The sequence below is a fragment of the Aureibaculum flavum genome (assembly GCF_016406085.1).
GTDB classification, from domain to species: domain Bacteria; phylum Bacteroidota; class Bacteroidia; order Flavobacteriales; family Flavobacteriaceae; genus Aureibaculum; species Aureibaculum flavum.
Genome location: NZ_JAEHFJ010000017.1, coordinates 1 through 44,686, shown reverse-complemented (window position 1 = coordinate 44,686; position 44,686 = coordinate 1). Strand labels below are relative to the sequence as shown.

41 protein-coding genes, 2 tRNA genes and 1 pseudogene are annotated in these 44,686 nt (G+C 31.7%); 14 read left to right on the top strand and 30 right to left on the bottom strand.

The window, feature by feature from the left end:
• Positions 1-618 (top strand): annotated as a pseudogene (locus JBL43_RS19920) (hypothetical protein); the annotation flags it as partial.
• Between the two features lie 543 nt (positions 619-1,161).
• Here the strand turns inward: JBL43_RS19920 and JBL43_RS19915 are convergent.
• The 16 genes from JBL43_RS19915 to JBL43_RS19840 all read right to left on the bottom strand — a co-directional run bounded on the left by JBL43_RS19915 (position 1,162) and on the right by JBL43_RS19840 (position 15,599).
• Positions 1,162-1,755 carry a hypothetical protein gene (locus JBL43_RS19915; RefSeq protein ID WP_198843114.1) on the bottom strand — a complete coding sequence of 198 codons (594 nt, stop codon included), beginning with the start codon at positions 1,753-1,755 and terminating at the stop codon, positions 1,162-1,164.
• A gap of 272 nt (positions 1,756-2,027) precedes the next feature.
• Positions 2,028-3,020: a leucine-rich repeat domain-containing protein gene (locus JBL43_RS19910; protein WP_198843113.1), complete on the bottom strand. Its 993-nt coding sequence runs from the start codon at positions 3,018-3,020 to the stop codon at positions 2,028-2,030.
• A gap of 254 nt (positions 3,021-3,274) precedes the next feature.
• Positions 3,275-3,670, bottom strand: coding sequence for a hypothetical protein (locus tag JBL43_RS19905; RefSeq protein WP_198843112.1), 396 nt, complete (start codon positions 3,668-3,670; stop codon positions 3,275-3,277).
• A 243-nt stretch (positions 3,671-3,913) separates the two neighbouring features.
• Positions 3,914-4,336: a hypothetical protein gene (locus JBL43_RS19900; RefSeq protein WP_198843111.1), complete on the bottom strand. Its 423-nt coding sequence runs from the start codon at positions 4,334-4,336 to the stop codon at positions 3,914-3,916.
• 244 nt (positions 4,337-4,580) lie between these two features.
• A complete protein-coding gene (locus JBL43_RS19895) occupies positions 4,581-5,072 on the bottom strand; it encodes a hypothetical protein (protein WP_198843110.1) in 492 nt (163 codons plus the stop codon).
• 244 nt (positions 5,073-5,316) lie between these two features.
• Entirely contained in the window at positions 5,317-6,060 is a 744-nt protein-coding gene (locus JBL43_RS19890) for a hypothetical protein (protein ID WP_198843109.1), read from the bottom strand.
• 210 nt (positions 6,061-6,270) lie between these two features.
• Complete coding sequence (locus JBL43_RS19885; protein WP_198843108.1) at positions 6,271-6,669, bottom strand: hypothetical protein; 399 nt, start codon at positions 6,667-6,669, stop codon at positions 6,271-6,273.
• A 243-nt stretch (positions 6,670-6,912) separates the two neighbouring features.
• On the bottom strand, positions 6,913-7,560 hold the full coding sequence (locus tag JBL43_RS19880; protein ID WP_198843107.1) for a hypothetical protein: 648 nt from the start codon (positions 7,558-7,560) through the stop codon (positions 6,913-6,915).
• A 627-nt stretch (positions 7,561-8,187) separates the two neighbouring features.
• Positions 8,188-8,415: a hypothetical protein gene (locus JBL43_RS19875; RefSeq protein WP_198843106.1), complete on the bottom strand. Its 228-nt coding sequence runs from the start codon at positions 8,413-8,415 to the stop codon at positions 8,188-8,190.
• Positions 8,416-9,330: 915 nt separating this feature from the next.
• Complete coding sequence (locus JBL43_RS19870) at positions 9,331-9,864, bottom strand: hypothetical protein (RefSeq protein WP_198843105.1); 534 nt, start codon at positions 9,862-9,864, stop codon at positions 9,331-9,333.
• 249 nt (positions 9,865-10,113) lie between these two features.
• Complete coding sequence (locus JBL43_RS19865) at positions 10,114-10,740, bottom strand: hypothetical protein (RefSeq protein WP_198843104.1); 627 nt, start codon at positions 10,738-10,740, stop codon at positions 10,114-10,116.
• A 228-nt stretch (positions 10,741-10,968) separates the two neighbouring features.
• Positions 10,969-11,916, bottom strand: a complete 948-nt coding sequence (locus tag JBL43_RS19860) for a hypothetical protein (protein WP_198843103.1) — start codon at positions 11,914-11,916, stop codon at positions 10,969-10,971.
• A 446-nt stretch (positions 11,917-12,362) separates the two neighbouring features.
• The gene (locus JBL43_RS19855) at positions 12,363-12,809 is read right to left on the bottom strand and encodes a hypothetical protein (protein ID WP_198843102.1); all 447 of its coding nucleotides are present in this window, start codon (positions 12,807-12,809) and stop codon (positions 12,363-12,365) included.
• A 215-nt stretch (positions 12,810-13,024) separates the two neighbouring features.
• Entirely contained in the window at positions 13,025-13,516 is a 492-nt protein-coding gene (locus JBL43_RS19850) for a hypothetical protein (protein ID WP_198843101.1), read from the bottom strand.
• A 761-nt stretch (positions 13,517-14,277) separates the two neighbouring features.
• Positions 14,278-14,362, bottom strand: a tRNA-Ser gene (locus JBL43_RS19845).
• Between the two features lie 205 nt (positions 14,363-14,567).
• Positions 14,568-15,599: a LacI family DNA-binding transcriptional regulator gene (locus JBL43_RS19840; RefSeq protein ID WP_198843100.1), complete on the bottom strand. Its 1,032-nt coding sequence runs from the start codon at positions 15,597-15,599 to the stop codon at positions 14,568-14,570.
• A gap of 176 nt (positions 15,600-15,775) precedes the next feature.
• Between JBL43_RS19840 and JBL43_RS19835 the strand changes: the two genes are divergently transcribed.
• The 7 genes from JBL43_RS19835 (at position 15,776) to JBL43_RS19805 (ending at position 25,249) form a co-directional block, all read left to right on the top strand.
• Positions 15,776-18,454 carry a TonB-dependent receptor gene (locus JBL43_RS19835; protein WP_198843099.1) on the top strand — a complete coding sequence of 893 codons (2,679 nt, stop codon included), beginning with the start codon at positions 15,776-15,778 and terminating at the stop codon, positions 18,452-18,454.
• A gap of 116 nt (positions 18,455-18,570) precedes the next feature.
• On the top strand, positions 18,571-19,881 hold the full coding sequence (locus JBL43_RS19830; RefSeq protein WP_198843098.1) for an amylo-alpha-1,6-glucosidase: 1,311 nt from the start codon (positions 18,571-18,573) through the stop codon (positions 19,879-19,881).
• 121 nt (positions 19,882-20,002) lie between these two features.
• Positions 20,003-21,649 (top strand): sodium:solute symporter family transporter, encoded by a 1,647-nt coding sequence (locus JBL43_RS19825; protein WP_198843097.1) that lies wholly within the window; start codon positions 20,003-20,005, stop codon positions 21,647-21,649.
• Between the two features lie 17 nt (positions 21,650-21,666).
• The gene (locus JBL43_RS19820) at positions 21,667-22,794 is read left to right on the top strand and encodes a glycerate kinase (RefSeq protein WP_198843096.1); all 1,128 of its coding nucleotides are present in this window, start codon (positions 21,667-21,669) and stop codon (positions 22,792-22,794) included.
• A gap of 238 nt (positions 22,795-23,032) precedes the next feature.
• A complete protein-coding gene (gene msrA / locus JBL43_RS19815; RefSeq protein ID WP_198843095.1) occupies positions 23,033-23,539 on the top strand; it encodes a peptide-methionine (S)-S-oxide reductase MsrA in 507 nt (168 codons plus the stop codon).
• A gap of 130 nt (positions 23,540-23,669) precedes the next feature.
• The gene (locus JBL43_RS19810; protein WP_233098839.1) at positions 23,670-24,629 is read left to right on the top strand and encodes an aldo/keto reductase; all 960 of its coding nucleotides are present in this window, start codon (positions 23,670-23,672) and stop codon (positions 24,627-24,629) included.
• A gap of 41 nt (positions 24,630-24,670) precedes the next feature.
• A complete protein-coding gene (locus tag JBL43_RS19805; protein ID WP_198843094.1) occupies positions 24,671-25,249 on the top strand; it encodes a hypothetical protein in 579 nt (192 codons plus the stop codon).
• Between the two features lie 129 nt (positions 25,250-25,378).
• Here the strand turns inward: JBL43_RS19805 and JBL43_RS19800 are convergent, their stop codons facing one another.
• A complete protein-coding gene (locus tag JBL43_RS19800; protein ID WP_198843093.1) occupies positions 25,379-27,001 on the bottom strand; it encodes a beta-N-acetylhexosaminidase in 1,623 nt (540 codons plus the stop codon).
• Positions 27,002-27,487: 486 nt separating this feature from the next.
• Between JBL43_RS19800 and JBL43_RS19795 the strand changes: the two genes are divergently transcribed.
• The 5 genes from JBL43_RS19795 to JBL43_RS19775 all read left to right on the top strand — a co-directional run bounded on the left by JBL43_RS19795 (position 27,488) and on the right by JBL43_RS19775 (position 34,660).
• Complete coding sequence (locus JBL43_RS19795) at positions 27,488-29,254, top strand: OmpA family protein (protein ID WP_198843092.1); 1,767 nt, start codon at positions 27,488-27,490, stop codon at positions 29,252-29,254.
• A 348-nt stretch (positions 29,255-29,602) separates the two neighbouring features.
• Positions 29,603-31,312: a hypothetical protein gene (locus JBL43_RS19790; RefSeq protein ID WP_198843091.1), complete on the top strand. Its 1,710-nt coding sequence runs from the start codon at positions 29,603-29,605 to the stop codon at positions 31,310-31,312.
• A 373-nt stretch (positions 31,313-31,685) separates the two neighbouring features.
• Positions 31,686-33,287 (top strand): glycoside hydrolase family 43 protein, encoded by a 1,602-nt coding sequence (locus tag JBL43_RS19785; RefSeq protein WP_198843090.1) that lies wholly within the window; start codon positions 31,686-31,688, stop codon positions 33,285-33,287.
• A gap of 137 nt (positions 33,288-33,424) precedes the next feature.
• Positions 33,425-34,357, top strand: coding sequence for a magnesium/cobalt transporter CorA (gene corA / locus JBL43_RS19780; RefSeq protein WP_117880474.1), 933 nt, complete (start codon positions 33,425-33,427; stop codon positions 34,355-34,357).
• Positions 34,358-34,375: 18 nt separating this feature from the next.
• Complete coding sequence (locus JBL43_RS19775; RefSeq protein ID WP_198843089.1) at positions 34,376-34,660, top strand: DUF2188 domain-containing protein; 285 nt, start codon at positions 34,376-34,378, stop codon at positions 34,658-34,660.
• Positions 34,661-34,818: 158 nt separating this feature from the next.
• Here JBL43_RS19775 and JBL43_RS19770 read toward each other — a convergent pair whose 3' ends face one another.
• From JBL43_RS19770 to JBL43_RS19710, 13 genes are all read right to left on the bottom strand, one after another.
• Positions 34,819-35,412 carry an ASCH domain-containing protein gene (locus tag JBL43_RS19770; RefSeq protein ID WP_198843088.1) on the bottom strand — a complete coding sequence of 198 codons (594 nt, stop codon included), beginning with the start codon at positions 35,410-35,412 and terminating at the stop codon, positions 34,819-34,821.
• 51 nt (positions 35,413-35,463) lie between these two features.
• Positions 35,464-35,940 (bottom strand): hypothetical protein, encoded by a 477-nt coding sequence (locus JBL43_RS19765; RefSeq protein ID WP_198843087.1) that lies wholly within the window; start codon positions 35,938-35,940, stop codon positions 35,464-35,466.
• Positions 35,941-36,015: 75 nt separating this feature from the next.
• Positions 36,016-36,666 carry a peroxiredoxin-like family protein gene (locus JBL43_RS19760; RefSeq protein WP_198843086.1) on the bottom strand — a complete coding sequence of 217 codons (651 nt, stop codon included), beginning with the start codon at positions 36,664-36,666 and terminating at the stop codon, positions 36,016-36,018.
• Between the two features lie 233 nt (positions 36,667-36,899).
• Positions 36,900-37,556, bottom strand: coding sequence for a hypothetical protein (locus JBL43_RS19755; protein ID WP_198843085.1), 657 nt, complete (start codon positions 37,554-37,556; stop codon positions 36,900-36,902).
• 1 nt (position 37,557) lies between these two features.
• Positions 37,558-38,067, bottom strand: a complete 510-nt coding sequence (locus JBL43_RS19750; RefSeq protein ID WP_198843084.1) for an RNA polymerase sigma factor — start codon at positions 38,065-38,067, stop codon at positions 37,558-37,560.
• Entirely contained in the window at positions 38,054-38,245 is a 192-nt protein-coding gene (locus JBL43_RS19745; RefSeq protein WP_198843083.1) for a hypothetical protein, read from the bottom strand. Before JBL43_RS19745 ends, JBL43_RS19750 begins: the two co-directional genes overlap by 14 nt.
• Before the next feature lie 250 nt (positions 38,246-38,495).
• Positions 38,496-38,855 carry a hypothetical protein gene (locus JBL43_RS19740; protein WP_198843082.1) on the bottom strand — a complete coding sequence of 120 codons (360 nt, stop codon included), beginning with the start codon at positions 38,853-38,855 and terminating at the stop codon, positions 38,496-38,498.
• Positions 38,856-38,930: 75 nt separating this feature from the next.
• Positions 38,931-39,449: a peroxiredoxin-like family protein gene (locus JBL43_RS19735; protein WP_317193475.1), complete on the bottom strand. Its 519-nt coding sequence runs from the start codon at positions 39,447-39,449 to the stop codon at positions 38,931-38,933.
• Between the two features lie 283 nt (positions 39,450-39,732).
• Entirely contained in the window at positions 39,733-40,200 is a 468-nt protein-coding gene (locus JBL43_RS19730) for a hypothetical protein (RefSeq protein WP_198843081.1), read from the bottom strand.
• A gap of 463 nt (positions 40,201-40,663) precedes the next feature.
• Positions 40,664-41,419: a DUF4405 domain-containing protein gene (locus JBL43_RS19725; RefSeq protein ID WP_198843080.1), complete on the bottom strand. Its 756-nt coding sequence runs from the start codon at positions 41,417-41,419 to the stop codon at positions 40,664-40,666.
• Between the two features lie 46 nt (positions 41,420-41,465).
• A complete protein-coding gene (locus JBL43_RS19720) occupies positions 41,466-42,758 on the bottom strand; it encodes an OsmC family protein (RefSeq protein WP_198843079.1) in 1,293 nt (430 codons plus the stop codon).
• 78 nt (positions 42,759-42,836) lie between these two features.
• Positions 42,837-43,406 carry a Crp/Fnr family transcriptional regulator gene (locus tag JBL43_RS19715; protein ID WP_198843078.1) on the bottom strand — a complete coding sequence of 190 codons (570 nt, stop codon included), beginning with the start codon at positions 43,404-43,406 and terminating at the stop codon, positions 42,837-42,839.
• 164 nt (positions 43,407-43,570) lie between these two features.
• Complete coding sequence (locus JBL43_RS19710; RefSeq protein WP_198843077.1) at positions 43,571-43,747, bottom strand: hypothetical protein; 177 nt, start codon at positions 43,745-43,747, stop codon at positions 43,571-43,573.
• 108 nt (positions 43,748-43,855) lie between these two features.
• On the opposite strand from JBL43_RS19710, the gene JBL43_RS19705 reads away from it, so the two are divergent.
• A tRNA-Lys gene (locus JBL43_RS19705) sits at positions 43,856-43,942 on the top strand.
• Positions 43,943-44,686: the final 744 nt, after the last annotated feature.

Here is a 44,686-nt window from a genome sequence, read left to right as displayed (position 1 = left end):
ATTTGGCTTAAAGATTATCTTCAATTAGATGGATTGGCCTATAAATTCGTTCCTATTCTTACACCAAGTAAAAGTTCGAACGGACGCCCAAAAAGTGTGTTAGACCTTGGTAGAATAGACACTGAAACCATGTATAACAATGTGAAAAAATGGGATTGGAAAAACAGCAATTCCAATATTTATGTAGATGTAGAAACTCGTAAAAATGGCATCGTTATTAGAAATAATTTAATTCGTTTGGCTGAAGAATTAATTATAGCCAAAAAATACGTAAAAGCGGAAGAAATATTAGATCTATCTATTGAAAAAATGCCAATAAAAAAATATGGTCACGTTAATTTTGTATTGGGTTATCCAGATGCTTATTACCAAATAGGAAATAAAGAAAAAGCAAAATATGTAGCCAATACTTTAGTTGATATTTTTAGAGATAGAATAGAATTTTATAGCGGTTTAGATAATAATGGTGTTTCTCAACATTATGATGACATTGAAGGTACATTGATGATGTACAATAATATTGTTGTTACCGTTGATGAAAATGATAAGGAATTAGCTGAGGAGCTTAAAATAGGTTACGTTGCCTCCATACGTTCCTTACAAGGGGTTATAGAATGATAAATTATATTTATTTTAGACTTATCATCTCAAGTTTTAAAAAAATGGAGGTGGAAAAAGCATTCGTTTTACAAGACTTTTGACTTAAGGGCATATCGAGTCTAAAATAAAGGTTTTAGCTCAGTTTATTATTTTGCCATCGTTATTTATTCTTTTTGAGTAATATTCCATTCAATATTTCTTTCTTTCGCAAAACTTTGAATTTCTTCCAGACCAATTTCTTTTCTTCTTTGGTTTATATATTCAGGTTTTTCAATTGGGTAGAAAGTAGGAGCTTTGTCAGAATTTGAAGCATTTTTGTTCGTATAGGTGCTAACGTTTGGCTATGTGCGGTTTATTTTTTTTGTTAAAGTACTAAAGTTAATAGATAAAACACAGACCTTTTCGCTCTTCAACTATTTTTTTACGTTGCCCTTGTGTTTCCCTAAACAATACCTACTAACAGCATGACCTGTTTGAAGTACAACTATTTTAAAAGCATTTACCCGAAACCGAATGAATAAAACAAAATTGAGGGTATGTAGGTGTGTTGTGGGTTGCGATTTATTTTTTTCCTTCCATCATTCGACTAAAATAAAATAGAATTATTGCCTTATATAAACCTTTTCTTTTCAAATCCTTCTCAGGATATTCCATTTGTTCCAAAACGGCAATATCTAAAGAAACATGAATTGAATCAGGTTCGTAAATTCCCGTAGCAGTTAAAAGATCCTTTTGATATTTGTTTAGATTCTCTTTATTTTGACAACTTTCTAAAATAGGTTGAGTTATTTGATGCAGAAATTCATGTATTGAAGTATTACTTTTATTTATTCCAATTTCATTTAATTCTTTCACTAGGGTAATTATTTTCGTGTCGTTTAAATTGAGATAATATTCAGAAGGAAATCCAGCTGATTTTACAAAATTATATAATTTGTTAATTGATTTTAAAGTATCTGAATTAGTTTCAAATAATTCTAAAGATTTTAGTCTTTTAAAAAATTCATTCTCAACATTATTCCAAAGTTCCGTATTCTGATTGTCAAAAACACTAGTTATTTTCTGGTTCACTTTAATGTCAATTTCATCCAATTCACAACTCTGTTTACAAGATAATATTGATATAAACAATATGATTAATAAGAAGTGTTTCATTTATTATTTTTAATTACCCACAACAAGTAGATATGTGTCATATGACACATATATTTATTTATTTTTAAAAGAATAAAAATTTAGAATCTAGTTATAAAACTTCATTATTTAGCAGCACCTCAAATTTAGGGAATTGGGAGTTATGGTGCAAGAGGGGTTTGAAGTACAACTATTTTAAAAGCATTTACCCGTAAGCTAATAAATGATCTAAAATTGAGGGAATGTGCACTCCGTCAATTATTGGCGGAGCCATCCACTCGATTAGCTGTAGTCTATTCTTCAGTTTCAAGGATACTTTTGGCTTTCTCTTGCCATTTTTTATAAATGATTAAAAATTCTTCGCATTTCTTTTTTGCATTTTTGCTCGTACATTTTATTCTTCCAGCCCTTTTTCCTAAAAATTCATACCACTCTTCATTAACATCACTTATCTCTCTCTTTTCATCAAATCTGATAAGAACTTCGGGATGTTTTTCTTTTAACTCTTTATCTGTTAGGTTAAATCTAACATCATCTGAAGGTAAAGGAATATATCTTGATTTATAGATATTTATAGGTTTCCAGTTTGTGCCATTTACATTGGGTAAAGCTGTTTGAATGAGAACATATTCTTCAGTAGGAAAATAACTGTAGTGAAAGCTTATTTTTTTCAACTTTTTTAATTTAGTTAAAGGCAGGAATGCTGGATATTCTTTTTTTGTAATTACTTGCCAAAGAGAGAATACTTCTAAATTGGAAAGTCCTTTGAAAAAGTTGAAATTTTCTATTGGTTGCTTCCAATCAAGTGTGCCACTTATGTAAAGATATTTTAAACTTTGAATACCAGATAATCCTTCAAAGTTTGAAACTTTCCGTAAATTTTCACAATGCAATGATTTTATTTTTTTCAAATTTCGCAAAGGCGATAAATCTGAGAATCCAGAAACATATTCTAAAACCAATTCTTCAATATTGTATAGTTTTTCAATGAATTCAAGATTTTTAGCACGATAAAAAGAAACTCGTAATCTTTTTAGGTTTGTAAGCTTTACAATTTCTTGTATTTGCTCGTGACTTGGTTCATTAAGTGTTAATTCTTCAAGGTTTGGACAGTCAAAAATTTGTTTCCAATGCTTTTCTTCTTGTGTTTTACTTATGGTTAAAACCTTAACTTCGTTTTTATTTTCAATTTCAAAATCAGCTATGTAAGCATATCGTTCTCTATTCGGAATTGTAGTCCAATAATTTCCTTCTCTATCTAAAAAGTCTGCAAAATGATGTTTCATTGGTTTTTTTTTGGATTACAGTTAACGTTTGGCTATGTGCCGTTAATTTTCTTTGTTAAAGCAATAAAGTTAATAGATAAATCACAGACCTTTTCGCTCTTTAACTATTTTTTTACGTTGCCCTTGCGTTTCCCTAAACAATACCTACTAACAGCATGACCTGTTTGAAGTACAACTATTTTAAAAGCATTTACCCGTAAGCTAATAAATGAGCTGAAATTGAGGGTATTTAGGTGGTGTTAGCCACTTTTTTTTTATTTTCCATGAATCAATTCCAAATGAGTTTTTGCATTTGTAATTTCCTTATTCCATTTCACTCGGAATTCAGTTGGTCTCAATTCGGAAATTCGGTTGAGTAAGTAATTCCGTAACTCATCAACAGTCAGATTTTCGTTGGTTGGTTCAAATATTACTTCTCTTTTCCAAATATTAGGGATAAATCTCAACCAATTTCGCCACTTTTCGGTCATTTCCGCTTTTTTAATTGCTTTGAATATTTTTCCATTACAATCACAAAATAATTTGTCCTTATACAATTCTTCAAAAATCGAATCTTTGTCGGTGTAAATGAATTTATCAAATGCAATGTAGTCCGTCAAATTTTCTTCGTCCCATTTTTCAGTCGATATGTTTAAAATTGGAAATTCCATTTTCGAATTGTGGTAACGTTTGGCTATGTGCCGTTAATTTCCTTTGATAAAGCCATAAAGTTAATAGATAAACACAGACCTTTTTCGCTTTTTAACTATTTTTTACGGAGCTTTTGCGTTTCCCTAAACAATACCTACTAAGAGCATGGGTTGTTTGAAATACAACTATTTTAAAAGCATTTGCCCGTAAACTAATAAATAAGCTAAAATTGAGGGTATGTAGGTGATGTTGTATGTAGTTTTTTATTCAACTCTTTTTAATCTTATTGTTTCTTTCTGATTAAAATTTGTAGGTCTTTCTTTATTTCCACCACCTCTTACATAAAGTATTTCATTCCTGTTAATAAGTTTAATCATTCCCAACATTTTCATTCCTGTTTTTGTTTCTGTATTTTGAAGAAGTAGATCTAAATTGATTGGATTCATATTGTAATCGATATTATAGGTAAAATTATAATTTTTATTATTTCGAGTAAATACACTATCCATTTTTTTGTTACCAAAGTTATAGCTTGCAAACCCACTTTTAGTGAAAATGAAATAGCCTGAACCTGAATTGTCTTCAGCCTTCCATTTCCCAACAATATTAAAATCAGATATTTTCTCTTTAGTGTTGCAGGAAGTAATAATTCCTGAAATAAATAAAATTATAGCTATTTTTTTCATTGCATACAACATAGGAGTATGTGTCATATGACACATATATTTATTTTTAAATTTATTATTAAAAGAATAAAGATTTAGAATCTGGTTATATAACTTCATTATTTAGCAGCACCTCAAATTTAGGGAATTGAGAGGAATGGTGCAAGAGGGGATAGTGATAGATTTTTAGCTCAGTTCTTTGTTGGCAATATTTTTTTATTTCAGACACATTTTTAATATGTCAATTTAATTCCAGTTTCTGTTTCTAAAGACTATTCAATTCTACTAATTTATCGAGTAATAGACTTCTATAATTTTCTATATAATCTGGATATATAGCATTTCTAAAACGCCAAGATTTATGAAAACCATCATCATCTTGATATTCTAAATAAAACCCTCCATTTTCATTTGTACAGTCAGTACAATCTAAAAATCCATTCGGTTCATCAAATATTTCATTAGGTAATTCAGTTATCAATGATTCAAAATCCTGATAGTTTGCATTATTCATAAGTTGGAAATTACCCTCAAAAAATGTGTTTTCAGGATAATTATAATCGATATCTCTATAAATATTTTCAGTATCTATTTTGTAAATTGTAGAACAATCTCCTGAACAACTTGAATCGGCAAACCAACCAAAAATAAGTGTTCCGTTCCTTTGCGTATTTTCATTTCCATTGTCATCATCAGAATTACATCCAGATAGAATTAAAACTAATAATAGACTTAAAATAAAATTCATTTTTTTCATTGCGTAATATTTGGTTTAAATTATTGCCAACATAGGAATATGTGTCATATTACACATATATTTATTTTATATTAAAAAATTTAATTGTTAAAAGAATAAAGATTTAGAATCTCGTTATAAAACTTCATTATTTAGCAGCACCTCAAATTTAGGGAATTGAGAGGAATGGTGCAAGAGGGGTTTGAAGAACAACTGTTTTAAAAGCATTTGCCCGTAAGCTAATAAATGATCTAAAATTAATGGCTTATAGACTCTGTTGTAAAACGTTTCTACTATTCAGTTGTAATATTTCAATAAACTGTTCGCTTGAAACATTCAATTTTGAAATATCAATTTTCTGAATTCCAGATGAAATAGTTCCGATTATAATATCTTTTTGCAAATAATTATCTCCAGTTCCACTTAGAACTCCATAAGCTATAATATTATTCCAAAATAATATTTTACCTTTTTGATGAATTCCATTGTCATCTATGGTCAATATTGTTTTATAGTTATGATAAAAAGCTTTGTAATAAAAATATGTAAATAAAACTAACACGCCAATTACTCCAATTATATTATTTGATTTTAAGTCCCAACTGAAATTATTTATATAATTTCCATAAAGCATTAATAGAAACACGGATCCAAGAATCCAAAGAATTCCTTTATTATTTGCTTTATCTTTTTTAAACTTTAGTTTGTGTGTCTCTTCAACAGAAGAATAATTCCCTGTTCTTATTTTTTCAGCTTTTTCAAATTTACTAATACTTAAAGTTTCAATAAAGAAACTGTCAATTTTAGTGATGGCATATTTTTTATTGATTTCTGTTTCAAATTCCTTTTTTCGCCTAATTAATTCCTTTTCGTCGATAATAAAATTCAAGCAGTTTTTATCGAATTCTGCAATTTTTGTTGTCAACTTACAAATCAAACCTTCTTCTGGTGAAAACTTTCTATTCTTACATATTTTACAAAAAGATAAATGGTATTCTCTTTTTTCCATTTAATTTTTTTAATGTTTTACAACATAGGGATATGTGTCATATGACACATATATTTATTTATTGTTAAAAGAATAAAGATTTAGAATCTAGTTATAAAACTTCATTATTTAGCAGCACCTCAAATTTAGGGAATTGGTAGTTATGGTGCAAGAGGGGTTTGGTGGATAGTGATAGATTTTTAGCTCAGTTCTTTATTGGCGGTAGTTTTTTTATCTATGTTCTCCAGTTTCGAGAAAGTAAACACAATATTGAATATAATCCTTAGTTAATTCGCCATTGATTTCAGGACACTCCCAATTGGTTATCAAATCATTTATGATTGAACCGTCATTCTGTGAATTGTCCCAAATAAAGAAATCAGATGACCTTAAAATGAATGCAAATTTTGTCAAGTCGGACAACTGAATTTGGTCATTTAAGCATTCATGACACAACTTTATTAGGTGTTCCTTCTTAACTCGAAATTCCGACTTTGATTTGTCGTTTTCGATGTTAATGGTCATTTCATTTCCACTCATTTGGATTGACTCATTCAGTTCTCCCATTAATGAAGCAATTGAACTTGTGCCTTCGAAATATTTCTTTATAGTTTCTTTTTTTATGCTCATTGCATTGTTAATGTCCTACAACGTTGTGGCTATATGCCGTTAATTTTCTTTGATAAAGCTATAAAGTTAATAGATAAAACACAGACCTTTTCGCTTTTAAAATATTTTTTTTACGTAGCCCTTGCGTTTCCCTAAACAATACCTACTAAGAGCATGAGTTGTTTGAAGAAAAATTATTTTAAAAGCACTTGCCCAAACGCCAATAAATATGCCAAAATTAATGGCATATAGGTGGTGTTGTACCTAGTTACTTTTATCCCATTTGTTTAAAATACTATCAGCTTGTTTTTTTGTTATATTCCCAAAATATGGTTTGCCGGAAATCCGTTGTTCTTCTCTTTCCATAATTGCTGGTGTTCCGCAAAAGTAAAATTCATTTACGTTAGTTTGATAATAGTCAACTTCAAAATAGTCTTTATTTCCATTGTCATCTTTGAAATAATATCTGATTAATAAATTTTCTATTGTAAGTGAATCCAAATCTCTTTCATAAACATCCATTTCCGATTCGATTCCGTTTTTCCAGAACAAAATATTTGAATTCAGCCAAATTAATTTACTTCTCAAATTTGTTTTTTTATCAGTTGAGCCAGTTTCAAAAATCATTCCTGTTGTTATGTTTTTTAGACTAAATATTTTTTTAAATTTTGAGATTTTTCCATCATTATAGTTTTCGTCATTTAATTCTTTCCAATTTTCCCAAGTTCGTTTTTTTGATTTCCAGTTTTTAGAGATTTCCTGTAATCCGATTTCATTTCTTTTTGGATTAAAGTCATAAGCAAATTTCTCAAAGTTTCTTTCCTGATTCCAAAACGAAATATTATACATCAAAATTCCAAGTATTGAAATTCCAATAAATGTAAATAATAATCTTTTTAGAAGGTTTTTCATTAATTAGGTACAACATAGGGATATGTGTCATATGACACATATATTTATATATTTATTTATTTTTAAAAGAATAAAGATTTAGAATCTCGTTATAAACCTTCATTATTTAGCAACAGTTCAAATTTAGGGAATTGGGAGTTATGGTGCAAGAGGGGTTTGGTGGGGGGACGGAACGTTAAGTGTATGAAACGTAGCGTGTAAATATACACAGACTTTCGAGTTCAACACTTAGCCAAATCTTAGATTTGGTGTTTATCTTTCTTTTTTTTCAAATGCCAAATCAAAGATTTGGCGACATTCAAAATACATACAGACCTTCGCCAAAGCCCATAAATAGCTATGTTTTATACACACTGTTGCCAATAGTGCTTTTTTTTGCGTTCCAATTGCGTTTTCCTCCACTCAGTTTTTCAATCCCTTTTGCGTAATATTAACAGCTGGATTTTTTTAAGAATGGGCAATGCCACAAGTGTCTAAAGTAACGGTTTCCCTTACTTTTTTTACGGGTTTCCCGTAATTTCTTGCCCTTTCTTCTTAGCTAGAAAATATTCGAAGTCAGGACGTTCGCACAGCTTTAACGAGTTGTATTTGTTTTACACTTCGCCGAGTGGGTGTTATGACCATTGGCTATTTAATTATGTAATTGTCAAATTCCCCTAATAAATATAGTGTTAATATAATAATTGGAAGTATAATCATCGCTATAATACCAAAAAAAATATCTACTTCAGTATCATCATAAGGTGCTTTTATAAAATCTCTTAAACTTTTTTTAAAAGAAAAAATACTATAAAAGAACATTATTATTAAAACAACAACAAATATTATTAAATGACTTTTTTTTATTTCTATCATTTTATCGAGTTTAGTAAGTTTATCAAGTAAATAAACGAGGCTACTGAAAGCAAAGAAGTAAAATATACCAACGCAATAACCCAATTAGGTACTCTAGTTGTGTTTTTCTTTCTTAATGCCTTTATATCTGTTAAAATCGCATCCTGTAAGATTCTTTCTTCACTTAAAAATTTTTCAATCTTTGTCAATTCTTTCAGCGTTCTGCTTTTAAATTCCCTTTTACATACAGTTTTTCAAACCCATATTTTGGGATTTCCGGCGTTATTAATTAATTCACTCGTTTGAAAATTTTCGCATCAACTTGATAAATTTCCCCGTTATTTTGTCATTCGTCCATTCCAGTTGTAAATTCCCGTACACTTTGTAAAATTCCCGCGTTCAGTTTATAAAATTCCTGTATGCGTTTCAATTTTCGGCGTTCAGTTTTCAATTCTTTTTGAAATTTCTGTACAGCACTAGACTTTTCTTTTTAAAATTCGTCCGTTTCCACTCTAAATTTCCGCACAACAATTTTAGTATTTACTTACCAAAATTTTTCGATTTATGATTATTTTTTTTGCATTGTTGGCAACTATTGTATAAACGTATTACGTTTATACCTGTAATAAGTTTACAATAATTAATTGCTAAAAGTCTAATGGATAATTTAGCAGCACCTCAAATTTAGGGAATTGGGAGTTATGGTGCAAGAGGGGTTTGGTGGGGGAACGGTTGGGCTCGTATAAGAAACGTAAGTGATTTCGAAGCTCTTACCTGTCAATTTACACTGAGCCAAATTTGCGATTAGACACAAATTTAATGCTTTAAAACCAAACGTCAAATCGCAGATTTGGCGGAGCTGATTAAATGTGCAAATGTTCCGTAAACCACTGAACCACTTATGTTTTTTATACATTGTTATGGGCTTTTTTTATTTCAAAATCCTTGTGGGTCACCTCTTGTAATATCCCACCACTTTAAATAAATCAGTTTCTCTTTTATATAATTTAATCCATTTTCAATTTTAAGCAATTCAGATATTGATAAATCTTTATCATGGAGCTCTCTTTTCGGATTGTCAAAATTCCTCATTTTTATCCAATCATCTATCTCAATCTCGTATTTTTTATAAAATCCATCATTAATTAAAAAAGCGATTACTTTTTTCAAATCATCAGGTAAATCTTTATCGATACTAAGTTGGTCTAAGGTCTCTTTATATTTTCTATAATCATAATCAACTCTATAATATCCAGTCTTGCTTTTGTACTTTGTATGGTTTTCTTTATCAAATGCATAATCAATAAATTGAAACCACGTTTCCCATCTACTCCAACTATTGTAATTAGAATCAGAATAATACTTCGATAAAAATGAATCAAAATCCATTAGATATTCGTCTGCAATTCTCTTATACATAGAACCTTCAGGAGAATCCTTCCAATATTTTATTCTATCCTCTATCGACATATCTTAAATCCAATTATTTAACATTTCATTTTATCTGTGAATTTCTCCAAAATTGCGTATAACATAGGGATATGTGTCATATGACACATATATTTATTTATTGTTAAAAGAATAAAGATTTAGAATCTAGTTATAAAACTTCATTATTTAGCAGCTCCTCAAATTTAGGGAATTGGAAGTTATGGTGCAAGAGGGGGTAGCGATAGGTTTTTGGCTCAGTTCTTTGTTAGCGGTAGTTTTTTATTCAGTTTATGATTTAAAATTTCTCCAAATTTCGTGTAATTCATCAACGTCTTTTTCAGTCATATATTTACTAAAAAGTTCGCAGTTTGTAATATAAGCCATACATTCTCCAAACTTTAAATATTGACTTTTCGGAATTACTTTTTTCGTTAAACACTTTTCTAATATCCCTATTCTTTTATTTTCGTCTTCTGTAATTATTTGGTCGATTTTCACAATTTCAGTTTTCGAAAAATTGTCTTTAACAGAATTAATTGTTTTCAATTCGCTCCAATATTTTCGTGCTCCAATTCCTTGTTCTACGTTACGAAACCTTTTTTTATCTAAAGCGAATTTTAATGGTTCTTTCCGCTGAATATTTATTTTTTTCGAAAGAATTTCAGTCCAAAATTTTTCAGTTTCTACACTTATAGTTTCATTCCAATAAATTAAAAGTTCATTTTCCAATGATTTAATTTGATAGGAATTCAATTTACTAACTTTAGATTCGTTAGTTAAACAATCTTTAGTAAATTTCGAAAGTTCAAGAAAATATGGTTTTGTTTCGTTATCAATTTCAGTCGATTTCCTAACGATTTTTTCGTGGATTTCAACTGTTTTTAAAATCTGTTCAATTTTTTCGATTTTTGTCAATTCGTTACGATTTTTCTTAAATGACGTACAACATAAATTTATTTTTAAAGAATAAAGATTTAGAATCTAGTTATAAACCTTCATTATTTAGCTGCACCTCAAATTTAGGGAATTGGGAGTTATGGTGCAAGAGGGGTTTGAAGTACAACTATTTTAAAAGCATTTGCCCGTAAGCTAATAAATGATCTAAAATTGAGGGTATGTAGGTGGTGTTACCTGTAGTTATATTTATAAATCCCATTCATATTCCAGATTGTTTAGTTCATATTCACTGTAGTTCATCTTTTCTATAATTCCATCGTAGATTTTGTCAGGATATTTTTTCAAAGCAACCCAAATATATTCTTTGTGATATTTCATGGCTGATTTCGTTGCTTGATTTAGAGTTAAGTCTAACAATTCTCTTGATTCTGGATTTTTGTATTGAACTAGAGCTTGATACAATTCCTTAATTAGGCGATAATTAAAACTTCCTGATTTTTTTATTTGTTTTAGGTGAATATTTTTTATAGAATTCCAAAATACCTTATCTGGATAATTTTTCACTGCTCTTAATCCAAATTCTTGAATAGAATAGTATTCATGGTGTAATAAAGTGTCAATAAGTTTAAAGTCATCTATCTTTTGATATTTAGCAAGTCCAATAACCGCAAATTTATTACCGTTCAAGGCTATGTTTCTTATCCTGTTATAATTTTCTTTTTTAGGCTCGATAGTCTCCAAGAGACTATTTTTATATTCGCTTATTATATTTGGTTGAAATAATATTAGACTATCAAGGATTTTATTCTGTTTATCAGTTATGTATTCATTCTTTGGTCCAAAACCTAAAACTGATCTTATGAAATAATCATTGACCTGAGTCTTATCCCCAATGCATCCATATTGAGTATAAACTGCTGAACTATCAGTTAAACTAGATTTAAGTATTTCAAAAGTATTTTTATTTTGTTTTCTTACTAATAAATCAAAGGAATAGCATTTTATAACAGGATGTGGATGTTGAATTAAGAGCACTAATTCTTGTTCTGTTGCATTTTTCTTAAATTCAATGAAATTATCCCATTGTTCAGGCTTGGAACCAGATTCACCAACAAATGGACCTGTAATTTCCCCATATTCAATTAACCGGTCTATAATTTTCGTGGTGTTATTACTTAATTCATTAGCATGCACGAAGTCAGTTTTTGAATTCTTGATACAAGAATTCAATAGGACTAAAAAAAACATAAATAAAAATATTTCCTTTTTCATATTGCAGGTAACATAGAGATATGTGTCATATGACACATATATTTATCTTTAAATTTATTATTAAAAGAATATAGATTTAGAATCTAGTTATTAACCTTCATTATTTAGCAACACCTCAAATTTAGGGAATTGGGAGTTATGGTGCAAGAGGGGTTTGGTGGGGGAACGGAACACAGTACCTAAGCGTAGTGCGGAGGCAAGGAAACTTTTCGTTTCCGTCTGAGCACGAAGCTAAAGCTTATTGTTTTGCTTTTTCTTGTTTTGTCCAAAGCTAAATCCATAAGATTTAGCGACTTTATAAATATACACAGACCTTTAGATTTAGCCCTAAAGTCCGCATTACGTTTAGGTTTTGTTGTACACAGTTTTTACTGCGTTTCGTTGTTCCACAATTCTTGGAACACATGTTTTTTAAGTTGCTGAATAATCGATTCAAAAGATTTAGATTCAAATATTTCTTTTTTCAAATCATCAGATTCAATAAACTGAGTTAATATGTCATCGTCGTCGTCAATACATTCAGAAATTTCTTTTTTTAATTCCTCAAGAGTATACTTGTCCATTAGAGTCCAATTAGTTTTTATATCAACAATTGGATTGTAAAAAGTATTGGCTAAGAACCTAGTAAGAAATTTGTCATTCACTTTATCAGAAGTAAACTCATAAGTCCATTTTTGTCCATTTCCGTCAAAAGCATGAGTGTTAGCACTTCCATTTAGAACAGCTAGGACAGTAGCTTTTGTCAAATCAGTATCAGAAGGAATAATGTCTAGTCCCTTATTGTAAATGGATATAATCGGAAATTGAGGTTTCATCAAAATTGTGTACAACTATTGTATGAACGTATTACGTTTATACCTGTAATATGTTTACAATATTTAATTGCTAAAAGTCTAATGGATAATTTAGCAGCACCTCAAATTTAGGGAATTGGGAGTTATGGTGCAAGAGGGGTTTGAAGTACAACTATTTTAAAAGCATTTGCCCGTAAGCTAATAAATGATCTAAAATTGAGGGTATATAGACTCGGTTACCAGCAGTTTTTCTCTACAAGGTCAATTATTTGATTCCTTTCAATATCTTTTAGATTTTTTAGTTTAAGCTTAACTTTAGTCGTCGCAATTCCTTTTTTTCCAAATTCTATTTTTATAACATTTTTTTCTAAATTAATCGAATATATTTTTCTGGTATAAGTATTTGGGAATTTTCTTCTGTAATATTCTATTTCATTCGTTAAAATAATAGGTTTCGATAGATGTTTAAATAACCCCCCTTTTGCGTTACCAAATATTATTAATGCATTTTCCATTAGATATATGTCACATTTGTTAAAAAAGAAATTACTGTTTTTCAAGCCCCATGTTATAGTTGAACTTTCGGTTTGATTTATAAAAAGTTTAAATTTCCCATTTAATTTTTCAATTAAATCTTCATGATTTTTTTCGCGTTTTTTATTTGTTATAAAATTTAAAATGTAGAATATTATGGATAAAATTGTTAATCCAATTAAGGTTTCTAACATACTTGTAGTAATTTTATTGTAATTGCTGGTAACATAGGAATATGTGTCATATGACACATATATTTATTTTTAAATTTATTATTAAAAGAATAAAGATTTAGAATCTAGTTATAAACCTTGATTATTTAGCAATAGTTCAAATTTAGGGAATTGGGAGTTATGGTGCAAGAGCGGGAGGTAAGTTGAATTCTAATTATTTTAAGAAGAAATTTTGTTTAAAAATTACTTACTAATATAAATTTTAAGAATTCTTCTTTTGGTCATACCCCCTAAAACGAGTTCAATAAAAGCATAGAAACTCAAACAAATAGATAGTTTTATGAGTTTTTTGTTTTTCTCCTCTCTCGAAAATAAATTAAAAGCATTGCTCCTTACAGTCGTCAACCCTAACTAGGTAATCCAATACAAACATAGCAACCCAAAAACACGTTGTGTTTTTTTGAGTTTTTTGTTTTCCTGCTCTCTCAAAAATCGATTAAAAGGATTACTCCTTGCAGTCGCGATCCATGATAGGTATCCTTAGCAAACATAAAAACCACCACATGCTACGCATGTCTGTTTTTTGTTTTCCAAGTATTTACGAAAGTTAAGATAAAAGGATTACTCCCTATGGTCGTGATCCCTGATAGGTATCCTGAGCAAACATAAAAACTCCCACATGCTTCGCATGTCTGTTTTTTGTTTTCCTTCTCTCTCGAAAATGAATTTTCGACGTTTTGGAAAACAAAAAACCCACAACTTCCGTTGTGGGTTTCCTTTTGCGGAGAAAGAGGGATTCGAACCCCCGGAGGTGTGACCCTCAACAGTTTTCAAGACTGCCGCATTCGACCACTCTGCCATTTCTCCTTTAGCGGTTGCAAATATAAAAAGGTTTTTGAAATTGAGAAACATTTTCGTAACTTTTTAATTTTTAATTTTACTTATAAATTTTCAAAGCATATAAAATGAAGAACAAACTTCTTTTTTTAAGGTAGTAATTTTGTTAGTTAAAATTGTATAATACTGTTTTTCAGTAACTTTAATATTAATTTTTAATTAAAAAGTTATCTACCTATACTATAAAGGACGAATCTCTAACAATGAGACTCGATTTTATTTCAACAGTTTTACTGCTTTGGAAATCATTGTTGTTGTCAGTTTCTATTTCTTCAATTAAATACTTTAAAGCAGTCTTTCCGATGAGATGGCCAGGTTGATTAATGGTACTTAAATTTGGTTCTATAATAGTTGAGTGTGCTGAATTACTAAATCCCACAACAGCAATTTCTTCGGGTATTTTTATATTATTTTTATTTAAAATTTTAATTGCACCAATGGCACAGCTGTCTGTAATGGCAAAAATGGCATCGGGTCTTTGCTTTAAAGTTATAGCAATTTGGGCCAATTGTTCTCCTTTTTCCAATGAGATATCTTCAGTACTAAAAATCAACTTTTCATCTATAGGTATATTGTAATCTTTTAAGGCTTTTAAATAACCTTCAAACCGTTGCTCTGAATTGAATGAATTTTCTGTCTCTTTAAAAATAGCAATCCTACGTTTTCCTATATTTATTAAATGTTCTATTGCGTTATAAGCAGCTTGTTTACCGTCAATTATTATTTGAGTACAGGGTATTTTACTCATTACCTTATCAAATAAAACCAAAGGTTTTCTATCTAAAATATTTAAAATGTCTTGAACGTTCGCTGTTTTTCGGGTCAATGATAATAAAATACCATCAACATTAAATTGTAGCATCGTATTTAGCATTTGGTTTTGTTTTTCAACGCTATTTTTAGATTCTGATACAATTACACGATATCCTTTGGTTTCTGCATAGTCTAGAATACCCTCAATCATTGTAGAAGTAAAATAATGAGAAAGTTTGGGAACAACAACACCAATAATATGCATTCGACTACTTCTAAAGCCTTGAGCAAACATATTAGGCATATAATTTAACTCTTTTGCCTTTTGCTCTACAATTGCTTTTGTCTCATCGCTAATATCAACATGGTCTCTTAATGCTCTTGAAACTGTAGAAATAGAAAATCCTAAAATTTTAGCAATTTCTTTGAGCGTAACATTGCTTTTTTTCTTCATAATTGATTATTAGCTAAACAAATATATGAATTGCAAACGTTGCCGCAAACGTTTGCGGGCTTTTTTTTATTGTTTTCTCAATTAACGCTTGTATAAAGTGATAGTTTTACAAAATAATAATCGATATTTTTTCGATATCGTAATTAAATACTAACTTAATTTAAATATCACAATTTATGAAAACACTAATTTTTACATGTTTGTGTACACTATCCTTTTTGATAGGAAATGCACAAACCGAAATTTCGGGAGACGTCAAAGATAGTTCAGGGAATCCTATACCTGGAGCTAATGTTGTCATTAAAGGAAGTGCTTCTGGTACGACAACAGATTTTGACGGAAATTATAATTTTACTACCAATTTATCTGGTGCACAAACCCTACAGGTATCTTATATTGGTTTCACTTCATATGAAGAGGCTATTAATTTAGAAGGAACACCTTTATCTTTAAATGTAATTTTGACGGAAGCCGTTGGCGTTTTAGACGAAGTTGTTTTAACATCATCAAGCACTTTTAGGTCTCAGAAACAAGCACCTTTATCCATTAGCTCAATAAAGCAAGCTGAGATAATTAAACTTTCGGCAAATAGCCAAGCAGATATTTTACGTAGTGTACCTGGTATTACTGCCGAAGGTGGTGGAGGAGAAACGGCAAGTAACATTTTCGTTAGAGGGCTGCCATCTGGAGGACAATATGTTTTTAATCCTTTACAATATGATGGTATGCCTTTAATTAGTTCATTTGGATTGAATTCATCTGCTCATGATGTTTATGCGAGACCGGATATAGGTTTTAAAGGAGTTGAATTTGTTCGTGGTGGGGCTGCGGTTCTATATGGTGCAGGTTCAGTTGCAGGTATAATCAATTATACAAGTAAAACAGGAGATTCAAATCCTGGTAATATGATCAATGTAGAAGTAGCTAATCAAGGAAGAATTAAAACTGATTTTTATAGTGGAGGCCAATTAGGTGGTGAAGATTCAAATACATTCTATGCTTTTACAGGTTTTGTAAGACATGATAATGGTCCAATAGATGTTGGGTTACCAACCAAAGGGGTTCAGTTTCGTGGAAATATTAAAAAGAAATTCGACAACGGTTCATTTACATTGCACGGACAATTTATAAATGATAATGCTCAATTTTATCTTCCTTTACCACTTTCTGGTGGAAACAGAGATAGAATTAATGGTAACGACGGAAAACCTGTTGAACAATTATTAACAGGCTCTTTAGCAAATACTTCATTCAATACACCTGGTGGAGTTTATAACAGTCCAATAGCTAATGGAGTTTCTACAAAAGGTGGATATCTTTTAGCTGATTTTGATTATAATTTTAGTGACGACCTTAAGTTGAAATCAAAAGTTAGATACGCTAATTATCAGCATAATTTTGCTTTATATGTTGGTGGAAATGGTAACAATGGAAATCCTATAACTTTAAATAATTATATGGAAAGTATAGCACCAGGAAACCTTGGTTATACAGCTCGTTATCAAGGTGGCGATCCAAACCAACAAATAAGTGGTACTGATTTGGTAATTGATAATTTAGAGGTAGATCGTTTGCGTCCAATGACTGATTATTCGGGAGAAATCAATTTGACAAAAAGATTCGAAACATCTAATGGAGGTAGTCATAATATAACGGTAGGTTCTTTTATAGCACGTAGTGAGGCAGAAGATGTTAATTATCAATACGGAGTATTAACTGAATTTAATAATGATCCTAGACTTGTTAATTTGAGTTATACGGATGCTGGGGGTAATAATGTTGTTTATTCTGAAGGTGGATTGTATAACCGTATTGGTCAAACTGCAAATAATTATTTATCACAAAATAGGGTTGCATTATACATAACTGATGAGATGATTTTTGATAAATGGCGTTTTGATATTGGATTTAGATGGGAAAATACAGATGGACAAAACAATAGAGGTGGTATTGCATCTGAAATGGTTTATAATAATGCTGATTTAACACCTGAATTGAGTAATGTACAATCTGCTGATGGCTCTTTTTTAAGAACTAAAGTAGAAGCAAATGCATGGGCTGTTTCTTTAGCCGGTTTATATGAGTTATCTGAAACTACAAATTTATATGCCAACTTTTCAAAAGGATACTTCTTTCCACAATTAAGAGGTTTTGCACCGGTTCCGGGTATAGAAGAAAGTAAGTATGATCCAGAAAATATAATCCAGTTTGAATTGGGTGCTAAGTTTGGCAACAGTAAATTATCAGGATCGTTTGCTGGGTATTATGTTGGTCTTAAAGATCGTGTTTCAATTCGTCAAGCTATTGTAGGTGGTCAATTAATTGATCAAACAAGAGCAGAACAAAATACAAGAACAATTGGAGTTGAAGCAACATGGGATTATGAAATAGTGGAAAATTTGAATCTACGTGGAACGGCTACATATCAAGATCATGAAATAACTAAAAACATTGATAATGATTTAGTAAATGGAACTTCTACAGAGGCCAATGTAGGTAATGAACTTGCTAGACAACCGAATTTGTTGGGTGGTTTAGGACTATACTATGACAATTCTGCTTTTGATGCTAATTTCGGTTTCAACTATACCGGTAAGAAATTTACAGATGATACAAATAATATTGAATTAGACGCCATTAACATTGCTCGTCTAGCTGCTGGATATACTTTTGCAAAACAAGATAATAATCAATCTGTTCGCTTAGGTTTCTCAGTGTTTAATTTATTTGATAGTTCTGGAATTACAGAAGGTAATCCGAGAGCAGGTGCGGCAGGTCAGACAGAGTCTGAGTTTTTTGTAGGAAGACCAATTTTACCGAGAAGAGTATTCTTAACAGCAACATTTAATTTTTAAAATTTGAGTTAGTTTCTTTAGTAAATGTTGGAGTACATTGATGGATATTGGATTTCCATCCAGCAGACATCTTTGTACTCTTTTTTCATTCTAATTATCCATAAATTTTATTATATATGCACGAAAATTTAATTAAAAAGGCAAAGCACATTCTTACTGAGAATTATCAACCTGGTGGTTTCACTTTACCTTGTAAGAATTTATATCCCTTTCAATGGTTATGGGATTCAGGTTTTATAGCAATAGGCTTTGCTCATTTCGATATGCCTAAAGCAAAACAAGAAATTTCGACATTGCTCGATGCTCAATGGGAAAATGGTTTTATACCACATATTATTTTCCATACTGATACGGATACCTATTTTCCTGGTGCAGATTTTCACCGTTCAGATTTACATCCGTTATCATCAAAAAAATACAAATCTACAGGGATGACACAACCGCCCGTTACCGGTTTTGTATTAGAAGAAATGTATAATATTAGCCCAGATAAAGAAGATCTACTTACCTTTATTGAATCAGAAATTGATAAGGTATATGCTAACCATCGCTATTTTTATCAACACAGAGATATTAATAAGGAAGGTCTGGTATATATTTACCATAACTGGGAGTCTGGTACCGATAATTCGCCAATTTGGGATGATATTTGGGCTACCGTGGATTCACCAAGATATGATTTTAAAAGAAGAGACACTTCGCATGTTGACGCATCACAACGTCCTTCGAAAAGAGAGTATGATCATTATTTACACATCATAGAAATTGCAAAACAGCACAATTATAGCGATGAAAAAATAGCAGAATTATCACCTTTTTTGGTACAAGATCCACTATTTAATGCCATGCTTATCAAATCGAATGAAAGTTTGATAAAGCTCTATAAGCGTATAGGAAATAATGAGGATAAGGTACGTCAATTAGAGCAATGGCAACAACTGAGTATTACATCTTTTAATTCAAAGTTATATGACGAAGAGTTGGGTTGCTATATTCATTATGATTTAAGAAATAACAAGCCATTAAGATATATTTCGTCATCATCATTTGCTCCGTTGTTTGCAAATATTCCCGATAAGGAAAGAGCAGCAGAGATGGTAAATACAATGATGACAAAATTTGGTAATCCAGAACAGTATTTATGTGCCTCTTTTGATCCAACTAGCGAGCGGTACAATCCGAAACAATATTGGAGAGGTCCAGTGTGGATCAACCTAAACTGGATGCTTTATAAAGGATTGACACAATATGGATACAAAAATATTGCAGAAAGAGTAAAACAAGATACGATAGCATTAATAGAAATTAATGGGTTTTATGAGTATTTTGATGCTCGAAAAGAAGCACATGGAGAAGTACGAGCAGGCTATGGTGGTAATGATTTTTCATGGAGTGCGGCTCTGCTCATAGATATGTTAAGTGATTAATTATTATTTAGAAATATTAGGCTCATATGGAAACACTCAATTTTTCTGACCATTATTTGTTAGAAGAAAATTTTGTTAAATTATGTCCATCAATTAGTAACAACCCTTAAACGTAAATAGTATGAATTGGCTAGACTATAGTATCATTATATTTTACATTGTTTTCTTTTTAGGAATGGGTTTTTTCTTTAAAGATAATAAAGACTCAAAAGATTATTTTTTAGGGGGCAAAAGCTTAGGATGGTTTCCTTTGAGTTTATCGACCATGGCAACTCAATTGTCTGCCATTAGTTTTATTTCCGCACCCGCCTTTGTTGGCTTAAAATTAAATGGTGGTATGAAATGGTTAACCTTTGAGTTTGCCGTGCCATTAGCAATGATATTTATTATGATTGTTATTGTACCCCCATTATTTAGATCGGGTGTGGTAAGTATCTATGAATTTGTAGAGAAAAGATTTAGTACTTCAACGCGGTTAATTTTAAGTATTGTTTTTCAAATCAGTAGGGCTTTAGGTACGGGTGTAATGGTGTATACTATTGCCATTATATTACAAGCTGTTTTAGACATTGATTTTGTATATACCATATTAATTATATCTGTTATAACTATTATATACTCCTGGCAAGGAGGGATGAAGGCTGTGGTTTGGGGAGACGCCATTCAGATGATTATTTTATTTACAGGCTTAATTATTTGTGTGTATTTTGGCTGGAATCTGGTACAAGAACACGGAGGTTTAGCCAATGGATTCCCTCCAGAACGTTTACAGGTTATTGACTATAATTTAGGTATTGGCAAGGGCAATGAATATGGATTTTGGCCCATGCTTATTGGTGGTTTCTTTTTATATGTATCCTATTATGGTTGTGATCAAACTCAGGCACAAAGGCTTTTATCGGCTAAAAATGAAAAAACAATACGAACGCTATTATTGGCGAACGGCTTATTGAGATTTCCAGTAGTATTGGTGTATTGTACTATGGGCTTAATTATTGGTGGTTTGGTAATGTTGGCTCCTGATTTTCTGGCGGAAATTGCAAGTACCACACAAAAACATTTTCCTGAAGAATTTGCTACTAATGGTATTAAAGTAGATCTAATGGTACCCGTGTTTATTATGAAATATTTACCACACGGCCTTATTGGTATTTTAATGGTGGGTATTTTATCCGCTGCCATGTCTTCGTTAAGTTCTACCGTAAATTCACTTTCTGCAGTAACCGTTGAAGATTTTTTTAATAGAGGAGAAAAGAAATTATCACCTAAAAAATATATGGCAATTTCAAAGGCATCTGTTGTGTTTTGGGGTGGTATTTGTATGGCAAGTGCTTTTCTTTTTGGAGGTAGTAAAAGTGCGGTAATAGAAATAATTAATGCTATTGGTTCCGTTTTTTATGGACCTGTTTTAGTAACTTTTTTATTGGCTTTTTTCTCTAAAAAAGTCAATCATATTGGTATGAATGCCGGAATTATCGTTGCCGTTCTAGTAAATCTTATTTTTTCAAAAACCATGCAAGAAATTTTTAATGTAGATTTAGGTTTTGAAATATTTTGGATTTGGTTAAATTTCACAGGTGTAATACTTTCGTTGGTAATTGCTTATTCAGTGAGTGCCTTAACAAAAAATGTTGAAGTTAAAAGTATTTCAAACTTTAATGTGTCTATAAAAAAATCTGACTTCATGATAAAAGAAGTATATATTTTAGTAGCATTTTTTATAGTAATCGTGATCTTTAGTTATTTCGTACCCACAATTTTTGGATAATCTCAATACAACAACTTATGAAAATTGTTATTGCACCCGATAAATTTAAAGGATCCTTAACGGGATTGGAATTTTGTGATGCAGTAGCATCAGGTATTCAACATATTAATCCAGAATACACCATTGTAAAATTACCTTTGGCAGATGGAGGTGATGGAACTATTGATGTAGCTAATTATTATCTTGACGGTACTTTTATTACCACGCACGTTAATAATCCTTTATTTAAAGAAGTTGAAGCTCAATATTTATATGCGAGTACTACAAAAACGGCATTTATTGAAATGGCAGAAGCGTCAGGTCTTAAACTTTTAAAACCCGAAGAACTCGATTGTAAAAACACCTCAACATATGGTACCGGACAACTTATTTTGGATGCCTTAAAAAAAGGGGCTACCAAAATAATTTTGGGTATTGGCGGTAGTGCTACTAACGATTGCGGAACGGGTATGGCAGCGGCACTCGGCTTTCGCTTTTTAGATGCCAATAAAAAAGAAGTGTTGGCTGTTGGTAAAAACTTGTCAAAAATTAAGTCTATAGATGCGAGCCAGGTGAATGCAACATTAAAAAATGTAACCTTTAAAATAGCCTGTGACGTTACCAATCCGTTATACGGAATAGAGGGAGCGGCCTATGTATATGGTACTCAAAAAGGTGCTTCAACTGAAGATATTAAAATGCTTGACCAAGGATTAAAAGATTTTTCTAACGTGTTGAATAGTCATTTCAATACCGATGTTCAGCAAATACAAGGTGGCGGAGCAGCTGGAGGAATGGGGGTAGGCACACAACTATTTTTAAATGGAGCACTTACTTCTGGAATAGATTTAGTGAAAGAAATTGCTGATTTTGAGACCCAAGTTAAGAATGCAGATTGGATTATTACAGGAGAAGGAAAATTGGATGATCAGACCTTATCAGGTAAAACCATTAACGGCGTGCTAACTTCTGCCTTAGATCAACACATAAAAGTAGCTGCCTTTTGTGGTGCCATAGAATTACCTGAATATAGCTTAAAAAAAATGGGAATTGAATATGCGGCTTCTGTTATAGAGGTAGCTAAAGATTTAGAGGATGCCATGCAAAACAGCTCCAGTTATTTGATAACAATTGCGGAAAATTTCATAAAAGAAATAGAGAAGTAGAGTCGTTATTAAATACTCTTATCGAGGAAAACTCATTTTTTAAATATGTTATCTTAAAAATCAAAATAAAACAAACCATTTCTGTCTGTTTTGCATGCTCTATCCATAAGAAGAAGAGCTTTTGTAGGAGCAATCGCTAACAATTCATATAATTAATTTTTAAGTGGTAAATATTTTCTAATTTTAAACGGTCAAATTGATGACAAAATTTAAAAGAGAAATTAAAAAATTATAAAGTATGAGTACTACTAAAAAAGCATATATAGCGGGTGGATGTTTCTGGGGCATGGAAGATCTTTTTAGAACACGCCCAGGTGTCATAGATACTGAAGTGGGATATCAAGGTGGAGAAAATGAAAACCCCACGTATAAAAATCATCCAGGTCACGCCGAAGGTATTGAAATAACATATGATGCCGATAAAACTTCGTTTCGAGAGATTTTAGATTTCTTTTTCAGAATTCATAATCCAACTACGGTTGATCAACAAGGAAATGATATGGGATCTAGTTATCGTTCGGCAATTTTCTTTCAAAACGAGGAAGAAAAGGCAATAGCAGAGGAGGTAATAAGTATTGTTAATGCATCAGGAAAATGGGATGGAAATGTAGTTACAACCCTAGAACCTTTTGCACCGTTTTGGCAGGCAGAACCCGAACATCAAGATTATTTGGTAAGAAACCCCAATGGTTATACATGCCACTTTTTAAGATTTGAAGATAGTTTTTTGAAGAAAGAAGCTTAACCAATAATAAAGTAATGGTTTCAAGCAAATATCACAAAGAGATTAAAATAAGTCAATTTATATTTTTCGAGCTTTGCGTGTTTATTTCTTTGCGTTCTTTGCCTGAAATTTCGAACACTAAAATTTAAATTTGCAACATAAAAACAACATAGGATTAGGTACAGCAGCTATTGGTAGACCAATATACATTAACATTAAACAAGATGCTAGTGAAGAAGTATTCTCATTGCCAAAATTTAAAGAAAAAGGGTTAGAAGTATTAGAAAATGCTTATAAAAATGGTGTTCGTTATTTTGATACGTCTCCTGGATATGGTATAGCCGAAGAATTAATGGTAGGCTGGTTAAAAGATAAGAACGATCCGAGTATTGTGGTTTCAACCAAATGGGGCTATACTTATGTGGCCAATTTTGATCCCAATGCAAAAATACATGAAGTAAAGGAGCATTCATTAGTAAACTTGAACAAGCAATGGGAGCAGTCTAAAAAGTTACTACCGTATTTAAAAGTATATCAAATACACTCGGCTACTTTAGATACCGGAGTTCTAGAAAATACGGAGGTTTTAAAACGATTACACGAGCTGAAAAAAGAATATAACATCACCATTGGCTTAACTACCACAGGGGATAATCAAACTGAAGTTTTGGAAAAGGCGTTGTCCATTCAAGTGGAGAATGAAGACTTGTTTCAATCTTTTCAGTGTACTTTTAATATGTTGGATCAAAGCATTGTAAAGTATAAAAAAATATTACAAGAGCGTACCGGACCTTTTATTATTAAAGAAGCCTTGGCAAATGGTCGATTAATTCCAAACGAAAACTATTCGAAATATAATAGTCTTTATGAATTTATGACGCATATTGGTGAAAAATATAAGGTAGGTGCGGATGCTATTGCACTACGTTATGGCATGGAAATTTTTCCAAATGCAATGGTACTGAGTGGTGCCAACAATGACATCCATTTAAGAGCCAATTTAAAAGCGAATCAATTTTCGTTGACTTCTGCAGAAATTAAGCAATTAACAGATTTCGGAATTTCGAGTTACGATTATTGGAAAGAAAGAAAACAACTGAAGTGGAATTAAACAGACTAAACTGTATTCAATTTAAATCATAATTTAAAACCATGCTAAAAAAAACAGTATTCATGCTTTTTTTATTTCAAACCCTAATGTATGCACAAGATACCTTAGTTGTAAATATTGATCATGATTTGATTCCCGATAAGGTGTGGATTGCCTTTGAAGAAGACGATGGCTATATTTATGCTAAATTATCGGCTCCAAATAAGATTTTTAAAAGTAAGCCCATGGGAGACCCTTCAGGGTCGGTCCATTTTACAAAAGCTAAAAACGGATTTCATTTTAAAGTCAATTTTATGAGAGGTGGCTTTGGGGTTCAATTTAGATATAATGATAAAACTAAGGAAATTGAAGCGATTGGGTTGAGCCGATACGAATTTGGAAACGCGGCAAATGATGGCAGTGGTGAATCTAGTATTAATTTAAATACACATAAATATATAGGCAATTGGCATTATTACGACCTTGAAAAAGAAGCCTTAATTAAAATGGCACCTATACAACGTACCCTCAAGTTTTCTACCCAGAATTTAGTTGATTTTGATGGTGCAATCGTAGGTGATTTTATGGATCAATGTGCAGCATTATATACTGAAGAAAAAGCAAAGCATATTAAAAAATAGAGATGATTATTTCCAAAATAGTAAAGAGAAGTTAAATAAACAAGCTAAAAACACAGCGTGTTTTTAGCTTGTTTATCTCATTTACAATTTACTGAAGCGTATATCTGGCTCAAATTAGAACCAGTGTTGTTATTTCAACACTTTAGCATAATTAATGCCTAAGCTATCCCAATGCAACTGCATTTTTTTAAGTGCAATTTTAAAGCTTTCAAAATCTTTATTTTCTAAGGCGGTCCAACCCACTTCTGCATAGGCAGCAATTCTCGGAAAAGTCTGTCTTTCAACATCCTTATTTGTAGGCGTCCACTCGCTCCACATTTGGCATCCTAAGCCATAAATGTTTTTGTAGTATTTTTCCTCTAATCCTTCAGGAATAGGATTAAAACCATAGGCTTTTTCTAAACTAATCCCTTCATAATTATAATCTAAATAGGTATTACTATGCAATGAATTAACAATACCATAACCTTTTTTAGCTGCGTCTGTAGCTAATGCTACATCGCCTTTCCAGAAATGGACTACCACATTTTTAGCTAATGCGGTCTCAGCCTCTTTATCATTCTTTTTTTCTTCAAAACCTTTGTGGATATTTTTACCCATTATTTCGTTCCATCCCATCATTCTTCGTCCGTTTTCTTCAATAAACTTTGAAATGGTATTTGTAAACTGTATTTGTAAATCGGCAGGTGAATTAATGTTATTCTCTTTCATATACGCTTGTACATGTTTTGAATCTTCCCAAACTTTATACCCCACTTCATCACCACCTATATGAATGACTTCAGAAGGGAATAATTCAAAGACTTCCGTTAAAACGTCTTTTAAAAATTCTATTACTTTTGGGTTTGTAACATCGTAATTATCATATAATCTACCAAATTTTATAGGTACATCAATGTCAATACCGGCAGTGCCTAACCAAGTATAGGCCGCAATAGCTGCACTTGAATGTCCTGGCATTTCAATTTCAGGCACCACATTTATATTTTTTGTTGCAGCATAGGCAACAATACTTTTAATTTGCTCTTGCGTATAGAATCCTCCATGAGGCTCTCCTGAAGTTTTTCCACTTTTCCAAGTGTCTATTTCAGAGTCTTTACGAAAGCCACCAACTTTGGTTAATAAAGGATATTTTTTAATTTCTACACGCCAACCAGCATCATCTACTAAATGCCAATGAAAAGTATTCATCTTTAATAATGCCATTTGATCTAGTATCTCTTTAACAAATTCCTCGCCATGAAAATAACGCGATTCATCTAACATATATGCACGCCATTTAAACCGAGGACTATCTTGTATAGTTAACGATGGCACTAAGTATTTGGTTGTATTCGTTTCTGGTGATACTTCTTTGCTTAGTAATTGCTTTAGCGTTTGTACACCATAAAAATAACCTGCTTGGTCATTAGCTTTAATCGTTATTTTTTTTGGAGTTACTATAAGTTCATATCCTTCGGCAGGTAAACCTTCTGATTTTTCAAAATAAATGGAACCTGAATTCTCGTTAACAGTTACATCAAAATCAGCTGTTGATTTTACAAAAAGGATAAGGTCATTTACCGCAATTTGTTGTACTTCAGCATTCATTACAAGTTGTTGTCCATCTTTAAACGCAAATGATTCAGCTGCTAATACTAGAGAATCTACTTTTGGCAATAGTGCTATTTCATCGATAGTAAAAGTTCTGTTTTTTTCAGCACAACTAATGCATAGTAAGAGTAGAGCGAATTTAAAAATAAATTTCTTCATTATGAGTTTATTATGTTTAGTGGGTTTAAAAAGCAATATTAACACTATTTAATCGCTTAAACTACAAATGAATTTGCTTTTGAGGATACTATCTTTGCCTTTGCGTTTTTTTAATTGCAATCAATTGTTTTATTTTCAACATAGTTATGTACCATAAATTATTTAATACCCTCTGCCAATTCTTACATATAGTCATATGCTGCTTTCAGCTCTGTACCACTACATTAATATAAATATATTTTCTGCTTGGCGAGAGCTTCTGTGTGTTAACATTTAAATGATAATTCCGCATCCAAAACCTATCTTTTTTTTGAAATTAAAAAAAGTGGTACGCTCTTTGTTAAAGTTATGTTAATGAACTCATCTTGGTTTTCATTTTATTTCAAAAAGTCAAGATGGGTTCATTGCTTTTTTTTAAAAGCGAATATTTCAAACGCTTTTTTGAAGGAAACGAAAAAGAATATCAACCATTTTAAACTTTTTGCTATGAACAAATTATTAAAATCAGTACTATTATTATTCGTATTTGCAAATGCATTTACACTAACAGCTCAAAACAAGTCTCAAGACAAAGACGAACCCTTAAATCGAAATTATTTTCAAATTAGTCCCAGATTTGGTTATGATTTTCCAACCTATAACAATGATACGCCTTATATAGATTATGAAGGTGGTTTAGATTTAGGATTATCTCTAGATTATTACTGGACTTGGTATGGTGTAGGTATCGATTTTGACTATATCATGAATCAACCTAAAAGTACTTATAAAACGGATAATCTTTTTGAAGCCGATTTAAGTACCCCTATAAATACCTTTACTTTAAGTGAGGATAAAATTACACGAATGTTTTATGGTATTGGTCCCAACTTTCAATACAGAACAAAATCAGGAAAGTTTACGGCGGAATTAAATACACGTTTCGGATTGGCCAATATTGATGGCGGTAGAACGTATTTAGAAGGTTCATCTGGTAGATTTACCCATCCCTTAAATTTTCACGCAGGTTATAAAGATTCTGGAGTACTTACCTATAAAGGACAGGTTCGTTTTACCTATTATATTTCCAAAAATATTGGAATCAATGCTGGAGCCTATTATATGAATCATATGGATGTTGAAGAATTAAGTGAAGGAGGACGCTCTGCAATGTATCAACCTATATTTGTTGCGAGAGATAAAAACGATCAACCTGTAAATACTTTAGAAGCAGAACCTATTATGAGAGCAACACCTTCTAAACATGATATTTCATCGTACGGAGCGTTTGTGGGAGTTACCTTAAAACTTGGCAAAACTAAAAAGAAAGAAGAAGCATGTGAATTGTGCTCAGAAACCTGTAAGATAAACATTACAGCAAAAGATAAATTTACGGGTCAATTATTAGCGAATACAGAAATTGTACTAGAAGATTTAACGGGTGCAGAAATACAAACAGGAACTACTAATGAATTTGGTGAAGTAGTTTTTAAAGATGTTGCACCAGATGATTATGTTGTAAAAGGTAAATTACATGATGTTGATTTACAAGCTGAAAAAATAGGTAAAACGGATTTTGAGGCCTGTTTAAAAAACAGTCGTTTAGGTGTAGAAAAAGTGATTTGGTATACAGATGAAAATTATATTCTTAAAGGAAATGTAGTAGAGTGTAGTCAAGCAGAAGGTATACAAGGTGTAGCCATTAAAGTTAGAGATAAGATTAATGCTGGGGAGAAGAATACCATTTCTGATGAAAAAGGAGATTTCCTGGTGCATCTGAAACAAGTCTCTACGTATGCTTTAAACGGTAAAAAAGATGGGTATTACTCAAACGAAGTAGAAGTGAAAACGGCTGCGTATAATAGAAATAAAACCTTATTTATTGAATTTGAAATGTGTATTGATCCATGCGGTAAAGCAATAAATTTAGAAAATATTAATTTCAATTTAGACAAGGCTGATATTTTATCAGAATCATTACCAGACTTACGACGTATTGTAAAATTAATGAAAGAGAATCCAACCATCCATGTAGAACTGTCGTCGCATACCGATAGTCAAGGTGGTGATGCATATAATAAAAGATTATCTCAACGTCGTGCAGATGCTACTGTTGCCTATATTGTAACGCTAGGTATAGCCAAAGAACGTTTAATAGCTAGAGGAGCAGGGGAGAGTGAGCTTAAAAATACTAAATGTGCTGACAATGTACCCTGTACGGATGATGAACATAAAATTAATCGTAGAACAGAATTTAGAGTCATCTGTAATTAGAATTCCAGCATCACTTATGTCTTTCAAAACTTCAGAACGCGTGTTTTTCGTAACGAAGTGTAGAAAAATGTATGCAGAAGGATATCTGAAAAACAAATGAGAACTTTTAAAAAAGGCAGTCAAACGGCTGTCTTTTTTATACGACTAATCGTACTATAAATGCTATCTTCGTCACAGTCTAAGAAAACGGAAATGACCATTAAAATAAGAGATAAATTAATTTCAGGTTCAACATCATCTCACAATTTATAAAGCTCTTTTGAATTTTAAAAAATTAAATAAAAGTCTTTTGTATTATTTACAATGGTAGGTATAAGAAAGATCAATTTCTCATCGCTAATAAGAATTATGACCAAAACAATTACAATTGCCCTACTATTGATTTCAAGCTTGTCTTTTGCTCAAAAAGCAGACTCTACTAAACTTAAAGAGCTTGAATTTGTTGAGAAATTCACGTATGCTGTTACATCAGAGTTGTTTAATCCCGAAAAAAAAGCTACAACAATAGACACCGATTATAAATTGCCATGGGAGGTTTCTAAAACATACACAAATGAGCAATTAAAAACGGCCCTAGATACGCTTATAAAAAATGCTACCATAAACATCAAAAAAGGGATGTTTACAAATCATATTGTTGAATATAATTCCTTTTTTCCAGAGTTTATGGAAGATATTTCTTTTGATTTTTTCAAATTAACTATTAAATCAAATAAGATTGAACATGACAATGAGATGCTCGCTATTCAAGATTTGGGTAGTACAGGATTTGGATCTCATTCCTCTTCTGGTTTTGCCAATAACACTAGTTTTTCACATAATTGGAGAACCATTAGTAGTTCTTTTCCCATAAAAACAGAAATAAAGAACGAAGATTTTAGTGGTTCTATCGAATTTGAAAGTGGCTTTGTAAAAGGGTATGATCATTTAAAAATTACCAAATCAGATATTGGTAAAACCCTACAATTGGGAAGCTATAATTTTACGGTAATAGATTATATTAATAATTCGGTGGTATTAGATGTTGAAAATAGTGACGATTATTCCCAATTTTCAATGGTAAATACAAATGACAAGGGACAAAGAATTAGAGCGAAAGAAATGTCTTTTGCAAAACAAACGATGAGTAAAGACATGTATGATATGTTTAAAACAAATCCTAAAATTACTTTTGAAGACTATAAAAAGGCGGTACACTCAAAGTTTGTAGTTATGATGGAAGCTAAAATGAATGGAGCTTCGGAAGAAAATATTTTTGGTAAGAAATATGTTGTATTGTCATCAGGGAGCACGTTGGATAATGCATATCTCTATATGCCCAATTATATTCAAAAAACCTTCACAATTGTATATACGAAAGATCAAGAAGTACGAACACCAATAATGCCTAAACAAGCACCTTCTGAAGAAAAAATTAGATTGTCTTTTGAAAAGGAAAATAGTGATGGCGTGTTACTTGGTAAAGACATTCAACTTTTAGACGAAGACCTGAAGGTTATTGAATCTATCACAGAAGGCACTTTTGTTAAAATTATTGGAAAGGCAATGTATTATCATATAAACAACACAAAAGATTGGAGCTGTAACGGATACAAATATGTAAAAATAGTTCACAATGATAAGGAATACATTGTAAAAGGAACCAATGTGTTTAAAATGGAAAAGTTGGATGTTCAACCCTTGACTGAGGCCAATGAAATAGAATTGTTTACGGCAGAATCACGTGATTTTTTACAGCCATTATCACCTGATCAATCTGCTGAAGGTATGACTTTTTGCGACCATTTGTTTTATACACCCATTATCGTGAAAACTAATAAAAGCGGTTCTTACAGTCTTATTACATTGGAAAAAACGCAAGACGATGCAAAAATAACTGATGCTTTTAAAGAAGCTGATTTCTTTCAGTCGGGTAGTAATTATAAAACATATGATAATATCAGAAGAATAGAAGATGGCGATAAAGGGATGGTATTTACCATAAAACGTCATCAATTTACGTATAAGGTTTTAGTGACTAAAAAAGGTAAAAATTACAGTGCACGCTATATTAAATAATTAAAAAAAATAGTGTAATAGAGCAATTCTAAATGGTGACCAAAAATGTAATTCCATATTTTGATTTTGGTAGTAATTAAATTTTGAATTCAAATTTAATACCAATAGAAAATGTCTGAATATAAGAGTAATACTTCCGTAAATTATAATGCTTTTTAAGCACAAAATTCTTAAATTTGTGTAGTTGTTAATTGGGTACGTTTCCTTGTTTTATACCTAAAACCTATAGAACTGCAAGCCCTTTCATTTAATACACAAATAAACTGTTCATTTCTTTCATACTTATAGGTTTACGTTGTAGGACGCAATCACCATTTGGTAATCACTGAATGAAGGGGATTTACAAATTAAGTTAACTATTATATATTTAATTATGAGTTTTAAAACTATTAAAATAACGATCATTGGATTGTTATTTTGTTTGAATTTTTATGGACAATCAGCACCCGAAAACTTTGATAATCCCATTTTACCAGGCTATCATCCTGATCCCTCCATATGTAGAGTAGGAGATGATTATTATTTAGTAAATTCTACTTTTGTATGGTTTCCTGGCATTCCAGTTTATCATAGTAAAGATTTGGTTAACTGGGAGTTAATTGGTCATGCAATTAATCGTCCAGAGCAAATGGATTTTACAGGCTTACCTGATAAACTGGGCGTTTTCGCCCCAACAATTAGATTTCACGACGGATTATTTTATATTATTAATACCTGCGTTGGATGTGGAATGAATTTTTATGTTACAGCCACCAATCCGGCGGGACCGTGGTCAGATCCTAATTGGTTGCCTGAAGCTCCTGGTATTGATCCATCACTCATGTGGGATGACGATGGAAAATGCTATTATACAGGGATGACGGGTGTAGAAGATAAACAATGGCCTGATCAGAGTGTCATTTTCAATCAGGAATTAGATTTAAATCAGAAAAAACTGGTAGGTGAGCGTCACGAGTTAACATTCGGACATGCAAATAATGCATCATATTCTGAAGGACCACATTTATACCATATTAATGGAAAATATTTACTGATGCTTTCAGAAGGAGGTACAGGCTTGTTTCATGCTCTTACCGTTCATCATAGTGATTCTATTAATGGCCCTTATATAGCAGATTATATAAATCCGGTACTTACACATCGTAACTTGGGCTTAGATTATCCATTACATGCCATAGGACATGGTGATTTGGTACAGACGCAACATGGCGAATGGTGGTCTGTAATGTTGGGTAAACGCAATATTGATAGAATAACCACATTAAGTAGAGAGACGTTTTTAGCCAAGGTAGAATTTGAAGGTCAAACTCCCATTTTTAATCCAGGTTATGGAAAAGTCTTAATGGAGCAAAAACGTCCAGATTTACCATGGACACCCGTTAAAAAAGATCCTATCAACGACCAATTTGAGGGCGACAGCTTAGCACTTAAATGGTATACTATCCGCACGCCTAAAGAATCTTTTTACACCTTGAAGGATGGACTACTTAAATTAAAATTAAGGAAAGAAGTTATGGATAGTTTGGTAAATTCATCCATACTTGTGCAACGTATAGAACATCATAAGTTTGAAGCCGCAACAAAAATGAGCTTTAAAACTTCTAAAGCCAATGAACAAGCCGGAATAACCATTTATAGAACCAATGAAAATCATTTTACGTTATTAAAAGATAAAACTTCATTGGTGCTTTTAAAAACGTTCATGGGTAAAAAAACAGAAATAGCACGGATTCCTTATAAGTCTAAAGAAGTTTATTTGAAAGTAAAAGCGAATGATTTGGAGGTACAATTTAGTTATGGTGCATCGATGGAATCATTACAACCCATTGGTGAAAAACAAAGCCTTATTGTGATTGCCGATGGACAAGGAAATGCTATGTTTAATGGGCCTGGAGTAGGTGTTTATGCTACAAGTAATGGTAAAAAATCAAAAAATAATGCTGTTTTTGATTGGTTTACCTATGAAGAAAAGTAAGCCACTAAAGCATGATGGAGTATTAGGCTATTTTAATAATTGGGTGTTTTATGTTGCTTCGTAATAGAATTCAAAAATGTATATTTGTTGCTAGGTTACTACTCAGATAACCTTATTCATAAAGTAGTAGATTAGGAATGATTAAACATTTAAGTATAGCAGAGGGTCAATACAACATTGAGTCAGGACTTGAATTATTGAACCCCAATATTATTTGGATTGATATTTTTAATGCAACCAAAGAAGAAATTACCGAAGTTGAAAAGTATTTTAACGTAGAATTATTTACTTCACAAGAAAGTGAAGAAATTGAATCGAGCTCAAAATATAACGAGACGGAAGACGAAATAGGGATCAACTTAAACTTTTTACGTACCGAAAAAAGAAATCATGTCAATGAACCTGTTTCTTTTATCTTAAAAAAGAATTTTTTAATAACGCAACGTGAGCAAGAATACAAAACGTTTCTTGATACTTATAAAAAAATTAAATCGGTACAGCCAAAAAACGGAACCGATGTATTACTCAGTATCCTAGATACACGAATTGACTTTGATGCCGATTTAATTGAAGATTTAACTGATAAAATATCTGGAATTAGTAAAGGATTGGTGAAAGACAACAATCTGGAACGCGAAATTTTATTAAAAATAACGGGTTATCAAGAATCCACTATTTCCATTCGTGAAAATATTATAGAGAAGCAACGGATCTTATCAGCCATTTTAAAAAGTAAATTTTTTCCACAAAAAAATTACGAGATTATTCAAGTAATGATTAAAGATGTGGGCTCACTATTAGACCATACCAGTTTTAATTTTGAACGATTAGAATTTCTTCAAAACACATTCTTAGGTCTTGTAAATATGGAGCAGAACCGCATTATTAAAATATTTACGGTAGTTACCGTTATTTTTATGCCACCTACGCTAATTGCGAGTATGTATGGTATGAACTTTAAATTTATTCCTGAATTAGATAAGCCTTGGGGCTATCCGTTTGCTATTGGATTAATGATTATTTCATCCGTACTTACACTCTTGTTTTTTAAACGTAAACGTTGGTTGTAATCCCTAAATGATAAGCCTATGCCTGATAAAACAAAGCCTAATTTTTGGTTAGACCTCATTTCACAATTTATGGAGCTCTTCTTAAAAAGTTCTAACAAAAGAAAGCGGACGTATCACCAGCATGTAGTTCCTTATGAAGACCGTTGGGCCGTTCGTAGAGAAGGGAATAAAAGAATTACTTCAGCACATAAATTACAAGAAACCGCCATTAGAAAAGCGAAACGATTGGCTAAAAAATACAAAGCAGATGTCATTATTCATCGTCAAGACGGTACCATCAGAGATCGTATTAATTACGATTAAAAAAAAAGGGTATTATGTTTGAATTAACTTTAAAACATTAATAACTGATTCTTTTCACTCTAATTTTTTATCTGATATTTTAAAATAAAAATTTATGGTGGCTTTGAAAATACGTATAAACAAACAGTTTCGCAGTTACCAAATGAGGTGAGACTTTATTATTTTTCTGTCCAGATGGTTTCAAATATTACGCAAACTACTAGCATTTCTTCGGTTGGTTTTTGTCCACTTTCTTCCAATACACTTTCAAAAAAGTCCCAATGAGCTTTTTTCCATTTTTCTAAGGGTTCAATATCCGTTCCCATATCCAATGCAGCATAAGCTTTGGAAATTTTATGGAAAGGAATGGTATCTGCACTGCTATTTTCTATGATCGCTTTTGCTTTTCCGTCAAAATCTGTTATTATTTGTTTGGTCCCAACTTTTGGAATGTCAACATTGTATTGTTTATACAAACTATATAGTCCAGATGAAGCTTTCTTTTTTCCATTTATGGTTAACGTTGCGAGTCTATTGGCGTCTTCTTTATTATTATGAAAAAAATCAGATTCTGGCATTTCTTGGTCTTTAAATTCAGGATTTGATTTGATGTAGTTATTCCACATATCATAGACTGATTGGTCTATTTCGCTCTCCGTTTCCGATTCTAACACTATCTCGGATTTCGTATCTGTTTCCGTTTTTGTTTCAGGCTTTGACTCGTTTTTACAACTCATAAGAATAAAAATCAATACAATAGCTAAATGTTTCATGGTTTTTTTAGAATTAATGACAATAAATTGTATACCGAATTGCAATTCCATTTATTGGTTTTCGATATTAATCTTATTTAAGTTTTCGACATCCAATTGGTCTCCAATATTTTTTAACTCAATTTCTTTTCCATCTTTCATTATTATTTTCAGAACGGAAAGTTTATTAGCGTCTAATCCTGAGGTGATTACTCTATTCAGAAGAAACATTGTGATTGAAAATGTACTTGGAGTAAATTCAATAGTTGCAATATCTTTATGACGAAAAAATTCTCTTTTTGTAAACAAGTTCAATACATTAAATTCCTTTGTTTCTATACCAAATTTAGTGGCAGTTATTGATTTTTTTTGCGTTGCAATGAATATGATAAATGCAAAAAACAATATCATAAATCCATTAAAATAGGGATCATTATTAAAAATCAGAATAAAATAAATGGATGCCCCTAAGGCAATTAACCTTACTAATAGTATTGAATATGAAAATTCTTGTATTTTGTATAGTATTCCCTTAACGTTTTTATCCATCCTTTTTATACTTAATAAGACGCTATCTTGTGAGGTACAGTAGCGTGTGTTTTTTATTGAAATTAAATTATGTGTTTAAGTCAAGGTTTGTAACGCCTTAATAATATCTTCAGGCTCTGAACGTGTTCTATAATCAACATTAACATAGTTCCATGTAACTACTCCGTCACGCCCAACTATAAACGTGGCTGGAATAGGTAATATATTACTATTGCCATTATTAATTTTTTCTAAATCAAGTTTTCTACCAACCCGCATATGTTCCTCCAAAAACGCGGGCACTTCCCAGGCAACTCCATATTGTGAAGCAACTTTTGCATCTTGATCAGAGAGTACAATAAAGTCCATTGCACTAATTTCATCTTTAGTCATTGATCCGTCAGGTACTTGTGGGCTTATGGCAACTAATGTAGCACCCAATGCATGAATTTCATCTAGTCTGGCTTGCAAGGCTCTCAATTGTAAGTTGCAATAGGGGCACCAATTGCCGCGATAAAAAGTGATCACAACAGGGCCTTTGTTTATTAGTGCGTCTAAAGATATTAATTTACCTTCAGCGTTAGGTAACTCAAAATTAGGAGCTTTCTGACTTATTTTAATGGCATCTTTACCTTGTTGAAAGGCTTTTGCTTGCTTTATAATAGCATCAACACCTTTCATGAATTCAGGATTAGCTTGTCGGCCTGATTCAATTTTAGCATCGGTTAGTTCTTTTAAATATTTCATAATTATCTTTATGGAAAAATGAGGTATTGCGTTTACTTAATACATTAGCCCTTTATGGTTTTACATGTGTTGTAATGAAATACGGCAACACGTTATTATTTGGAAAATTACGAGCTTCTAAGTCCTAATGTTTCGAAAAGCAAGATACTCAATTATAGACAAAACAATTGAGGTTAGCACCTAAACTCCTATTTTTATATATGTTTTGTATCCGAGCTTATTTTTCAATCATTTTACTTTTCAAATTCTTCCATTTCTTTGTAGAAATCAATCGCCTTTTCAACGGGTTTTCCACCAGAACCTGCTATTAAATTCCTAAACCATTTTTTATTCAGGTTTTCAAGTTTATGGTTTTTATACAACCAAAAGGAAAAATAAATAAAACTACCTGTTAAGAGTATTTGAAAGATAACATAAGGAACTCCTACGTTTTTAGGAAACCAATTGTCACTCAAATAAAATGTTGTAAAAAACGGAAATTGTAAACACATTATTTTTGCATGGTCAATTATGGAAAGTTGAAGTCTCGATAATTGTTTCTGAATTTCTATTATGCTCCCATCATAATTTATATTTTTTGTCCAAGCTAGATGTTTAATATAGTCAGCAAAACCTTTTATATTTATCAAAGAGATTGCCGAAACTGAAATAATAAAATAATTGTTTGCTGAAGAATAATTTGATATGGCATAAAACAAGGCGTAGCCTAAAAGGAGCAGATAAAACGCAAATGCTACTATTCCTGTCGTTTTTAAATGCACCAATCCTTTTAAAGCAGATTCTGCCTTTTGACCAATAATCTCTTTTAAAAGTAATTTATTAATTGCTAGTGTTTTTTCAATTTTGAGATTTTGTTCTTTCCAAATATTTATGAATTCTATATTATCCATTTTAGTGTTTATTAAGTTGATTAAATTTCTTTTTTAGTTGACTTTTAATTCTTCCAATTTTTGTGGCTACATTGGTTTCTGTAATTCCGATGATTTCTGAAATTTCTTTGTAACTTTTTTCTTCAAGGTATAGCAAAATTAGGGCTTTGTTCAAGTCATTTAATTCTGAAATAAAATGATTCAATATTCCCAAATTGGTTTCTTTTTCATTGGATATTTCTATCTCTGAAAAATCGAAAATAGCTGTTGTAATCGGATTGGAAATCCGTTTTCTACTGTTCTCTTTCCTGTAAAACGAGATAGCGACGTTCAGTGAAATTCTGTAGATCCAAGTAGAAATTTTAAATTTTTCGTTGTAGTTGTCAAATGATTTCCACAACTGCAAAATAATTTCTTGAACCAAATCTTTTCTATCTTCAATATTTCGACAATAGGAGTTTGCTACTTTAAATAGAATACCTTTATGGTCCTCAACAATAACGAGAAATTGGGCTGTTCTATCTTTGTACATAATTTGGGTTGAGCGATTGAGTACCTAATTTAAAAGCATAGGTTGTGCTTTTGGTTTTTATTGGTGTTTTCGATTCTGAACCATAATAATTTTTAGTAATTGAAATGCTACAACCTGCTGATAATAGTGTAAAGGCTGTAACAACAATAATAATTAATCTGATGTTTTTATGTTCCATTATTGTTCTATTTAATTAAGAAGTACGCGTCTTTTCTTAATTATTCGCACAATGGTTACAAAAATCACACTTTTAGAAGAAAATTTTTCAGACAAAAATTCGACGTACACTTTTAGTGAACTTCAGAGAAGAAGTTTACTGTTATTCCTGAGGTTTTTCTTACCTAGAATTAAACGCACCAGAACATATACGCTAACAATAACAAAGATAAGAAATATTGTTAGTTGTAGTTTAGGGTTTAATTAGATTTTTAATATCGTTTTATGTTGTACTCAGGCACATTTTTATATGTAACTAAAGTCTTTGCTATTTTTTGCAAATCAGATTCCGTAATTTCTATTTTAGGTGCTAATCGAAAAATTTGTTGTCCGCGTCTATTCACAAAAGCGGCTCTCCAGCCCAGCCATAGCAAACCATCAACATCCCAACCATGTTCTGCAATGAGCATGATAAATGCAAAAAACAATATTATAAATCCATTGAAGTAGGGATCATTATTAAAAATCAGAATAAAATTAATGGATGCCCCTAAGGCAATTAACCTTACTAATAGTATTGAATATGAAAAATCTTGTATTTTGTATAGTATTCTCTTAACGTTTTTATCCATCCTTTTTATACTTAATAAGACGCTATCTTGTGAGGTACAGTAGCATGTATTTTTTATTGAAATTAAAGTATGTGTTTAAGTCAAGGTTTGTAACGCCTTAATAATATCTTCAGGCTCTGAACGCGTTCTATAATCAACATTAACAAAGTTCCATGTAACTACTCCGTCACGCCCAACTATAAATGTGGCTGGAATTGGTAATATATTACTATTGCCATTATTAATTTTTTCTAAATCAAGTTTTCTACCAACACGCATATGTTCCTCCAAAAACGCGGGCACTTCCCAGGCAACACCATATTGTGAAGCAACTTTTGCATCTTGATCAGATAGTACAATAAAGTCCATTGCACTAATTTCATCTTTAGTCATTGATCCATCAGGTACTTGTGGGCTTATGGCAACTAATGTAGCACCCAATGTATGAATTTCATCTAGTTTGGCTTGCAAGGCTCTCAATTGTAAGTTGCAATAGGGGCACCAATTACCGCGATAAAAAGTGATCACAACAGGGCCTTTGATTATTAGTGCGTCTAAAGATATTAATTTACCTTCAGCATTAGGTAACTCAAAATTAGGAGCTTTCTGACTTATTTTAATGGCATCTTTACCTTGTTGAAAGGCTTTTGCTTGCTTTTTAATAGCATCTACACCTTACATGAATTCAGGATTAGCTTGTAGGCCTGATTCAATTTTAGCATCGGTTAGTTCTTTTAAATATTTCATAATTATCTTTATGGTAAAAAGAAGTATTGCGTTCACTTAATACATTAGCCCTTTATGTTTTTACATGTATTGCCCTGAATTTTGGAACGGTTTAGGGTATGAAACGTTTCGTTTTTTTTGGAATTAATTTTCCGATTGTCAAATTTATTTTTTAATTATTTATCATTTTAATTTTTTCATTCACCTTGTCTATGAAATTGTGTAAATACGTTGGAACATTATTTTTATCTTGGTCAATTCTCCAACTTTTTACATTTCCATTTTCCGAGTATTGAATAAATAATCCACCTCCATCTGCACAATCCGGACATCCAAAAACGGTTTCGCTTTCATTTAGAAGTTGATTCGGGAAAAAATCACCCAAGTTTTTGACGTCTTCAAATTTGTCATTTTCTAATGCTATAAATTCCAAATTTTGCCCTGAATAATCGTCAAGGGTATCCTCATATAATTTTTTATCCGTCAGTTTAAAAGTTTCTACGCAACCTTCACCAAAACATTCACCGTAGAAGTGCCCAAAAATTAAAAAGTTCTGTTCATTTATTTCAATGTTGTCATCATCATTGTTACAAGAAATTAAACCTCCGATTGCAAATAGTAATAAAAATAGTTTTTTCATAATATCATTTTATAAAGAAGATTCACAATTCTCTATTTAGTTGCGTTCAAATCGTTTTTAACGTTGACATAAGAAACAGAGCGTGTAAATAGAAACTAACTTTTCGGATTATCATCACCTATCGAAACCACATTAGTATGCATCGGCAAGATAACTCTATTAACGATTGATTTAATCGATTTTATGAACCGTACACTTACTGCAATTTAAGCGTATTTAATAATTGTTTAGCTTGTGCTTCTGTAATTATAACATCATTTTTAGTGAGATTGGTAACCAATGCAGAAGCTGAGGGTGCAGGTGGTCTTGCAACTAGGGTTGTCAGTTTTCAAAGGATTAATATCAATAGTTTTAAGATAAGCCACACATACGTGTAAGAATAACCTTGAGTAAAATTCATTTTTTTAAGAAATGCTTTTTTATTGAATTTTATAGGATGAGGGTGTCCATTTTATTTATAACGTTAAGATTTCCATATTTTATTTTTAATTCTAGTTATTCCATTAAAAATAAGAGCAGGCACAACAATTAATACGGTTACTTTTACGAATGGTAAAATGTATACCATCCAATTTTGTGGCATGTCATTAGAATTTTCACCATTACCAGTTTCTGAATTTATTCTAAAACTGTCTGCCCAATCGCTATAGGTTAATGTCCAAAAGGCTAGTGAAAGCAAGACACTAATAACTGTAAGAAGTAACAATTGACGCTTGTGTTTTGTAATTATTTCTCCTACCGCAGTTAAATGATGTACATCAGATTTAAAATTAAATTTACTGAAAGCACCCACTATCCATCTCCAATGTAATGCGAGGTGAATACCTAATATAACCATGAAAAGCGTAGCACTAATAGTATGAATTTGTGACCAAAAAGGATCGGGCTCAAAATGAATCCCAAATAGTGGTAAGGCAGCTTCAGATATCACAATTCCTGAAACCGTTACAAGTATCATCAATAAAAATAAGCTCCAGTTTAATATATAATCAAAACGCGTTTTATTAGGATTTTTCTTAAAAAATTTAGTAGAATTTGTTGCAATCCAATTCCAATTAATGATCAAGTGTATATAAAAGGGGATCAGTATGATAAAACTTGCCCACTCATGAATTGGTATTCCAGTGGTTTGGGGAATTAATACTAAAATCATAAGGGTAAAAAATAAAATATCAACATATATTCTAACTTTCGATGTTTTCTTTTTACCCTTATTCATGATTTTTTTTAATTAAAAGTGGATCGTATATTTATATTTAGAGATACTATTTAACAAGTTTTCCATTTAGATAGATACTTGTTTCCATTTCTGTTTCTTGCACTATTCCTTCACCAGCAAAACAACAACGAAGTGCTTGAGCAGCAAACTGATTTACCAATTTTACATCTGCTTCACTTTTAACTATGATTCTGGTTATAACTTCTGTCATTTCACCGGTCATTGCTGGGGTCATAAAATTATTTTCGCGGTAATTGAACTGATGCTCAACAGCGAAATCATCAATTTTAACACCTTTTTTCTGAAAATACATCATGTTTGGAGTCAATTGGCTCATTAAACAAAACGATGTGCCTAACGTAAAATATTCTCTAGATGTAGGTGCTGCGTTTGTGCCTTCATAGCCACGACTATCATCCGCATAAAGTTCCCAGGTTTCGTAGTTTGCTGTTAATGATTTCACTCTTATTCTATGTAAATAGAGAAGCTTAGCATTATTTGCTGATTCTGCAATACCAATTTCCGAGAAACTCATTTCTTTTGGAAAATCATTCATATCCATATCTAGATCTTCTTTCACTTTTATGGTCTGCAATTGTAATGCCTTTGTTGTATTTGAAATAATACGACCATTATCGGTAGAAATAGGAGAAGGAATTTGTCCTGCTTGGGCAGCTTGTCCATCCCATTCGTCACCGTTAATTACATTTGCTGCATCAATAGCAGTTTTGTTAGCTAAAGACTCGCCAATCGACCAGGCTCTAATTGCCATTGCTTTTAATTCTTTAATTTTTTGAGGTGATTCATTACTTTTTATAATGATATTGCTTACTACTTTATCTGTAAAACCGGCCCAATTATCAGTCATAATATCGCTCCATCTAAAAAAGAATTCTGTTTCCACTTTTACATCTTCAACATCCAATCCCATTATTTGTATACTTCTTTCAACCTGAGTAAGCAGGTCAGAAGCTGCTCCAGCTGTGTAGTAAGATAAAGGGTTGGGGGCACTCTGCGGATTACCTCCTTCATCGCTTGTCATTTGCCATGCACTTAAATTATTTTCTCCAACAGTTTTTACGACCCCTTTTTTCAAGAAAGGCTTCTCTTTGTTTAAAACTCTTTTTGCTGAAGTGACAATATTCTCACTAATAGCAGCATTTACAGGTGTTGCTTTTGTGGGATAAAATGTTGTAGGTTGGTTAAAATTATCAACTCTTTTTACTACTGAATACTCTTTTTGAACTTGGTTTACATCATGTTGAGCATAACCAGTTCCAATTGCGATGAGAAGTGCTATTTGAAAAGTAATAACGCTAATGTTTTTTGTTGTTTTCATTGTTACCGAATTTAGATTGTTAATTGGTAACAAAGGTGAAGTACTATAAGATCAAAAACATTGACAAATGATAAATAATCACTTTTTTGCTTTTATTCTGCTTAAACTCTCTTGGGTGATACCCAGAAAGTGAGATAAGTTTTTATTTGATAATCGTTGAACTATTCGTTTGTCGTTTTTTATTAAATATTCATAGCGTTGTTTTGCGTCTAAACTTAAAAAAGTTCTGATACGCCAATGATTATTAAGATAGGTGATTTCGAGCATTTTGATGTAAAAATCTTTAAAAAGACTGCTCTTGCTAAGTCCTAATTTAAAATCGGTATGCGAAATGGTTAATAACTTAGAAGGTTCTACTACAGTAATATATTCATTGGAAGGTGTTCCTTTAATGAAACTATGGAAGGATGAAATCAATTGATTCTCAAAAGCAACATATCGTATGGTTTCTTGTCCATTAGCATCAATGAAATTACATTTTACACAACCTTCAATAACAAAATAGAGATTACGACAAATGTTACCATCTTCGTTTAATAGTTCTTCTTTTGCAGCTTCAATATATTTAAAGTTTTTTACAACCTCAGAAACTTCCTCGGAAGTACATTCGAATTTATTTACTAAAAATTGTTCTAAACGCTCTGTCATAACGTATATGTTGGTTGCTAGTATTTACGCTTTTAGGTTGATTTAATTTTTTTTAATCTCCATGAGCACCGAAATGTCGAGTCTACTAAGTTTTGACCATATAAAAGTACATAAATCTTTCGGTTTAGTCAGTTTTCCGTGATGTTTATGGGGTTTGTCTAGCATTAATTTCTTTTTCCAGCTTTTTTATATCCGTATGGACGGTATTTTTCTAAATGTTGATAGATTTTAATGGTTTTTAAAATTTCAAGAACGTTTTTTTTTGGACCAATTTCTTTTTTGTTTTTAGGATGTGTATGATGATTGGAAATTAATAAAGGCTGTACCGTATTGGAAGTCAATTGGATAAAATGTTCAGTGGAAATGTCTTTTTTTGATGCAAAAAACGAATCATATAATTTATTTAAACGGTATACAATAAAGCGAGAAATGTTCAGTTATATAAGCCTGGAGAAATGGCAGAGTGGCTGAATGCAGCGGTAATTTATTACTGTAGAGGGTTAAACCTCCGAGGGTTCGAATCCCTTCTTTCTCCGCAAAAGGAAACCCACAACGGAAGTTGTGGGTTTTTTGTTTCCAAGAGCGTCAAAAGCTTGCTTTTGTAAGTGATATGGAAACAAAAAACCCAAAAAAACACATCGTGTTTTTGGGTTTCTATGCTTGCTTAGGATACCCTTTCTGGGATCACGACCGTAGGGAGTAATCCTTAGAATATTTTCGTAAGAGAAGGGAAAACAAAAAACCCAAAAAAACACATCGTGTTTTTGGGTTTCTATGCTTGCTTAGGATACCCTTTCTGGGATCACGACCGTAGGGAGTAATCCTTAGAATATTTTCGTAAGAGAAGGGAAAACAAAAAACCCAAAAAAACACATCGTGTTTTTGGGTTTCTATGCTTGCTTAGGATACCCTTTCTGGGATCACGACCGTAGGGAGTAATCCTTAGAATATTTTCGTAAGAGAAGGGAAAACAAAAAACCCAAAAAAACACATCGTGTTTTTGGGTTGCTATGCTTGCTCGGGATACCCTTTCTGGGATCACGACCGCAGGGAGTAATCCTTGAAATATTTTTGTAAGCGATATGGAAACAAAAAACCCAAAAAAACACATCGTGTTTTTGGGTTGCTATGCTTGCTCAGGATACCCTTTTTGGGATGACGACCGCAGGGAGTAATCCTTGAAATATTTTCATAAGAGAAGGGAAACAAAAAACCCAAAAAAACACATCGTGTTTTTGGGTTTCTATGCTTGCTTAGGATACCCTTTCTGGGATCACGAC

Bases quoted from the DNA above. Each gene is read 5' to 3' on its own strand.
- JBL43_RS19915 (WP_198843114.1), bottom strand. From the start codon at position 1,755: ATGAAACACTTCTTATTAATCATATTGTTTATATCAATATTATCTTGT.
- JBL43_RS19910 (WP_198843113.1), bottom strand. From the start codon at position 3,020: ATGAAACATCATTTTGCAGACTTTTTAGATAGAGAAGGAAATTATTGG.
- JBL43_RS19905 (WP_198843112.1), bottom strand. From the start codon at position 3,670: ATGGAATTTCCAATTTTAAACATATCGACTGAAAAATGGGACGAAGAA.
- JBL43_RS19900 (WP_198843111.1), bottom strand. From the start codon at position 4,336: ATGAAAAAAATAGCTATAATTTTATTTATTTCAGGAATTATTACTTCC.
- JBL43_RS19895 (WP_198843110.1), bottom strand. From the start codon at position 5,072: ATGAAAAAAATGAATTTTATTTTAAGTCTATTATTAGTTTTAATTCTA.
- JBL43_RS19890 (WP_198843109.1), bottom strand. From the start codon at position 6,060: ATGGAAAAAAGAGAATACCATTTATCTTTTTGTAAAATATGTAAGAAT.
- JBL43_RS19885 (WP_198843108.1), bottom strand. From the start codon at position 6,669: ATGAGCATAAAAAAAGAAACTATAAAGAAATATTTCGAAGGCACAAGT.
- JBL43_RS19880 (WP_198843107.1), bottom strand. From the start codon at position 7,560: ATGAAAAACCTTCTAAAAAGATTATTATTTACATTTATTGGAATTTCA.
- JBL43_RS19875 (WP_198843106.1), bottom strand. From the start codon at position 8,415: ATGATAGAAATAAAAAAAAGTCATTTAATAATATTTGTTGTTGTTTTA.
- JBL43_RS19870 (WP_198843105.1), bottom strand. From the start codon at position 9,864: ATGTCGATAGAGGATAGAATAAAATATTGGAAGGATTCTCCTGAAGGT.
- JBL43_RS19855 (WP_198843102.1), bottom strand. From the start codon at position 12,809: ATGAAACCTCAATTTCCGATTATATCCATTTACAATAAGGGACTAGAC.
- JBL43_RS19850 (WP_198843101.1), bottom strand. From the start codon at position 13,516: ATGTTAGAAACCTTAATTGGATTAACAATTTTATCCATAATATTCTAC.
- JBL43_RS19840 (WP_198843100.1), bottom strand. From the start codon at position 15,599: ATGAAGAAAAAAAGCAATGTTACGCTCAAAGAAATTGCTAAAATTTTA.
- JBL43_RS19835 (WP_198843099.1), top strand. From the start codon at position 15,776: ATGAAAACACTAATTTTTACATGTTTGTGTACACTATCCTTTTTGATA.
- JBL43_RS19830 (WP_198843098.1), top strand. From the start codon at position 18,571: ATGCACGAAAATTTAATTAAAAAGGCAAAGCACATTCTTACTGAGAAT.
- JBL43_RS19825 (WP_198843097.1), top strand. From the start codon at position 20,003: ATGAATTGGCTAGACTATAGTATCATTATATTTTACATTGTTTTCTTT.
- JBL43_RS19820 (WP_198843096.1), top strand. From the start codon at position 21,667: ATGAAAATTGTTATTGCACCCGATAAATTTAAAGGATCCTTAACGGGA.
- msrA (WP_198843095.1), top strand. From the start codon at position 23,033: ATGAGTACTACTAAAAAAGCATATATAGCGGGTGGATGTTTCTGGGGC.
- JBL43_RS19805 (WP_198843094.1), top strand. From the start codon at position 24,671: ATGCTAAAAAAAACAGTATTCATGCTTTTTTTATTTCAAACCCTAATG.
- JBL43_RS19800 (WP_198843093.1), bottom strand. From the start codon at position 27,001: ATGAAGAAATTTATTTTTAAATTCGCTCTACTCTTACTATGCATTAGT.
- JBL43_RS19795 (WP_198843092.1), top strand. From the start codon at position 27,488: ATGAACAAATTATTAAAATCAGTACTATTATTATTCGTATTTGCAAAT.
- JBL43_RS19790 (WP_198843091.1), top strand. From the start codon at position 29,603: ATGACCAAAACAATTACAATTGCCCTACTATTGATTTCAAGCTTGTCT.
- JBL43_RS19785 (WP_198843090.1), top strand. From the start codon at position 31,686: ATGAGTTTTAAAACTATTAAAATAACGATCATTGGATTGTTATTTTGT.
- corA (WP_117880474.1), top strand. From the start codon at position 33,425: ATGATTAAACATTTAAGTATAGCAGAGGGTCAATACAACATTGAGTCA.
- JBL43_RS19775 (WP_198843089.1), top strand. From the start codon at position 34,376: ATGCCTGATAAAACAAAGCCTAATTTTTGGTTAGACCTCATTTCACAA.
- JBL43_RS19770 (WP_198843088.1), bottom strand. From the start codon at position 35,412: ATGAAACATTTAGCTATTGTATTGATTTTTATTCTTATGAGTTGTAAA.
- JBL43_RS19765 (WP_198843087.1), bottom strand. From the start codon at position 35,940: ATGGATAAAAACGTTAAGGGAATACTATACAAAATACAAGAATTTTCA.
- JBL43_RS19760 (WP_198843086.1), bottom strand. From the start codon at position 36,666: ATGAAATATTTAAAAGAACTAACCGATGCTAAAATTGAATCAGGCCGA.
- JBL43_RS19755 (WP_198843085.1), bottom strand. From the start codon at position 37,556: ATGGATAATATAGAATTCATAAATATTTGGAAAGAACAAAATCTCAAA.
- JBL43_RS19750 (WP_198843084.1), bottom strand. From the start codon at position 38,067: ATGTACAAAGATAGAACAGCCCAATTTCTCGTTATTGTTGAGGACCAT.
- JBL43_RS19745 (WP_198843083.1), bottom strand. From the start codon at position 38,245: ATGGAACATAAAAACATCAGATTAATTATTATTGTTGTTACAGCCTTT.
- JBL43_RS19740 (WP_198843082.1), bottom strand. From the start codon at position 38,855: ATGGATAAAAACGTTAAGAGAATACTATACAAAATACAAGATTTTTCA.
- JBL43_RS19730 (WP_198843081.1), bottom strand. From the start codon at position 40,200: ATGAAAAAACTATTTTTATTACTATTTGCAATCGGAGGTTTAATTTCT.
- JBL43_RS19725 (WP_198843080.1), bottom strand. From the start codon at position 41,419: ATGAATAAGGGTAAAAAGAAAACATCGAAAGTTAGAATATATGTTGAT.
- JBL43_RS19720 (WP_198843079.1), bottom strand. From the start codon at position 42,758: ATGAAAACAACAAAAAACATTAGCGTTATTACTTTTCAAATAGCACTT.
- JBL43_RS19715 (WP_198843078.1), bottom strand. From the start codon at position 43,406: ATGACAGAGCGTTTAGAACAATTTTTAGTAAATAAATTCGAATGTACT.